Source organism: Clostridium tetanomorphum (genome assembly GCF_017873215.1).
Taxonomy (GTDB): Bacteria; Bacillota; Clostridia; order Clostridiales; family Clostridiaceae; genus Clostridium_AO; species Clostridium_AO tetanomorphum.
Map to the genome: position 1 here is coordinate 1 of NZ_JAGGKA010000002.1, position 57,671 is coordinate 57,671.

A 57,671-nucleotide genomic window follows, 5' to 3' on the forward strand; every position below is an offset into this window, starting at 1 on the left:
CACATAATTCTTAAAGAACCGCCGTGTACCAGACCGGTACGCACGGTGGTGTGAGAGGTCGGGAAAATTTAATTAATTTTCCCTCCTACTCGATTATTAAGTAAGTATGTATATGATTTTGTATAGAATATAGTTCTGCTATATAATGTAATAGTAAACTTATAAATGATGGAAGGGAAGAGAAATATGCTTAAAATTGCAGTTTGCGATGATGAAATACTTCAAGGAATAGATGTTGTAAAGAAAATTAAAAGTATTTTAGAAAACAATTATTGTAATTATGACTATGACATTGAAGAATTTAGTAGTGGTGAGCAAATGATTTCTTCTGGTAATTATTTTGATATTGTGTTCTTAGATATAAAAATGGGCAAGCTTTCTGGTATAGATATAGCTAAGAGTATAAGGGAAAATAATAATGACACAAAAATTGTTTTTATAACAGCCTTCAAAGAATATGTTTTTGAAGCTTTTGATGTATCTGCATTCCATTATCTTATAAAACCAGTATCTAAAGAAAAGATATCGGAAATTATAGATAGAATTTTTAAGGTAATTAGCCATAAAGAAAATAGTCAACAATGTATTGTAATTAACAAAGGGAAAAGCTCAATAAAAGTGCTATTAGATAGTATACATTTCTTTGAGGTGCAAAATAGAATTATAAATATACATACTGAAAGGCAAGTAATACAGTATTATGACAAGCTTACAAATATAGAGTCAAAAGTCCCTAAAGATATCTTTTTTAGATGTCATAGGAGCTATATAGTAAATCTAAAATATGTAATGAAATTTAATAAAACAGATATAATACTTGATGACGGTACAAGAATAATGTTATCAAAAAGTAAATACGATGAATTTTCTAGAGCATTTCTAAAATATATAAAACGAGGTGAAGTATAGAAAGTGATTACTTTTAATGTAATTGAGAAAATACTATTTTTTGTTTCAAATATGCTAGGATTTTTAATACTATATATAACATTAAAAGGCTTTTTAGGATTTAAAACAAAGCTCCAATATATGTTTGTAGTAATGCTTATAACAGCTAATATTCCTTCCTTAATTGTAAAGAAATTTAATATAGAAAGTATTTATCAGTGGATACCTACAGCTATATATGTTTTTATTATATGCTTAATATTTTGTAAGGGCACATGTTTTAAGAAGATTATAGTTGCCATAATTTATATTTGTTTTAATGAACTGTTACAGTATATAACAGTGCCTTTTATTTACATGCCAAATTATATTGATATATTAAACTTAACTTATCACACAGAACAGATAAGCAGCATAGTAAGCCAGCTGTTTTTTATTATTACTCAATTAATTTACATTTTAATATTTAATTTTGTATTAAAAAACTATTGCATTAATAATAATTTTAAAGATGTAAAATATATGATGTTTTTTGTAATTCCTAATGTGTTTATAGTAGCTTTATTATGTGAATATTTTAAGCTTTATTACAAAAATAATAATGTTGTGGATATTTCTTTGTTTAATAACTTAAAAATGATGGGATTTGCATTTATGGCTTTAATTTGTGCGGTGCTTATGGTAATAATTTTAGACAGGCTTATGAAGGAAAATACCCTGCGTCAGAAGGAAGCATTATTAGCACATCAATTTAACATACAAGCCAGACATTATAAAGATTTGCAGATACAATTTAAAAATACTAGGGTATTTAAGCATGATATAAATAATCATTTGATTTGCATTAAAAATTTAATTGCTAATGATGATATAAAAAGTACAGAACAATACATAAAAAAGGTAACTGAAACATTAGAAAGTCTTAATTTAAAAGTAAATACTGGAAATGTATTTGCAGATGCTGTTATAAGTGAAAAATATAATATAAGCATAGATAAAAATATAGATTTTAAGTGTAATATAAAAATACCTAATGGAATAAAAATGGATCCTTTTGATTTATGTGTAGTACTTGGTAATGCCTTAGATAATGCAATAGAGGCTTGTGAAAAAATTACAGACGAAAGTATAAAAAAATATATACATATAACAAGCACATTCAATAAGTCATTTATAGTATTTGAAATAAAGAACAGCATGATGGGATATATACATAAAAATCATATGAGTACAGATAAGGGTGATGATATAAATCATGGATTAGGGCTTTTAAATATTCAAAGTATTGCTGATAAGTATTTTGGAACTACCTATATTGAAAATAGTGAAAATATGTTTGTACTAAATGTAATGCTTCAAGTTTTATAGTATCTTATTCACTACACATAAAAGCTTATTCACAACAATAATATTAGCTTTATTCTATATTTTCCGAAGATGTTAATAAATACACATTTGTATTCATTAACAAAAAAGGAGGCACATATATGAGAATAGGTGCAACATCAAATACAATTTTTAATACTATGGGAATGGGACTAAAGGCAAATATTCATTCAAAAAAATCTATGAGTCCCTTAGAAAAACAAAAGCTTCAATTACGGGAACAAGTGAAAAAGCTTCAAGAAAGTAAGTATTCTGAAGAAAGTAAGAAAAGTTCAATCAAAGGACTGGAAAAAAAAATTGAGGAAGTTGAGGACCAATTAGCTAAGGAAAAGTTTACGAAAAAAACTAAGGAATTGGAAATAATAAAGCCTAAAGATGAAAAAGTTGAACATCAAAAAGTAACAGAGGAAAGTTCTCAGGTAATAAATAAAGATGTTATGATTGGAATTTCTTCAGCTACAGCTCATGCAAAGATTGGAAAAGTTGCATATTCAGTATATAGACAGGCTGAAGCAAGAGGGGATACGGCCACAGCGGAAAGGGCATTAAACTATACTGGATCTGAGCTTAAAAAATCAGCAGAAGGTAGAAGATTAATCGAAAGAGGCTTGAAGGAATATAAGAAGCAAGCGGAAAGCATTAAAAGAGCTGATAATAAAGAAGATACAACTAATAATAAAAAAGTTACAATTAATAAGGATAGTAAAGAAACTGATGTTGTTAGTAAAGGAGAGAGAACAATTACAAATGAGGTGCAGGATGCAAATACCTCAAGGATGTCGCCAATAGATACAGTGAAGCCGAATCTAGTGCAGAACCAGCAACATCATATAAATATCGTTCAAAGAACCAATATTACTCCGATTGATACAAAGGCATAGATTATATATTTACATCTGCCAATAGTAGTTTAAATAATTACTAAAAGGCGGGTGTATTTTTTATGCTAGCGTATCAAATTAAAAATAAAGATAATTAATTTAAATTCATAAATTTTTTTACTTTAGATATTTGTTAAAAATTATTGATTTTATTTAAAACCTGTTAATGATAAAAGTATTGTTAATATTCAACCAATAACAGGAAAAATTTCATAATTTTAAGTTAAGATTATAGTAATTAATATCGATATTTATAATAAATATTTAAGCTAGGTTTAATTTTAACTTAAAAGAGGTGCAAAAAATGGAAAATAATTGGAGATTTAGTTTAAAAAAGATACATATGGTTAACTATGTAACTATAGTTGCAATATGTTTGCTTATGAGTATAACTAGTATGCAAATGAATAACTTCCAAGTAAATATGGATGAGCTATTACCATTTATAATAGTAACTATAGTTTCAACAGTAATATATTTTTTACCATTAAAAGATATAATAAAGGCAATAACTTTTAGTTCAGTTATAATACTTTCAAACTTTGGATATTTTTTATTAGGAAGCTTTAATGAACAAACTATTGCTTCTGATGTATTGGTATTTATTGCTGGAATTATATGTGGAACATTATATTTTAGGAAAAAAATATTAGTTATAAATGCAGTACTTTTAGATACATGTGTTGTAAGCTTGTTTTTGATTAATCCTAGTAGTATATTAAGTGAAAAATTTTCATATGCAAATATGTTAAATCTTTTTGTAATATTAAATGGTGTTATGATTTTAATTTATTGCCTTACTAATTGGGGAAGTAGACTAATTGAATCAGAAAATAATAAATCTTTAGAAAGAGAAGCGTTGGTTGATAAGTTAGATTCACTTTTATTAAATATTAAGGAGAGTACTAATAATTTAGATAGAAATATAGAGATTTTTTCTGAAGATCTTACACTTGTTAATGCTACTAGTGATAATATAAATAATACTATGTGTCAAATAAGTATTGGGGTTCAGGAAATAGTAGAGAGTATTCTAGGTATAAATTTAAAAATAAATGAATCCAATTCTTCATTAGATAAAGTTAGTAATATATCTAATAAAATATCTATAATGTCAAATGAAATGAAAGAGAATGTTATTGATGGATCTGAAAAAATCAATTCTATGGATAGCACTATGAAGACAATAAAAGAAGCTGTAGAAGTATCTTTAGATACAGTAAATAAACTAAAAAATAGCATTGATAAAATAAATGGCGAGATTAATAGTATTTATGAAATTTCATCTCAAACTAATTTATTATCATTGAATGCAAGTATTGAAGCAGCTAGAGCAGGAGAACATGGTAAGGGGTTTTCAGTAGTTGCAGAAGAAGTTAAAAAATTAGCTGAACAAACCACTGAAATAGTAAAAAATATTTATGAAATTATTACTGAAATTAATACTATTACTAATGATGCAGTTATTAAGGTGTCTGATGGTAATATGGCTGCAGAAGAAGGAACTAAAGTTGTTAATAACGTTTGTACTTCTTTTAATAAGATTGAAGGATATTTTGAAACAATGAATGAATATTTAAGAGAAGAACATATAGTTATTGAAAATGTAGTAGAGAACTTTACTCCTGTAAAAATGGAACTTGAGGCGATAGGAAGTATTACTGAAGAACATTCAGCCTCTACAGAAGAAATTGAGGAGAAAATTAAGGAACAAAGTAGAAAAATTAATTCAATACATTTATCTATAGAGGAAATTAAAAAGTTAAGTAAAAATCTAAAGGAACTCTTTTTAAATAGATAAACAATAAGCTCTATGCATAAATATATTCATAGAGCTTTTACCTTTTTAGCTGATTATTATAAAGTTTAATGAACATAATTTATGTGATATCATTTTATATAATAGTATAATTAAATTGGGGAGAAATCAGCATGAAGTACAAAATATATATTGTAGAAGACGATTTATCAATAAGTAATATATTAAAAGAGTATATTACTAAGTATGGGTTTCAGGTAAGAACGTCAGAAAATTTTGAGGATATAATGGAAGAGTTTGATAAATATAGTCCAGACTTAGTATTATTGGATGTTAATTTACCTAAATTTGATGGATTTTATTGGTGCAGAAGAATAAGACAACAATCAAAAGTTCCTATAATATTTATATCAGCAAGAGACAGCGGAATGGATCAGGTAATGGCTTTAGAGAGTGGGGCAGATGATTATATAACAAAGCCTTTTTATTATGAAGTTGTTATTGCAAAGATAAAAAGTCAACTAAGGAGGGCTTTTGGAGATTATGCACCTAAGGCAGAGGAAAGAATAGTTCAAGTAGATAGTCTTAAATTTTATCCTGAAAGATCAGAAGTAGAATTTAAAGATAAGAAATTAATTATTACCAAAAGGGAAGGCATACTCTTAGAATGTCTTATGAAAAAATATCCTAGAATTGTTAACAGGGACTTCCTTCTAGAAAAAATATGGGATGATTTAGAGTTTGTTGAGGAAAATACCTTAAGTGTGAATATTAGCAGGATAAGAAAAAGGCTGCAGACACTAGGAATAGATAATGGTATAGAAACTATAAGAGGGGCAGGTTATAGATTAAATAAAATCTGGTAGGATGAAGTGATATGAGATTATTTTTAAAGGATAATAAAGGTTATATTTTTACATATTTACTGAGCTTAGCTCTTACAATTATATATTCTAATATTATGGGCTTTATAGGGTATAGTGAAATTATCTATATAGTTATTTTTAATACATTTATTCTAGGATGCTATTTAGCCTTTAGATATTATCAAGATAAACAATTATATAGATTATTGAGAAGTGAATTAACATCTTTAAATGATACTTTATTAGAACTTGGTAGTTCTGAACTAAGCCAAAATATTTCTGAGGTATTAAAAAAGCAACATAATTTATATAAAGCTGAAATACAAAAATGTAATAAGATTCATAATGAGCATATAACTTTTATAAATCAGTGGGTTCATCAAATGAAGACACCTTTATCCGTATTACAACTGCAACTTCAAGAGTATGAAGGAGAAGAAAAGTATGAGAATATGCAAGAAGAGGTGAACAGGTTAAAGGAAGGTTTAAATATGGCAATGCATTTTGCAAGACTAGATTCTTTTTCAAAAGACTTTATAGTAGAAAAGATTTTTTTGAAGAATCTAGTTAGAGATGTAGTAAATGAGGAAAAAAAGATTTTTATAAAAAACAGAATAGTTCCAAGAGTTGACATAGATGAAAGTATTGAAATTTATAGTGATGTTAAGTGGCTAAAATTTGTATTAGGTCAACTTATTATTAATGGTGTAAAGTATTCAAGAAATAAGAGGAAAGAATTAATTATAAAAGCTTTGAAAAGCGAAAAAGAAATTAAGCTAAGTGTTATTGATGAGGGAATAGGAGTGCCTATAAAAGATATTAAAAGAGTATTTGACCCATTCTTTACTGGAGAGAATGGGCGCAGGTATGGAGAGTCTACAGGAATGGGATTATATATAGCTAAACAGGTGTGTAACAATTTAGGACATAAAATAGAAATAGAATCTACTGTTAATGTAGGAACAAAGATGACAATAAAATTTAAAGCACAAATATAATTAATAGCAAATAAATAGTTGTAACTATTTATTTGCTATTTTAATTATAAAGTCTTACATACACGTCACATTCCTGTAAGCTTTGCAGATAGCATGTCAAACATTATTATTATAAACTATACACAGTAAAAGTTAGTTTTTTAAGGAGTGACAGGGGTATGGATATAATATTTTTATTAAAAGCAATCATAATAGCAATAGTTGAGGGGATAACTGAATTTATTCCAGTATCCTCCACAGGACACATGATATTATTTGGATGGGCAATTGACTTTCGAGGAAAGTTTGCAGAGATGTTTGAAGTTGTAATTCAACTTGGAGCAATAATGGCAGTTGTTATTTTATACTGGCAGAAAATTAGAGAAAGTATAATAGAATTTTTTAAATTTATATTTACTAAAGGACGAGAAGGACGAAAAGGATTTAAATTTGGAATAAATGTTATTATGGCGTCTATTCCAATGGGAGTTATAGGTATATTATTCTATAGTAAAATAAAATCAAAATTTATACCAGAAGCTGTAATAGTAGGATTTATAGTCGGGGGATTATTATTATTGATAGTGGAAAATAGATTTAGAAATAGGAATTATAAAGTAAGAAGCGTAGATAATATAACACCTATGCAAGCATTTAAGGTTGGATTATTGCAAATTCTTAGTGTTTGGCCGGGAATGTCAAGAAGTGCTTCTACAATAATGGGAGGATGGATTGCAGGATTATCAACACCAATAGCAGCGGAATTTTCATTTTTCGTAGCTATTCCAGCTATGGTGGGGGCAACAGGTAAGGATCTATTTGAATTTGATTATTCTATAATGACGCCAATGTTATGGATTTCATTAATAGTAGGATTTATTGTGGCTCTTATAGTAGCTTTAATAGTTATGAAAAAATTTATTAACTATTTAAAAAAGAAGCCGATGAGGGGGTTTGCAGTATATAGAATCATAGCAGGTATTTTTCTTGGAGTACTAGTATTAACTAAGGTTATTACGTTAACAACATAAAGGGGAGAGGAAAATGAAAATTTTACAGGTTAAAAATTTAAGTAAGGTATATGGTAAGAGAATAATGTTTAGTGCATTAGATAATATAAGTTTTACTATAGAAGAGGGAGAATTTGTTGGAATAATGGGGCCATCTGGAAGTGGTAAAACAACCTTGCTAAACATGATTTCAACAGTAGATAAACCAACATCAGGAGAAATAAAAATAAAAGATAAAAATCCTTTGAGTCTTCGAGGAGATGATTTGGCTTTATTTAGGAGAAGAGAATTAGGATTTGTATTTCAGGATTTCAACTTATTGGATACTTTAACCGTTGGTGAAAATATAGTACTTCCACTTACGCTAGATGGAGTACCAGTGAAGCATCAAGATAATGAGCTTAGTAGAATATCAAAGATACTTGGCATAGAGAAAATAATTAACAAAAGAACCTTTGAAATATCAGGAGGTCAATGTCAAAGAGTAGCTATTGCAAGGGCATTAATACATAATCCTACTTTATTATTGGCTGATGAGCCGACAGGTAACCTAGATTCAAAATCGGCTAAAACTGTAATGGAATTGTTTGAAAAAATAAATAAAGAAGAAAAAGCAACTACAATGATGGTAACTCATGATCCGTTATCAGCAAGTTATTGTAATAGAATTCTATTTATAAAGGATGGAAGTATATATAATGAAATTTACAAGGGGGATAGCAGGCAGCAATTTTATCAGGAAATTATTGATGTGCTTGCACTACTGGGAGGAGGAAACTAATGAATTTTAAAGAATTTGCCATTAAAAATGTGCATAGAAATATAAAAGCATATTTTGCTTATTTTTTAAGTAGCAGCATATCAGCAGCATTATTATTTTCTTTTACTATGATCATATTTCATCCCAATTTTATCACAGTCAACTTGCCTCAGTATTTAATAAAAGCACTTAATATGACAACAGTAATTGCATATTTATTTTTATTTTTCTTTGTGTTCTATTCAGTAAGTGTATTTTTAAAAAGTAGATATAAAGAATTTGGTATACTTTATATTATAGGTTCATCAAAAAGACAAATACAAAGAATGATAAGCATTGAAAATATAATAATTAGTTCATTATCTGCAGTGGTAGGAATAATACTAGGAATAGTTTTTTCAAAAATACTTTTAGCTGCCAACGGTAAGCTATTAGGGCTTAATGCATTAGTATTTTATATTCCAATTAAAGCTATGATTATTACCTTTAATGCATTTTTAATACTAGGAATAGTAAATTCAATATTTTGTTCATTTATTATAAAAGAAGATATGGTTTTAAGATTACTTAAAGGAACCAAAAAGCCTAAAACTGAACCTAAAGCATCTACTATCCTTGCTATTATATGTATAGTATTGTTGACAATAGGATATTATTTATCAATTACATCAAGTATAAAAACGATAGCCTATAGAATAATACCTGTAACCATAATGGTAGTTGTAGCAACGTATTTATTATTTTCACAATTAAGTGTATTTATAATTAAGTTACTTAAAAAAAATAGAAATTTATATATGAAAAAAACCTCAGTATTATGGATATCAAACTTACTATATAGGATAAAAGATAATACAAGAATGTTTTTTTTAATTACTATAACCTCAACAGTAGCTCTTTCAGCAATAGGGTCAGTATATGCCTATTGGAGAGATAAGGAAGGTCAGATAAATAGAAATTTTCCTCAGGCATTTTTCTTTTCGGATGTGTATGATAATAAAAGCAAGGTTAGTTTTAAGGCTGAGTTTATAGAAAGATTATTAAAGAATGAAGAAATAAAGTATTCTAAGATCAATAACGAAATGAAATTTGTTATTCCTAATGGTGAAAAGGATAAAGTAGTTATAATTGGAGAAAACACTTATAAAAAATTGGCATTAGTATTATCTTTAGATACAACTTCTTTTAATGAAAATGAGACTATAATAACCTCATCTTTAATTCAACATGAAAGAAAAAGTATTGTTTTAGATAATATGAAATTAAAGATCGTTAGAAAGATTGATAAGGGAGCACTTCCAACATTTTATGAAGAAGTATATGTAGTCAAAGAAGATGTATATGAGAAAATAAAGGGTATTAGATGTTACTTTGAAGCATTTAATGTAAAGAATTATAAAGATACACTAAGTATATGTAATAAGTATTATAATACATTTGAAGATGATGCAGAGAATGGTTATAGCAATAATTTTTTAAAAGCTAATATATTAGAATCTACAAAAATAGCTTATGGCGTAATTTTATTTAGTGCCATATTTATAGGACTTATTTTCTTTGTAACAACGGGAAGTTTTTTATATAATAAGTGTTATATGGATGTTATAGAGGATAAAAAGAAATATAAGCAGTTAAATAAAATAGGATTAACCTATAAGGAAATAAAGAAGATATTAAATATTGAAATAGGAGTATTATTTTTATTTCCTTATATAATCGCTGTAATACACTTTTTCTTTGCCATTAGTGCATTAAAATACGCCTTTGGACTTGAAATAACTGTGGCAGCATTTCAAGTTATAGGAGGTATGTTAATTGCACAAATCATGTATTTTCTTATCATAAGAAAAAACTACTTATTAGAGATTAAAAGAAGTTTATTATAAATATGAACATAATAAAAAAATATACATATAATAAACCGATGCAATATTTAATGAGAGGATAATATGAATAGAGATTATGAATTCACAGACTTTATACCTTTTCAGTGCCCTATGATTTGTCCAATGATGATGTATAGGATGGAGGAAGAAGATGAGGAAAGAAAAACTAAACCACCAATGCAACCGATGAAACAACCAATGCCAATGCCAAAACCTCAGCCAATGCCACCACCACAACCTAAACCTCAGCCAATGCCACAACCTACTCCACAAGTAACACCACAACCAAAGCCAGAGACAACTATACAACAATTAAAAATACAACCTAGTATAGAACCGCAGAATGTGAATTTAAAAATACATCCAAGCATGGAACCAGAAAATATGAATTTAAATATACACCCTAATATGGAACCACAAAATATAGAATTAAGTATACAACCTAAGATGGAAGCAACAAAAATGGAATTAGATATAGAACCAAAGATACAAACAAAGATGGAGCCAAGCAATATGGAATTGAATATAGAGCCTAAAATGGCACCAGTAGTAACTGAGCCAATAAAACTTCAATTAAAAATAGAACCAAAGATGGAGACGGCAAAAATGCAATTAAATATACAACCAGTAATACAGCCAGTACATCAACCGATAATGATGCAGCAACCAATGATGAAGCCTACAATGCCATATCCAATGATGGCATATCCAATGGCTAAGTATCCATGCCATATGATGATGAATCCAGCTGCAATGCAACAGTGGTCAATGTATCCAGGTGTATTTTGCCCGATGATGAATCCAATGGAAACGGAAGATATGTGTAACTATTAGATAATTTTATTTTAGGAATGTAAACATATTATAATTCATATATTATTAGTAAGCTCATTTATAAAATTAAAAAGTAAAATAAATATTAATAATAATATTTAAAATCACCATGAAATCTACATGGTGATTTTTTGTCCCTACTATAAAATAGCTTAATAATGAAAGTATATTATTTATACTAAAATAGAATAGTGGTATATAATGATATTATTAAAAAAAGAGAATATATATTTAAATTATAATAGTTTATATAATTATTTTAGGGGTGTGAAAAAATGAATAAGATAATTGGAATATTGGCGCATGTAGATGCTGGTAAAACTACATTTGCTGAGCAAATATTGTATCATACAAAGACTATTAAAAATAGAGGAAGAGTTGATTATAAAAACTCTTTTTTAGATAGCCATAATATAGAAAAACAAAGAGGAATTACAGTGTTTTCAGATCAGGCTATTTTTCAGTATAAATCTTCAACCTATTATTTAATAGATACTCCTGGACAATATTCTTATTAGTTTATAGAAAAATAAAAATAATATAAATTATATATTGTCTAATGATTATTAATAGAAGGATAAAGTATTTCTACAATGCTAGGCAAATGTTATAGAAAATATATGTTTTGAATGATATAGTATATTTTTTATATATGAATTTAGATGAATTTGGATTAAATATTCGGATAAGGGGACTGAGATGATAAAATATATAGCAATAGAGATACCTATAAGAAGTTTTAAAGGAATATATTCAGTACGAACTAATGAAATATTAATAGTTCAATATGATGATTTAAATAAAGAAGTTTGGATACCTAGTTCTTTAACAAATTTTATTTATCATAAATACAAAGATGAAAGTAGTTTGTAACATATGTGTCTTTATAAATTATGTAAATAATCAGATAGTTTTAGGTGGAGACAAAATTTTGAATAATTAAAAGATAGTGGATTATATGGGATGAATTATTATCATTTCGCTAAATATATAAATTATATTTCAAACAAGAGAGGTCTTGGTAATAGTTACAACATTGTAAAACAAAAAGAAAAATATTTATTTAAATTTTATAGATTTTTGTATAGTAGAGGCATAACATCGGAAGCTGCTAAAATAAATATGAAATTTGTACCTAGTAGCGAACCTAATAGTAGAGGACATTATATCGAGATGTCACCATTTGAAGATAACAGCGAAATCACTATTGCGTACCCATCAAAAAGAAAAATTCCAAGAAGAATATTAAAAGATATGGAAGTGGATGTTTGGAATAGATTTTTGGAGTTTACAGAAGAACATTATCCTAATATAGTTTTAGGAGTTGCTCTCCAATTTATGAGGGGATTAAGACTAGGAGAAGTAGTTAATCTTGTAATCAGTGCAGTAACCTTATGTAGGGAGCAGCGATATATGAAAGTAGATATAATGGACAGACAAGATTAACTATTTGGAGATAGAGATATCAAAATGATAAAATCACAAAACAAAAAGATAAGATTTGACCAACCAGGTTTCGATCTTAATGGTGAACTATTTGAAATGTATGAAAGATATTTGAAGAGACTTGCCAATAATCCTAAGATAACTAACCGTAATGCACCTTTAGTAAATTTTTTTGGGAAACCAATGACTGGAGAATCCTATTCGAGATACTTTACTAATTTAAAAAATTATTTTATTAAATATATAAATAGTGAAGGCTATATTACTGTGGCTAATGATTTAATTGAACATGACTGGAATACACATATAGGAAGACATGTATTTACAAACTATCTTATAAAAATAGGAGCAGTAAATGATGCTACTATGTATTCTTTTTCTGTTATACCAAGCCTCTATATATTCAAATATTGCTAACCTGGCAGTATTAAAATTAAAATACTTAATAAGATGGACTTCCTCCTTTTTTAAAGAGGCATGAAAAGATTCAATGCAAGCATTATCGTAGGGGCAACCTTTTGAACTGAAGGAATGGGTAATTAATTTAGTGCTGTCTATGTACTTCTTAAAAGCGGAGCTTGTGTATTGACATCTTAAATCACTATGTAAAATTAAAGCTTTAATTGGTTTCTGAAGTCTTACGGCGTTTTGAGGTATCAATAAAACTTAGATATAGAATATCCAATCATCTTTAATTGTATCGATATAAGTGATGTCTGTTACCTACTTTTCGTTGATAGTAGTTGCTTCAAAGTTTCTTCATTAAACGTTGAGTTCTCTTTAAACTAATAGTTATACCTAATGCTTTTAGCGATTTTTATTCACTTTGTGAATATTTATGATTTCTTTTTCTATCTTTTTATTTTCTAATTTTCGATTGCTTGGCTTCTTATTTAAATACTTATAATAAGAACTCTTAGATACCTTTAAAACTTTACACATGAGCTTAATATTATGATATTTTTTGTTGTTAGTAATGAAATCAAATACAGTAGTTATTTCCTTGCGAATATGCCCATAGCTTTTTTTAATATTTCGATTTCCTCTTCAAGCTTTGCATTTTTCTTTATCCAGCCAATTATTGTTGATTTTGATACGGCATATTCACTACTTAACTCTGCTAGGCTCTTTCCAGAGTTATAAAGCTCTACTATTGTATTTTTGAATTCTTCTGTATATTGTTTTTGACCTCTTGCCATTATAAACACTTCCTTCTCTTTCTTATATTTTAAAGTGTTTGGCTTTCTGTTTCTACAATATTATACTAACACCATCTAGTGTTAACGGTATAGGGGGAATAAAGTTGGGTTCTCCCGATGAATACCTTGTGGAAGCTAATTTGGGTGAGGTAAGATATACCAGCATTAAATTTTAAAGAGTGCCCTTTGCCTAAGAAGATCAAAATTAGCCCTGCCATACATCATATGTTTTACATTCTTAAGTCTATTAGCATGTCCTTCTAAAACTGCATTAGTATATTCATGGTTTAATCTATTGCTTACAGCTACAACATCCTTTTTAAGGCTCTGTGCAAATTTTTTAATGTGAGTTATCTCTGATTTTATATTGTTGTCTATCCAATAAACTAATGACCTAGAGTCTTTATTTAAAATTATATCTCTAAAACTCTGAATAGATTGATATGTCTTGCTTAATTGTAATGATGACTGAACTATTTCATTTAGAATCAACTGATTTTTTTCCGTAAGTTCATTATAATTTCTCCAAAATATATTATACAATCTTTCTCTTTTAATAAGTTTTGAAGCAGAGTTTGTCTTATTCTTGTTATTTGACAATACTTTTGCTTTCTTTAATTTTGATAGATATGTCCTAAATAAGCTTTCACAGCCAATATATCCACTTTCTCGAATATTAACAAGAATATCTTTAGAACTTATTCCTGCTAGGAAAAGTTCATCAATTTTTTTTATATATTTATCTAGGATACCTCCCCTAGATTTTGCGGAACTATAAGTAGGCTCTGACCTTCTTAAATATCTATGTATGGTCTTTTTACTAATACGCGACATTACTGAAATTTTTTTCTGTTTAACGCCTGAGGTATAGAATCTCTTTGTTTCTTCAATAAGCTCCCCATGTTCTTATTCATGCAAGTTTGCCTTTACAGGTCCTGCTGTTTAGGCTTTATGTTGCTTATGATTTCCTCTTTATCTTTTTGTGTATTTTCAATAGTAATACAATTAGTGTATTGAGATTGCAGTATTGAATTTAAGGTGTCACCTATATTCTTAAGTAAGTGCCATTTGTCAGCTATTTGTATTGCCGAAGGCAGTATATCATAAACTACTTTTGAATATGTATTTGCCCTATCTCTAGTAATCAACTCAATACCTTTACAGTCATTTAGCTAATCAGCCAATGTTTTAGTAGTTCTATCCTTTAGCAATTCTATAGTCCAATGTGTTTTTAGATTACAAATTAAAGTTCCATAAGTTAAACCATTACGGAAAGCTCAATTATCAATGCCTATGTGCTTAAAATCTGATTTAATTTCTATCTGTTCTTTCCTAATTATTCTAATAAATGTATCAGAACTTAACTGATGAAAAATATATTTCAAAATTCGAGATGCCGCTTCGCTGCTTAAAGAAAAGGCAAATTTAACGAGAGCTTCATTTAGTCTCTCGGTTCTTCTTGAATAAGATTTTATAAGAGTTTCAAATCTTTCTGTAAAAATACTTCTAGTACATGATGAGTTATCGCAGAAAAACTTTCTAGATAATAATTTAATTGTAACTGTTTTCCCAAATACCATTAAATCCTGTAGTGTTCTAATATATCTACTGTGGATTCTTTCTGACTTAGCACCACACTCTGGACAGAGAGATGATTTGCTTCTACATCTCATATTAATATCCTCTACTTCCATGCCATCAATCATAAACTCTTTTGGAAAAAACGAGCTAAAATTCATAGTTCAATCCTTTCTATAATAGTTTGTTCTTATTATATCAGGTGGGTACACTATTTATCTCTGATATATATATGAAGTACTGGTATTCTAAATATTAAGATTTAAGAGTTTTTACCAAAATTCACTTCACAATCTACACCAGAAGTATAAATTCGACATATAAAAGTTTATAAAGATATTTTAGAATTTCTATTTCACAAAATATAATAATAATATTTAAAAATATAAGTAAGTATTAATAAAAATGTGAGATAAATGTTATGAATGTGAAGTGTCATATGAAAATCTTCAAGTTAATACATGTAAATAATATGAAAATATGTGAATAACATGTAGTATAAAAAAGTAAAATTACAATAAATCATGGTGAAAAAATATAGTTAATTGGAATATTATAGTAAAGTGTGAATAATTATGATGATATTTGTATGATAAAAATAATTGACTTATCATAAATTGTCTGATAGTATTGTTTCTGCAAACTTGTGGTAAGTAATGTAATACTATGTTTTTTTTATAAAAAACATATTGATTTTTAAAAATATAATTAATAAATGAAATTTAAAAAAAATGCTGCAATAGCAGTATTATGTGTGTTAGGAATAGCCATGATTTCTAAAATTGCTTATGCAAAAGGATCTGTAGGATACAATTTTTCATTACCTACATATGGATCACGTTTCACAGATTCGGTGACTAAAGATGGTCGAAGCTCCGAAGCTTGTAATGAAGCAACTTATATAGGCTGGTCAGGTTCAACTATTAATTGTTGGGTAAAAAGCCAAGAAACCGGTGGCCGACTAACTAGTGAAGCTAGTTACACTGGTACAGGCAATGTTCGCATGTATTATGGTGGAAATCTTGGTTCAGAGTACTATGGACATTCAGTATCCATGGGAATGAAAACTTCACCGGGTACATTACATCCATGCGATGCTATAGGGAAGTTCCATTCAAATTATTAAACTAAAACTCTAAAGACTATAATTATCACATTTCTTAAAAAACTATTATAGGTTTTTAAACTTAAACTTTATTTATTCATAAACTTAATATTTTCAATAATGTTGAATTCCCAATGGTTTACAAAATGTTTTTTACAATAATTTTCTTTAATGAGTTAAGGTTTGAGATTAAAATCTTACAAATAATGATTTAAACAAATACTTGGTTTTTATAGTTCAAGATAGGTGTACAAGCTCAGATTTATTTTGGCTTGTATACCTAAAATTGTAAGTAGTATAACTTATAAGGAGGGTCTTTTTATGAGAGCATATATAAAAAGTGAATTTAAAAGAGCTATAGGATCTAAGAATACATTAATTGCTTTTATACTAACAATATTCTCATTGTTAGTAGCTTATTTAGACTTTATTCAATTTTTACAGTTTGGTTTTTACGGTTTAAAAAAAATATATGATGGAGTAGATATATTTATAAGAATAAGGTGCACTACTAGAGCTAGTACTCTTATTTTATTTGCGCCTTTATTAGCAACATTACCTTTTTCTAACTCTTATTTATTAGATAAGGAATCTGGATTTTTAAGGTTAATGTACTTAAAAATTGATCAAAAAAAATATATTTGGATTAAAATTATTATTAATGCAGTAGTAAGTGGACTTGTTATTAGTTTAGCATCTTTTTTAATACTAGTTTTTTTAGTTGCATTATATGGTATAAGAAACACTAATTTAAATGAGGTGCAGGGAGCATTTAGTTCCTTATTTTATCAGAATAAGTTTTTTTACTCTATGCTAATAATAATAATTTCATTTATTTTTAGTGCAATATTTTCTACTCTAGCACTTGGGATATCTCCATGGATAAGAAATAGATATTTAACATTTATTTTTCCATTTTTCTTTTACATAATCTCCGGAACAATTTTTGAATACATATTTCAAATTACTAAATTAAATAGATATTTTAGTCTTAATGCCATTAACTTATTTGATTTAAATCCAATTGCATCAAAAGCAAATATTATTATTTATCAAGTTATTTTATTTTTGATAGGGATAAGTTTATTTTATTTTGGAGTGATGTATAAAGATGAAAAAAATATTTAGATATTTTCAATTAAAAATAAGCTCTTTCAATGTGATCTTAATACTTGGCATTTTATTAATATATCAATTTTGCCTGTTTCTAAATTTAATAATTCAGCACAAACCATTTAACTTTTATGATTTGTTAATAGAAGACTTTTCGTATTTATCATTATTTTTTATAATAAGCATTCTTTATTTAATTCTTATTTATAAAGTAAGTGAAAAAACAAATTTTTACAAATATTTGTTTTTAAAGTTTGAAAGTAAATATAAAGTATATAACGCAAATGTGTTTAGTGTTTTTATGTTTTCAATTATTTTTGTTTTATGTGCAATATTAATAGCTATAATTCAATGTTTTACGAATATAAGTTTTAACAATGTTTGGAGCTCTCATTTTTTTAGCGTAATGACAGGAAAGATCAACTTATTTTATTCTAATGAAGCTATCAAAATTGTGACAAGCAAATTAACACCATTAACATATGTTTTATATACTACTATATTTGTTATATTATATTTATTTACTTTGGCTATGATTTTTCTAGTTAGTAATATATGTTTTAAAAAGAGGGAACTTTCATTTATAGTAGTGATTGGAATAATTATAGCTAATATGTTCTTAGATTCATCAAGTGGAATTATAGGAAGATTAACCTTTACTAGGAATATTTTTTTTATAACGGCTAGTATATTGGAATTACAAGATTATACTTTTATTATATATAGAATCTGTTATTGGTTAAGTCTAATAAGTATTTTGTATCTTATAGGAAAACTTTCTATAAAAAATTTTGACTATAATTTTGGTGAATAGAATGAAGAGACATTTTAGAATATTAATAACTAATTTTAAATCAATGTTTACGTATAGTAAAATATTATTTATTTTTATTATATTCATTTTTTCTGGATTCTTAAAATTAAGTTCATTTGGAAGTAGAGATTATATTAATATCTTCTTTTATGGACCTAATAATTTATTTGACAATATTTTAGAACTAATGATTTGGAGCTTATATCAATTTTATTTAATATATATAATAGGGGACTATTTTTACAAAGAACTAAAGGTTCGTAACAGTTATATTATATCTCGTATAGGTAGTAAGATGGAGTGGCATTTATATATTCAAATAACGATTATAGTAGCTTGTATCTTTTATTTCACTACTGGTAGCATTGTTGTTGGATGTATATGCTTTGTGACTAGACATACTCCTATCTTCTCAATTTATGAAGTTCTAAAAATAATATTGATATTATCACTAAGTAGTTATTTTATATCAAATATATATATATCCATTGTATTGATTAGTAAAAATCATAATTTTTCTTTTTTAATTATAATTATATTATTATACTTATCAATAGAACTTGGAAATATATATAGAATTGATGCTTTTATTCCTTTTAATCAAGGAATATTGTCAAAGCATTCTTTTTCAAATTTTAATTTATCATGGTCATTTGTCTATTTATTAGTAATAGATATTATTAATATATTACTAAACGGAAGACTTATAAGTAAATTTGATTTGATGAATATTCTAGATTGATCAAATATTGGAGGCGGAATAATGGATGATAATGTTGTAATTGAATTGAAAAATTTATCTAAGGAAATTAATGGAATAAAAATACTTAATAATATAAGTATTAATTTTAATTGTGGTCGTATATATGGAATAATAGGTAAAAATGGATCTGGAAAAAGCATGCTATTTAAAGCAATATGTGGATTAATTAATCCTACTAGTGGTGAAGTTAAGGTTTTTAACGAATCTATAATTAATGGAAGGTTTCCCCAAAATACTGGTATTATAATAGAACATCCTGGTTTTTTACCACAGTATTCAGCTTTGAAAAACTTAAAGATTTTAGCAAGTATAAATAATAAAGTTAGTGATGAGAATATTAAAAATGCTATATCTTTAGTTGGGTTAGACCCCAACGATACTAGGCCAATAAAGAAATTTTCTCTTGGAATGAAACAGAGATTAGGTATTGCACAGGCATTAATGGAAGAACCTAAATTATTAATACTGGACGAACCTATGAATGGATTAGACTCAGATGGAGTTAAACGTATTAGAGAAATATTATTAGAACTGAAAAATAAATCAGTAACAATTTTATTAGCTAGTCATATAAGTGATGATATAGATGAATTATGTGACTTTGTTTATAAGATGGATTCAGGAGTCTTACTAGGCTAAAATAAGTGATAAGAAAAATATTCTTTATATATTGAGCAGAGATTTAGCACTTATCAATTTTATGTATAAACTTTCTTATAAAGGAGACAAGACTAAATTCTAAAATTATTAAAGAAACTTAATAATAATGATATTATAAATTATTAAATATTTTGTATAAGAGCGTAATTCGTGTTCTTCAAATTATGTTCAACAATTATCAATAAAATAAGAATGAACCATATCATGAAACTTATATCCATGATGTGGTTTATTTTTTGAAATGAGTAATGGGACAGCTTTATAATGTTATTTTTTCTTTTAATTAAGTAAAATTATTATATATAGATATTATAAAAAATGTTATTAAAATAAAAGCAAAACAATAATTTTCTACATTCATAATTTTCTTCATTAATAAAAATGTGAAAAGCATTTGATTTACTATATAAAACCAATTTTCTACAAAAAAATATATTATTATAACAATAAGGAACAGATAATTGAAAAAACGGATTATGATAAAAATACTGACATTGATTATACATCTACTTCAATATTTTGTTCAAAAGGGTAAGCGTTCTTAGTAAGTGGTAATGAAGCTAAAGATTATATGCATTGTTTGAAATGATTATTTTATAAACCATGGTTGCATAAATGAAGTTTTATAGCCACGACTTATTTTAAATTCCTTAATTAAAAATTTTGTCTTTAAATATATTAGCAACTATTGCATCAATCAATGCTATACCAAAAAGTATAAAGCCCTGTTTTAATACTATAACTGGAAATAGTGCGAAGATAAAGCTACATAGTATTATACAATATATAATACTTCCACTGGATTTATAAAGAGTAGTTAGTAGTATACTTATTCCCACTAAATATGCTGCGAATTGTGTATAAAACTGAGGGAGTATAATAAATTGTGGGATATAGATAAGTGGTAAAAACCATAATGACCAAAAAAGTCCTGTTATAATGGAAGATTTCCAAAAACCACTTTTTTCCTCATTTACTGGTTGGACTATTCCTCTCCAACCGATTTCTTGAGAGCCTAATATCACTGACATAATTGGAAGATAGCGAAAAAATTCTATAATATTACCGTACTTATACACACCTTTTAAAAGTATGATAAAGCCGTAATGTGCAATTAGAAAAAGTGGTATTAAAACAATAGACTTTGGAGATTTAACTATTTTAAATTTATTTATAAATCCTTTTATTCCACCTAGACTTTCTTTATTTAAAACATGTACAATAAATGCTGAAATAAGTGCACCTAAGCAGCCAAGAATAAAAAGAGATAGATAAAGAGAATTAGTAAATATATCTTTAAATACAATTTTAGAATACACTATTACACCAAAACATGTATAACTTATGATAAAGGATATTAATAAAAATTGATTAGAACTTTTTTTCAAGGTTTTTCCTCCAATAATTTATATTTTTGATTGATGTTTATATATAATAGTTATACTTATATTACCATATTTGTATATAAAAATCATTACTTTATAGTGTTTAATTTTATAATATTATTTATCTCATGTTAAATAAATATGCTTTAAATGGTGAAATTATTATGAAAATAAAGAATTTACATAATAAAATGAATAATCGGAAAAAAATTACATTTGAACATTGACATTATATATTCGTCATTATACAATTAAGATGATTGATGCTGTATAGTTCATCATGCATAATATGTGTTTGATTTATGGGGAGGGGGATTGTGGATTATATGAATTTAAGTAATTAGCCTGTAGAATCTTTTAATATAAGATTTTGAATTTAGAAGAAGAAATTGTTATAGATGGAGGTATATATGATTCATTTAAAGCAAAATTAAAAGATGTTTAATTTAGGGTTACTTACTAACTTATGAACTAATGTCATGAGAGTGCTGGTAAATGACTAAGGTTATACTAGTGTTAAGAACTAGACATATCTAGTATGTACTATTAATGATTATTTAGATTAGCGAGAAAGTAGCATAGGTTCTGCAGGGGAAGGTATTAAGACAGATGAAGACCGTAAACCAAAATTGAAAACGATTAGACTTACTATGGGAAGAAGAGTTTACACTTAAATACATATGGATGTTGTAGTTAAATCGGTTATAAATCTATATAAATATGATATAGAATATGTAGGATAAAGAAGTGTGACTGATGAAAAATACTACTTTAATAATAATTTTTAGTATAAGGTTGAAAATAGGGGGGCAAATATGGAAAATAAAAGTACTAATACTAATAAATTTGCATCCAAGTGGGGATTTATATTAGCATGTGTAGGTTCAGCTGTAGGTATGGCTAATGTTTGGGGGTTTCCTTATAAATTAGGTAGTAACGGTGGTGGAGCATTCTTAATAGCTTATCTTATATTTATAGTTCTTTTTAGTTATATAGGACTTTCTGCAGAATATGCAATTGGTCGTAGAGCAAAAACTGGTACAGTTGGTGCTTATGAAAATGCTTGGAAATCTGGTGGTAAAGAAGTAATTAGTAAGTATGTAGGATGGCTTCCTCTAGCAGGATCTATGTGTATAGCAATAGGTTATTCAGTAATTATTTCATATGTGCTTAAAGGATGGACTCAATCTGTTACAGGTAGCCTTATGACTATAGATACAGGTAAATGGTTTGAATCATTTGCTATGGCAGATTACTCAGTTATTCCATATCACTTAATAGTTGTTATTGGAACATTGATTACATTAATACTTGGTGCGGATAGTATAGAGAAGTCTAATAAGGTTATGATGCCATTGTTTTTTATACTATTTGTAATTCTTGCAGTTCGTGTAGCTTTTTTACCAGGAGCAGTAGAAGGATATAAGTTTATGTTTCTTCCTAGATGGGAAGCATTGGCCGATCCAATGGTTTGGGTTTGGGCTATGGGGCAAGCCTTCTTCTCTCTATCTGTAACTGGTAGCGGTATGATTGTATATGGTTCATATCTTTCTGATGATGCAGATATTGTAAATGGAGCAGTAAATACTGCTATATTTGATACAATTGCAGCAATGGTAGCAGCATTAGTTATCATACCTGCTTGCTTTGCATATAAGGTAGATGTTGGTTCAGGTCCGGGACTTCTTTTTGTAACTTTGCCTAAAATACTACAAAATATACCATTAGGTAGAGTGTTTGCAATAATATTATTTACAGCAGTAGTATTTGGTGGAGTAAGTTCTCTACAAAACATGTTTGAAGTAGTTGGAGAATCATTAATGTATAAATTTCCTAAATTAAAACGTGTTCCTATGCTAATATTACTCGGTGTAATTTGTTTTAGTATAAGTGTTAATATGGAGCCTATATTTAAATGGGGTCCATGGATGGATTTTGTATCTATATACATTATTCCAATTGGAGCAACGTTAGGCGCAGTATCTTGGTTTTGGATTATGAAAAAAGAAGATTTACTTAATGAAATTAACTTAGGAGCTAAAAAGAAACAAGGGGACTTATGGTATAATATTGGAAAGTACCTTTATGTTCCATTTGCAATACTTTTATGTATAATTGCTTTATTTATGAAAGTATCATTCTAAAACCTTAATGAATTAGTAATAAACAGAGTTCTTGGCTTCAGAAGGAATTTTTACTTCCACTGAAGCTTAGAAATCGTTATTCAGGGACGTATCCGATCTCTATTGCCACTTTAAAGAAGATAGGAGTATTAGAGTGGGTAGTCATTGGATAAATATTTTATGCAAGTTGAAGTGGGTGATACTTCGCACTCCGCCAGAGATTTAGCACATAAAAATATTTTTAGGCGATAGCCCATTGATTTATAATGGTTTTGCAAAGAACTAAATAAAAAGAATGCTGATATAGATTATACATCTATTTCAATATTTTGTTCAAAATGGCAAGCGTTCTTAGTAAGTGGTAATGAAGTTAAAGATTATATGTATTGTTTGAAATGATAAAATATATTTAAAAGATACTATGAAATTCATATAAAAGTGAATTTTATAGTATTTTTTTATTATAGATAATTAAAAAAGTGTAATAGAATGGAAAGTTTTGCGTATTAACATATGAAATTACTTAGCTAAGTAAAAAAAGTTAATGAAAGGAAGAAGTTAAAAATATGCGGTAGCGTTTTGCTATACCTTTTAGTATTGTTTTAGCATTAATATATTTTATAAAAAATGAAGAAGATATTTCTTTGTATGTTATGATATAATAAGTATTCCGTGAAGTAGAGAATTATTTATAGAAAAGTGGTGAAAAAAATGAATTTAAAAGAATTGCAAGAAATAATTTTAAAGTCATCTTCTAATTTTATGAGAAAAAAAGGACAAGAAATATTTAAAAATGGATTAGTGTTTAATATTAAAGGAAAGAAGATAGATAATATATATCATGTTTACGGAGATGTATTAAACTATAATAACCAGGAAAAAGTTAAGACACATATAAAAGTAAATTTGTTGTATAAAAGGTTAGATGGTGTAAGTTGTACTTGTGATGATTTTAAAGAGATTTCTATAAATAAAAAACTATTTATGTGTGAGCATTTAAATGCTACAGCATATAAATTTTTAAGTTTGATATATAATAAAAAATCATCAAAAAATGGAGAAATTAAAAAATCGTCTAAAATGTATAAGAAGAACATTCCAGTAAGTTTTGATGTGAAAATTACTTGTAAGTCATGGAAAAGTAAAACTAATTATGAACTTGAATTTTGGTTAGGAGTTGAATACAAGCATTTAATCACTGATTTGAGAAGTTTTATTAGAAATTTAGATGATGAAAGGGATATTTTTTTCAATGATAGATTTACATATAATCATAAAGTCAATAGTATTTCTGTAAATGACCTAAGGATTATAGATTTTATTAGAGAATATGTTAATAAGATTAAAACAACATCAGTAATAGGAAGGAAGATAATAATTGCTCCTGAAAATCTAAGAGAATTCTTGCAGTGTATTGATAAAAATAAGGTTACATTTAAATATCATGGGATAGAATATAAAACCATTGTTTTTAAAGAAAATTTACCTCTTAGTTTTACGTTAAAAGATAAAAATAAATGTTTTGTATTAACTACTCACAAAAAACTTCCCACTCCTTTAAATATAAATAAAGATGTATATTTTTTTAATGGTAATCTATATTTGCCTTCAAAACATCAGATTCAGAAATATGGGCCTTTATATGATAAATTTAAAAGTAACTATGAAATCTTATACAATAAAACTGTAGAAAATTATAATCATATTGTTTCTTTATTAAGCAGCATTTCAAATGACATTACAATCTCAGATGGAGTAAAAACATTTACATCAAATTGGATTAAATTGGAGTTTTTTATTTATAAAGAAAAACATAATATATATTGTGATGTGAAAAGGGTTTATTGTAATAAAAGGATTAATATATTAGATGATGAAAATAAACAACAATTTATAAGAAATTTTAAAGAAGAAGAAAAAATTCTTATAAAGCTTGAGAAGTATAAGTTTATAAAAAGAAACCATAGATTTATGTTTATTGGTGAAGATGAGGATTTTTTCAATATTTTAAGTAACAAAGAAAATAGTATAAATTCTTTAGGTACTGTTATTTTAGGAGAAGGATTAGATAATATAAAAATATACAATTCAAATTCTATTCAGATAGATTTAAATGAGAAAAATGGATATTTGAAATTTGATTATAATATTGGAGATATTGAAAGAAATGAATTAGACAATATGCTTAGAAGTTATAGATTTAATAGTAAATTTTATAAAACTAAAGATAATGGGTTTATTGATTTTGAGGATGAAGGGGTAAAAGATTTTCTAAATCTAATCCAAATATTAAATATTGATAAAAATACTGAAGAAGGTTCAGTAAAGATAGAAAAAAATAAGGCTGTATATATATTACAAAGCCTAAAAGATAAAAGTTTCAGAATTGGTAATGGCGTTGATATTCTAAAGGACATAGAATGGAAACTAACTTGTATAAATAATAAAGAAGTAACTTTACCAGAGAATTTAAAAGCTACACTTAGAAAATATCAAGTTAATGGATTTAAGTGGTTTAAGAGTTTAAGTGAATTAGGCTTTGGAGGTATTCTAGCAGATGAAATGGGACTTGGTAAAACAATTCAAACTATAGCTTTTATTCTTTCAGAAAAAAATAAAAAATCTTTAATAATTACTCCTACATCATTAATTTATAATTGGCAGCATGAAATAGAAAGATTTGCTCCTATTTTAAAAGTGGGAATTATACATGGTGAAAAAATAGAGCAAAAAAAGGTAATAAGTAAGTTAGAAGAATATAATGTAGTTTTAACTACCTATGGTACTTTAAAAAATAATGTTGAAAGTTATAATAATGTTGAGTTTGATTACTGTATTATAGATGAAGCTCAGAATATAAAAAATCCTATAACTCAAAATACAAAGGCAGTTAAAGAGATTAAAGCAAAGGTGAAATTTGCACTGACAGGTACTCCTATTGAAAATAATTTAATAGAACTTTGGTCTATATTTGACTTTATAATGCCAGGATATTTATATTCTGAGGAAACATTTTATGAAAAATTTCTTTGTGGAAATGAAAAAGATTTAGAGAATCTTAAAAAGCTAATTAAACCATTTATCTTAAGGAGAACTAAAAAGGAAGTTATAAAGGATCTACCAGATAAAATAGAAAAAAAGATATTGGTGCAAATGACTCAAAAGCAAAAATTAATATACAATGCTTATATAAAAGACATAAGAGAAAAATTGAAAAATAATTCTCAAGGTAAAATAGAGGTGTTTTCTTATTTAACTAAGCTGAGACAAATTTGCTTAGATCCATCATTAGTATTTACTGAATACGAAGGTGGAAGTGGAAAACTTAGAGTTGCTATGACATTAGTGGAAGAAGGAATAGATTCAGACAGTAAAATTTTGATATTTTCTCAATTTACTTCTGCTTTAAATAAAATAGGGAAAGCACTAAAAGAAAAAGGTATTGAATATTTTTATTTGGATGGTTCTACGCCTTCTAAAGAGAGAATTAAGCTAGTAAATGAGTTTAATAATAGTGATAATATAAAAGTATTTTTAATTTCCTTGAAGGCAGGGGGAACTGGACTTAACTTAACTTCAGCAAATTTAGTTATCCATTTTGACCCATGGTGGAACCCAGCAGTAGAAGATCAAGCTACAGATAGGGCACATAGAATTGGACAGAAAAATGTAGTAGAAGTTATAAAATTGATTGCTAGAGGAACTATAGAGGGAAAAATTGTAGAATTACAAGAAAATAAGAAAGAATTAATAGACAATGTTATTACAGGTGAACTTCAAAATAGTAATACTTTAAATAAATTATCTAAAGAAGAGTTACTTAAACTCTTTGAGAGAGATTAAAAACTACAACAAATGATATGCCCCCTTTATGGTAGACAGTTAAAATAATAAAACTGTTTCTATAAAGAGGGCATTTTATTTTGGTTTAAAAGGGTAAAAGTATGAATAAATATCAATAATTAAACGGAAATGTGAGAATATATTCTTGGTTTATACGTTATATAGAGTGTAAAGGCTTTTACAATAATATCTTAGCAAGGAGATAGTTTTATGAAATCCAACGGGGAAAATTATATACAGAGGTTGAAGGATGGGAAGGAAGATGCTTTAGATTATATTGTAGATAATTATCTACCACTAGTAAAGGGAACTGTAAGTAAGGTTCTTTCTCCATTTAGAGATGATGGTCTTATAGAAGAATGTGTAAATGATGTATTTCTTTCTATTTGGAATAATGCTATGAAATTTAGAGGAGATGTAACAGATTTTAAAAAATGGGTTTATGTTGTATCTAAATTTAAAGCCATTGATTGTTATAGAGTTAATACAAAAAACATAGAAACTGTTTTAGAGGACATTGAAATTACAAATGAAAATTCTGCAGAAGATAATTTTATTACTATGGAAAATAAAAGTGAAATATTAAAGTTAATTGATGGTTTAAAGGATATTGACAGAAATATTTTCGTTCTAAAATTCTTTCTTGGATATAAGTCAGAGGATATAGCTAAAAAACTTAATATTACAAAGGCTTCAGTGGATAACAGAATCTATAGAGGCAAAAGAAAACTTAGGGAAAAAGTATCAAACTTGGAGGTGATTTAATTATGAAGGATATTTATGAAGTATTGAATGATATTGATATAGATGAAAATGAGTTTGAAGAAATTTTTGTTGATGATATAGAAAAAGAGAGAGTTAAAAAGAATTTAAGAAAATCTATAGGTAAAAAAAGATTAATGAATAAAAAGAAGATTTGTGCAGCAGCTATTACTTTTGTGGTTATGTCATCTGCTATAATAGCAAAACCAGCTTTGGCAATTAATATTCCTATAATCGGAGAATTATTTAAAAAGAATTTAGTTAGTGTCAATAAGAATTATGTTAATTATATTGAAACAATTGGTAAAACTAAGTCCTATAAAGGAATTGATGTTACTTTTGAAAGTGCAGCAGCAGATAAAAATACACTTTTTTTAAGTTTTATTGTGAAAAATAACAACAAGGAAATTAAGAATGATTATATGAATGTATTATTAATACCAACGTCAATGAAGATAAATGGGGAAAATATAAACGCAGCAGCATCAGCTTCATGGGAGATTATAGATAAAAATACTATTAAAGTATTAAAAAAGATTGATTTATCATCAGATAATATAAAAGATAAGATGAATGTAGATATTGATATATCAGAGTTATTAGGTATATCAGGGGATTGGGGAGTTCAATTTTTTATGGACAAAAGCAAACAAACAGAAAGAACTTATGAAAAAGAATTAAATGTTGATATAAATATAAATGGAGTAAAGGGGAAAGTTTCAAATGTAATAGTTACTCCACTTACCGTAAAAATAGAAGGAGAGGGCCATTTTAATGATATGTGTGATGATAATGTTCCAGAACTTGATTTTATAGTTCTGGATGATAAAGGGAAAGGATTACGTTGGGATGGAGGAATGAGTGGTGATACTTCCACTAAAGGGAAAATTAAATGGAGCACAAGCTTTATTTCTAATGGCAATATGAATAGCATAACTATTATACCTAAATATAGAATGCCGAATAATGATATTCGTAAAATATTATCACCAGTTAAATTAGATGTAAATAATGTAAAGCCAATAGAGCTAATTAATGATAAAGATAGAAGTATAAATATTAAGAATTATTTTATTGATGGTGATTATCTAGTTGTAAAATATAATCAAAAATATTTTGGAAAAGACAGTTTAACGTGTCCATTTGACATACCTATATATGTAATGGGCAAAGGTAATAAAATAGAGGAGATATCTGATTATAAAAAAATAGATACGATTTATAACAAATATCATAATTCTAATGATAATATGAGTGTATTTAAAGTTGGTAAAGAGAGAGACTTAATGGTTGGAACTTATGATGGGGCAAATGTGAAAATTCTAAAAGATAAAGCAATTACCATTAAACTTAAATAATATAAATTTTAGAGTATACTGATGTAGCTTTATGTCTTTTCTGATATAATATAGTAAAATTTTAGTTTAGTATACAAATGGTGATATATATGAAAATTAATAGACTAATAGAAATAATAATTATTCTTCTTAATAAAGAAACTGTAACAGCAAAGGAGCTTGCAGAAAGGTTTAATGTATCTCAGCGTACAATATATAGAGATATAGAGGAGTTATCTTCTTCAGGTATACCAGTGTATATGAGTAAAGGAAGATATGGAGGAATTTCTCTTTTAGATAACTATACTTTAGATAAAACAATTCTATCAGAGGATGAAAAAGGAAACATAATTTTTGCACTTAAAACTTTAGAAGCTACAAAACAGCTAAAAATTGATAATACTTTAGACAAAATAGGAAGCATTTTTGGAAAAATTAATTCCGTAGATTGGGTTCAAGTTGATTTTACCCCTTGGGGAAGTGATGGGGATGTTGATAGGAGATTTGATGAAATTAAATCATCCATATTAAAGCACAAAATTTTAAAATTTAGATATGTAAACTCTCAAAATATTAAAAGTCAACGTATTGTAAAACCATATAAAATTATATTTAAGGGGCAAGCGTGGTATTTACTTGCATATTGCTGTGATAAGGAAGCTGGTAGAGTATTTAAGATAACTCGTATGAGAGATGTAGAATCTATTGATAGTCATTTTGAAAGAAAGGAAATTAGTAAATTTTTCAATAAGGATAAAGAGGATTATCAATTTACTATGATTAAATTAAAACTTAAGTTTAATTCTAATATGTTATATCATATTATTGATTATTATAGTGAAGATGAAATATCTAAAAATTCAGATGGCACATATTTAGTCACAGTAGAATTTCCCTATGATGAATGGGTGTATTCTCATATATTATCTTATGGAGATAGTGTGGAGATTATTGAACCAGAATTTATAAGAGAAGAAGTAAAAAATAGAATTAAAAGTATGATGCGAAAATATATAATATGACATACAGGTGGCATATATACTTTGATATTATATAAGCAAATAGGAAAAAGGAGTGTGTTTATATATGGAAAGAATGTATTGTCAAAGCTGTGGTATGCCAATTATTGATGAGAAGGAATTTGGAACAAATAAGGATGGAAGTAAAAATAATGAATACTGTATTTATTGTTTTGAACAAGGTGCATTTAAAGATGATATGACAATGGAACAAATGATTGATTTTTGTGTACCACATATGGTAAAAGCAAATCCAAATATGAATGAAAAAGAGGCTAAAGAAAATCTTCAAAAATTTTTCCCAACTTTAAAAAGATGGAGAAATAAATAGCTAAGGAGAAAAAGATGGACTATATTCCTGCAAAAACAATAGTTTCAAAATATGCAAAAGATAATTGGTGGTTTGGGATAAATTATAATATGAATATTTATAAGGGTTGTTGTCATGGATGTATCTATTGTGATTCTCGAAGTGAGTGTTATCATATAGATAATTTTGATAAGGTAAGGGCAAAGGAAAGTTCAACACAAATTATTAGAAATGATTTAAAAGGTAAGAGAAGAACTGGAATTATAGGCACAGGTGCAATGAGTGATCCTTATAATCCATTTGAAAGGGAATTGATGCTTACAAGAAATGCACTAGAGGAAATAGACAAATTTAAGTTTGGTATAGCTATAGCTACTAAAAGCGATCTTGTAACACGAGATATTGATATTTTAAATAGAATAAAACAGCATTCCCCAGTTCTTATAAAGATCACTATTACTACTTTTAATGATGAATTGTGTAAGAAGATTGAACCCAATGTTTGTACAACGTCTAAAAGATTTGACGCAATAAAAAGTCTTTCAGATAATGGTATATTCACTGGAATATTACTTATGCCTATTTTACCATTTATTAATGATAATGAAGAAAATATTATAAGCATAGTAAGAAAAGCTCATAAGTGTGGTGCCAAGTTTGTTTTTGCATATGGAATGGGTCTAACCCTTAGACAAAATCAAAGAGATTATTATTATGAACAATTGATAGAGTTGTTTCCAGATAAAAATTTAGTACAAAAATATAAAAATGAGTTTGGAAGTAGTTATGAATATCCTTCTGTTAATTCAAAAATTCTATACCATATATTTAAAACTGAATGTAAAAGACTAGGGTTACTTTATAAAATGGAGGATATAATCTTAGCATATAAATCTGGCTATGGAGATAGACAAATAAGTTGGTTTTAGTTATATAAGATTAAAATAACGATTTTTTACACATCATCTAAAAAACTTTGTATAATTATTTTGTAGGTACATTAAGTAAAAAGACGCAGTAAGCGTCTTTTTTAATATTTAAAGAATAATTACTTAAATCCAATTAATATTATTAAGGAGTAAACTACATTTAAGGACAAGAATCACTTTACAATAATATAGGAATCTGTATTTCAGTTATAAATTCTTCTTGCAGGCTAGTTTCATGTACATCAATTTTGTATATTTCTATAGGTTCAGATATAATCTTATAATTATTGTTATTAATAAATGAAAATAATTTATCAATATATTGTTTGTTAGAAGAATAGGAACCCCTATATGAAATGCATACATAATGTGCTCCTTGCAATAGCAAATTATAATTACTTTCACTATTGTCTAATAAGCAAAATACTGATTTATATTTATTATAAACTCCATTATTTAAGCTATCTAAATTATATATAGCTCCTACTTTTGTATTGCCAAGAAGATAAAATTTATCCTCATAATTTTTTTGAAGCTTTTTTATTAAATAATCTACTTCTTCATCACGGGATATATCACCATTTAATTTTAATGCTTTTCTTTCGTCTATATAAATTACTTTAACAGTATTAAGTACAGTGGTAGTTTCTACAGAGTTAATATTTTGAATTCGCTTTAAAACATTATTTTTTAACATATTTAATTCTTCTATTTTGTTGTTTATTAGGCATATTTCTTCATTTAGCATTTCTTTGGTAGCTTTTACAGTTCTGTTATCTATATAATCATTAATCTTTTCCATAGAAAAATCAAAGGTACGCAGCTCCTTAATTAAATTTAGTTTCCATATATCATTCATAGTATAAAGTCTATAACCATTGGTATCTCTAATAGGTTTTAATATACCTAATTTTTCATAATACATTAAAGAATCTCTACATATATTATATATTTTAGATATTTCTCCGATTTTATAATAATCCTTCATAAAATCCTCCTGCATTATATTAATTATTTATTAAAAATTTCCAAAATATAAAGATATAGTTGACCTTAGTATTATACCAAGGTTTATAATTTTAATAAAGGGGTGACAGTTATGAATTGTACAACAGTTGATAATAATAGCATGAGAAAAAAATTCATAAGATATTTATTACCATCTGTTTCAGCCATGTGGGTATATTCTTTATATACTATGGTTGATGGAATATTTGTTAGTTGGGGAGTTGGAACTACTGCTATAGCTTCTGTTAATATTGCAATGCCTTTTATTAATTTTATTTTTGCTATATCAGTGTTTTTTGCCACAGGAGCTTCAACTCTTGTTTCTATAGCTTTAGGAAAAAATAATTTAAAAAGAGCTAATGAAATATTTACTATGAATTTTATCGCTATGGTTGTTGTTTCAATAATAATAGCAACATTAACATTAACGAATTTGGATAAAATAGCTATATTTTTAGGTGCAAATGATTTAACCATAGGTTACGTCAAGGAGTATTTACAAATAATAACTATATTCAATGGATTTTTTATAACATCATATTGTTTAGAAGTATTTACAAAGGCTGATGGATTTCCTTATTTGGCAATAGTAGGCGTTGTTTCTTCTGCATTAGTAAATATAGGGCTAGATTATCTATTTGTTATGAAATTCCACTGGGGGATAAAAGGAGCAGCATATGCCACAGGTATTTCTCAAGTTATAGCAACATTAATTTATATAATTCATTTTAATAAGAAAAAATCTAAATTGAAATTTATAAAGTGTAAATTTGAATTTGGAGTTGTTAAAAAAATATTATCAATAGGATTACCAGATAGCTTGACAGAGTGTTCCACAGGTGTAGTTATATATATATTTAATCAGATTATATTAAGCAATGTTGGAGATAAAGGTGTTGTAACTTATAGTATTATTTCTTATATAAATTTATTAGTTTTAATGACTATGATAGGTATTACTCAAGGAATGCAGCCTTTATGCAGTTTTTATCATGGTAGGGAAGATGAAGAAGCTGTTAATACTTTATTTAATATGAGTGCAAAAACTATAGGATTAATATCTATATTAATATTTGCTATAGTAAATATATTTACACCTCAATTAGTTCAAGTATTCATGGATAAAGGAGCTAACGAAGAGCTATATGCGTATTCTATAAAGGCTATAAGAATGTTTTCATTGTCATTTATAATAGTAGGATACAATATTTTAATATCAGGGTTCTTTGCAGCTATAGCAAAGCCTAAATATGCAACTATTATATCTATATCTAGAGGATTGGTTATTATAACATTAGTTTTATTTATAATGACAGCTGCATTTGGAGAAAATGGTATATGGTTAGCCACTGTTGTTTCAGAAGGAATAAGTGTAATAGCATCTATATTCATATTTAAAAATAATAGATATAATGAGCAAGAACTTAGTGAATTGACACAATAAAATATATAATTTATAAAGTGTGAAAGTGGGGCTGATTTTTAATTAGCTCCATAATTTTTTACCTAATGCTTTTTATTAAAAAGGAAATAATACCTATAAGCATAATATTTAATATATAGTAATAGAGATAGAGGATTACTATCTTTTTATTTATTAATATATTAGAAAAGGGGAATGGATATGAAGTATGTTATTGGAGTAGATGGAGGAGGTACAAAAACTGAGGCTGTTGCCTATGATTTAAATGGAGGAAAAGTGGCATCCTCATTAAAGGGCTTTGGTAACTTAGTAAATGGTAAAGAAGAAGCTTTAGAAAATATCATAGAATCCATAGAAGAATTAATAAATGATTTAGGAAAGGAAAACTTTGAAGGATTATATTTAGGAGTAGCAGGTTCAGAGGTAGGGGATAATGCTAAATTAATAGAAAGTGAAATAAAAGATAAGCTTTTACTTGATTCTGTGGTTATGAATGATGGAGAATTAGCATTAAGATCTACATTAAAAGGTGATGATGGAATTTTAACTATTGCAGGAACTGGTTCTATAGCTTTTGGTATAAATAAGGATAAATATGCTAGATGTGGAGGATGGGGACATCTTCTTGGGGATGAAGGTAGTGGATATAAAATAGCCATAGAGGCTATAAAAAGAATGATATATGAAGAAGACAATTCATTAGAAAAATCAGTTTTGTCTAAAGCTATAATGGAAAAACTTAAAATATCATCTGTTTCGCAAATTACAGATTTTGTATATTCATCAACTAAGGATGATATTGCAAGTTTAACTCCTATAGTATCTAAACTGGGAGAGGAAGGAGACAAGATAGCTAAAGAAATACTATTAGAAGAAGGAATTGCATTGGCTAAAAGTACAGAAAATGTATATAAGAAATTAAAGTTTGATGGTTGTTCTATAGGATTAGTTGGAGGAGTTATAAAAAAGTCTATTATAGTTAGACAAGCTTTTGAGGAATATTTAAAAGAACATATAGGGGTAAATGCTTTTGTAGATGAGGAAGTTTCTCCAGCTAAAGGAGCTTATTATATATATAAAAGAAAATAGAAATCGTTATCCAGGGACGTGGCCGCTCTGTATTCCAACTTTGAAGAAAAGCAGAGAACCCAAATCTTTGATTTGGTGTGAATCGCTTTCACAGAGTGCGATGGAAATATTAGAGCGGCTAGTCATTGGATAAAAATAAAAAACTGTTTCTACAAACAGTTTTTTATTTGTTATATGTGTAAATTTGTGTGCAAAATAAGGCTATTTTTTGAAAGTGTGTAATTAATTTACACAGTGTATGATTAAAGTGTGCAACTTCATATATTATGGGGACAAGCAGATTATGAAGATAAAAGATATTGGCATGATGTTTGCTATATATAATAGTGTACATATCAAGTGATTCTTAGCTTCAGATGGAGTTTGCTTAAAAGGAATACTTACTCCAACTAAAGCTTAGAAGAACTTATCCAGGGACGTAGTATCCGTTATCTCCCACTTGCAGAAAAGCAGAGAACCAAAATCTTTGATTTTCTGTGAATCGCTTTCACAGAGTGCGATGGGAGTATTACGGATGGTAGTCATCGGACAAAGAAGGAACTTGGGAGGGATGTTTAATGGATAAAGGCATAAAAATAGTGACTATAGGGGGAGGATCAAGTTATACTCCCGAATTAATTGAAGGATTTATAGAAAGATATAATGAGTTGCCGGTCAGAGAATTGTGGTTAGTAGATATAGAAGAAGGAAAAGAAAAATTACAGATTGTAGGTAATCTAGCTAAAAGGATGGTTAAAAAAGCGGGAATACCTATGGAAATATATTTGACATTAGATAGAAAAGAAGCATTAAAGGATGCTGATTTTGTTACAACTCAGATAAGAGTTGGACTTTTAGATGCAAGAATAAAAGATGAAAGAATCCCTTTGAGTCATGGGGTTATAGGGCAAGAGACCAATGGTGCAGGAGGAATGTTTAAAGCATTAAGAACAATTCCTGTAATTTTGGATATAGATGAAGATATGAGTAAATTATGTCCTAATGCTTGGATGATAAATTTTACTAACCCAGCAGGTATGGTTACAGAGGCTTTATTAAGATATGGTAAAAATAAAAAAGTTGTAGGACTTTGTAATGTACCTATAGGTATGGAGAAAGCCGCTGCAGAGGTATTAGGCGTGGAGCATGAAAGATTGAGAATGGATTTTGTAGGCTTGAATCATATGGTATTTGGAAAAGATGCCTACATAGATGGAAAAAAAGTTACTGAAGAATTAATCAATTTATTAGCTAGTGGAAAAATAGGGCAGATAGTTAAAAATATATCTGATTTTACATGGGATAAAGATTTTATAAAAGCATTAGGCATGATGCCATGTCCTTATCATAAGTACTATTTTCAAACAAGGGACATGTTGAAAGATGAACTAGAGGAATTTAACAAAGGCGAAACAAGGGCAGAGGTTGTTAAAAAAGTAGAAGAAGAATTATTTGAACTTTATAAAGATGAGAATTTAGATGTTAAACCTTTGGAGTTAGAAAAAAGAGGAGGAGCTTATTATAGTGATGCAGCATGTAGGCTAATATGTTCAATATATAATGATAAAAGAGATATTCAACCTGTAAATACAAAAAATAATGGTGCTATAGTAGGAATTCCTAATGAATCTGCTGTAGAAATTTCATGTATGATAACAAAAGACGGACCTAAGCCTATTGCAGCAGGTGAGTTACCAGTAGGGATAAATGGACTTATACAACAGATGAAAACCTTTGAAAGATTAGTAGTGGATGCAGCAGTTTTTGGAGATTATCATAAGGCAATACTAGCTTTAACAGTGAACCCTTTGATCCAGTCAGATAAACTTGCTAAGAAGTTAGTAGATGAACTTATGGTAGCACATAAAGATTATTTGCCTCAATTTAAAGAAATTATAGAAAAGGGTTTTAAATAAGTGCATGATTAATTAATTACTTATAAATATGAATAGGGGAGGATTAAAGCATGAAAGGGTTCTTTAATTGGATGGAAAGGCATTTTGTTCCAGTAGCGGGTAAAATAGCATCACAAAGACATTTGGTTGCTATTCGTGATGGCTTTGCTACAATTACTCCAATTATTATGGCAGGAGCTTTTGCGGTGTTATTTAACAACTTAGGATGGAAAAAGTATCAAGATTTTATGAATTGGTTATTACCTGCTGATTGGAAAAATTTTGGTGGTGGAATTTGGAATGGGACTTTTGCTGCAATGTCATTGCTCCTAGTATTTACCATATCATATCATTTAGCTAGATCTTATGAAAAAGATGGATTATCAGCAGGAATTGTATCTTTAGCGGCATTATTGATTTTATATAAGCCAACAGAAGACGGAGGAGCACTACCATTTGCTTTCTTAGGTGGTGAAGGTTTATTCCTTGCATTAATAGTAGCCTTAATTGCTACGGAAATATTTGTAAAGTTAGCAGGAAATCCAAAGTTAATTATTAAAATGCCAGAAGGAGTTCCACCGGCAGTATCAAAGTCCTTTGCGGCATTATTGCCATCAATTATAGTTTTAGCTGCTACAGCAGCAGTAAAACAAATTTTTGCAACAATAGGAATACCGGATATACATGAAGCATTATTTGTAGTACTACAAGCCCCATTACAGGGTGTTATGGGAAGTCTAGGTGGTTTATTAATTCTAGTGCTAGTAGAACAATTGCTATGGTTCTTTGGATTACATGGTTCAAATATACTTGCGCCGATTATAAACGCAGTATTATTACCATTAACAGAAGCTAATATAAAGGCATTTAAAAATGGAGTTAATCCTGAACATATAGTAAACAGCCAGTTTTTAGATTCCTATATAAATATGGGGGGATCAGGAACTACAATAGCTTTACTGATTGCAATATTCTTAGTTGGGAAAAAAAGCAAATCGCAAAAGACTATCGCAAATTTAAGTATTGGACCAGGAATGTTTAATATCAATGAACCCGTTATATTTGGTATACCGATAATTTTAAATCCAGTTTATTTCATACCGTTTCTATTAGCACCTTTAGCTTCCGGAATGATTGCATATATATTGACAGCTATTGGATTCGCACCTAAGGTTGTAGTAATGGCTCACTGGACAACACCTCCAATATTAGGGGCAATTATATCTACAAACTCAATAAGGGGTGGAATTACAGCTCTTATTTGTTTAGCAGTTAGTATAATAATATATATACCATTTGTTCATATTGCAGTAAAAGAAGAACAAGAAACTTTAGTAGAAGTAGAAAAAACACATTCCATTTAAATAAAATTTGGCATTAATAAAAACCGTATGCATAATGCATGCGGTTTTTACTGTATAAGACATGGGGACTGTCGCATTAAGAAATTTATATACAATATATTGCTTTGTAAGTCAATAACAAATACAATATGTCGTGACCTTTATTCTTAGTGCGACAGCCCCGGATATAAAATTTGGTATAATGCCCAAATTTCATACTCCTTATTTATTAAAGATAACTAATAATGTTATTTACTTTAAACAGAAATTGTGTAATAATAGAAAGTTGTAAAACTAAGTTTATTGTTGGTATTTGTCAAAATACGCTAATGATAAAATAGTTAAATAATGATTTTGAATAGTGAGGAGTATAAAATGAAGATAGGATTTGATCATAAAAAGTATCTAGAAGAACAATCAAAATATATTTTAGAAAGGGTTAATAACTATGACAAACTGTATCTAGAGTTTGGTGGGAAATTGTTATTTGACCTTCATGCTAAAAGGGTTTTACCAGGATTTGATGAAAACGCAAAAATTAAGTTATTACACGAATTAAGGGAAAAGGTTGAAGTTATTATTTGTGTATATGCAGGAGATATTGAAAGAAATAAAATAAGAGGAGACTTTGGCATCACATATGATATTGACGTTTTAAGATTAATTGATGATTTAAGAGCTTATGATTTAGACGTAAATAGTGTTGTAATAACAAGATATGATGGACAACCAGCAACAACTGTTTTCATAAATAAGCTTGAACGTAGAGGAATAAAGGTATATAAACATAGAGCGACTAAAGGATATCCTACTGATGTAGATACAATTGTAAGTGATGAAGGATATGGTAAAAATCCATATATTGAAACAACAAAACCTATCGTTGTTGTAACAGCACCAGGCCCAGGAAGCGGTAAGTTAGCAACTTGTCTTAGCCAGTTATATCATGAATATAGACAAGGTAAAGTGGCAGGCTATTCAAAATTTGAAACATTCCCAGTATGGAATGTGCCTCTAAAACATCCTTTAAACATAGCATATGAAGCAGCAACGGCAGATCTTAAGGATGTAAATATGATTGATTCATTCCATGTTGATGCATACAATAAAATAGCTGTAAATTATAATCGTGATATTGAAACATTCCCTGTACTTAAAAGAATTATAGAGAAAATAACAGGAGAAGAATCTGTATATAAATCACCAACAGATATGGGTGTTAACAGAGTTGGATTTGGTATTGTTGATGATGAGGTTATTAAAGAAGCATCTAAACAAGAAATAATAAGAAGATATTTTAAAACAGGATGTGAATATAAGAAAGGTTATGTAGATAAGGAAACTTTTCAAAGAGTTAAGCTTATTATGGAAGAACTTAATCTTAAGCAAGAAGATAGAAAAGTTGTTGTTCCAGCCAGAGAACGTGCAGCAAAACTAAAGGAAATATCCAATAAAAATGAGGTTTGCTCTGTTGTAGCAATAGAACTTCATGATGGAAAAGTACTTACAGGTAAGAGTTCAGACGTAATGGATGCAACAGCAGCTGTAATATTAAATGCTGTTAAACATTTTGCCAATATATCAGATGATATACATCTTATTTCTCCAGTTATACTTGAGCCAATTATAAATTTAAAATCAAAAACTTTAGGAAGTAAGAATACAGCTTTAAGTTGTGAAGAAGTATTAATTGCTCTTAGTATTTGTGCAGCTACAAATCCGACAGCACAAGTAGCTATGGAGAAGCTAACAATGCTAAAAGGATGTCAAGCACATTCAACTACAATTTTAAGTACACATGATGAACAGACTTTTAGAAAACTTGGTATTGATGTAACTAGTGATCCAGAATATCCTTCAGATAGTCTTTACTATAATAATTAATAATATGTAATATTATAAAAGTATTGAATATTAAGGAGCAATCTCAAAATTTCATTTTTTGAGATCGTTCCTTTCTTTATTTTTATAGTCTATTTTGTATTTTTTATATTCTATATTTACAGGAGGTACAGTATAATGAAATTCATATGTTTTAAGGAAGCAGATAAAGAAAAGTTAGGAGTTGTTTCTAAAGATAGTACTTTTGTAATAGAATTATCAAGTATGAAGCTAAGCAAAGATTTTTATGATATGAATGATTTGATAAGAAATATTTCTAATTATGATATTGAAAAAATAGAAAATAGCTTATTTGATAAGTGTGCAGATAATTATATAATATATCCAATAAATACTATTAAACTTTGTTCACCAATTAAGAGACCAGTTCATGATATTATTTGTGTAGGTGTAAACTATCAAGAACATTTAGATGAAACGAAGAAAAATTTTGATAAGGGAAGTTTTAAGGAAGCTAAAAACACTGTTTATTTTTCAAAAAGAGCAACAGAGACTATTGGACCAGGTGATACTATAATAAGTCATGTAAATATTGATGAGCAACTGGATTATGAAGTGGAGTTGGCAGTTATTATTGGTACTAAAGGTATAAATATTCCTAAGGAACAGGTGGAAGATTATATTTTTGGTTATACAATTATGAATGATATTTCTGCAAGAGATCTACAACAACAGCATTTTCAATGGTATAGAGGGAAAAGTTTAGATACATTTACGTCATTGGGACCTGTTATAGTTCACAAAAGTGAAATACCATTTCCAATTGAACTAGATATTTGCAGTAGAGTAAATGGAGAATTAAGACAGAATTCTAATACTAAACATTTTTTGGCGGATATTTCATCTATAATTTCCGAGATTTCTAACGGAATCACTTTAGAACCTGGAGATATAATTGCTACAGGTACTCCTTCCGGTGTTGGATTAGGATTTAACCCTCCTCGCTTTATGAAGTCTGGAGATATAGTAGAATGTGAAATTGAAAATATAGGTATATTAAAAAATATAGTAGAATAGGAAGCATTTTAACGGATAATAAAATGAGCGTATAATAATGTTCTCTTTGGAGGAGTAGGAGCTATAGGTGATCTTTCTAATCTTATACTTAAGGTATGTTCTGAATGGACAAAGGCTATTAAAGAAAATTTGAGCCATTACAGCAGTATGTATGTAATGGCTCCGGTATTTTCCCACAAGTTTAAATTGCATTATCAAAAAGCATTGACAAGAATAGAGCATATAAAAAACTAAGCTACTTTATAAAGAATGTTATGTTGTTTACATTCAATGATAAAGTTCTATTATACATTTAAATAGGTCTCCATCAAAATTAACATACATAATTCCACCATGTAGTTCAACTATGCTTTTGGCTATAGCAAGACCTAAACCATTTCCTGAGATGTTCGAATTTCTAGAAGAATCACCTCTAGTAAATCTTTCAAATATTTCTTCTTTATCAAAGTCAAGAGGAGCAGAAGAGGTGTTTTTGAAGGACAGTTTAATACCTCTATTAATTTCTTCTATTTCTACAAAAACTCTTGTATCGTTTAATGAATATTTTAAGGCATTATTTATTAAGTTTTCAAAAACTCTAGACATTCTATTACCATCTAAAATCATAGGAAGCTTGTCTTTAAAAGTTTTAACAACGAATTTTAAATTTTTATCTGTATAAATCTCTGTATCTGAATATTCAGCTATGGATTGATTTACAAGTTCTATTACATCTACTTCTTCTTTATTTAATTGAATTTTTCCACTATTTATTTTTGAGATTTCAAATAAGTCTTCTATAAGTTTCTTTAATTTTAAACTTTTTTTATTGAGGATTTTTAGAAAATCTTCTTTTTCTTCTTCAGAGATATTTTCCCTTAATAATATATCAGTATAATTTATTATTGATGTAAGAGGAGTTTTCAAATCATGAGATACATTAGCTACTAATTCACTCTTCAACTTTTCATTTTTTATTTGATCCTCAATAGATACTTTAAAGCCTTTATTTAATTTATTTATGTTTTGAGCTAAGCTGCACAAAGATTTATCACCTTTTTCTTCTATAACATGTTCTAGGTCACCGTTAGTTATTTTATCTATTCCTTTTATTATTTCATCAATATATAAAGAGAATTTGATAATTTTTGGAAATATGAATATCAAATACAATAATATTGTTGATGTATATAAAATACCAAAAGATCTTTTGAGTAGCATCATATAAATTAGAACAAGAATTAATGAACTAGACAAAACAAAAATTATTATTTTAAAAAAGGTACTTTTGTTATCAAACCAATTATTTATAAATTTAATTAATTTTATTATAAAGGCATTTTTTAATGATCTTAATATCCTACCTTTGCCTAGATAATATAAGATTAATAATATAATAATTAATAAAGAAAAATGTATTAATATATAGATTTTATTCATATACATGTAATTTTTAATATCAGAAATGTAATTATTGTTATAATTTATTTCATCTTTTATATTTTTTTTGTTTGATTGAAGAATATCTTTTAATAGAACCTCATCTTCTTTAGAGTATGAGTAGTTTTTGGGAAACCAGTAGGCTTCTACAAAATTGCTTGGATTTTTAAGTTTACGTTCATTATAATATTTATAGGCTGGAGCGCTTTCTGAATTATAAGTTATATTAAACCATTTTCCTCTATTTGACACATAATTATATAATTCACCATTTTCTTTAGAGAATATTTTAATATTTTTTTTAATTAAGTCTATGTTTTGGATATCATTAGTTAAAAATGTGCCTTCACTTTTATTAATTATAATAAATTTTACAAATTTATCGTAGTTTTTGTTATTTTGAGCAATTGTAAAATTTCTACTTATTATATCTAATTCTCTTTGAGGAGTTAAAGACAGTATTTCTAAATTATTAGTATGATTATATATAAACATATTACTGAAGCCAGCACATTCTTTTATCCATAAACTATAATTTATCCAATCAGTATTACTAATATCTGTATTACTATTTTCCATATTTTGTAAGTTTTTCTTTTCATCTAATATTTTATTTTCTACAAATTTTATTTCGTTATAATTATACTTTAAATTTCTTAAATTTTCGTAAAGGCTAATGGAAATAAAGATCATAAATATAAGTAACAAGGGAACAGTTTTCTCTAATAACTCTAGAAATTTTGAATTTTTTATAGTGCTATTTTTCAATTTTGTATCCAACTCCCCACACAACTTTTATATATCTAGGTTCTTTAGTGTTTATTTCTATTTTTTTTCTTAATCTTCTTATATGGACAGATACTGTATTTTCGCTTCTAAAGGCAGGTTCATTCCAAACTCTTTCATAAATTTCTTTTGAAGGAAATACTCTACCTCTATTTTCAGCTAAAAGTAATAATATTTCGTATTCTATTGGAGTTAACTTTATTTCATTGCCATATAGTGTAACAATATGAGTAGCTTTATTAATAGCTAATTCATCAATAATAATTTCATCATCATGTACATTATTAGGACAATTCCCTAAATCTATATATCTTCTAAGTTGAGATTTTACTCTAGCGATTAATTCTAAAGGGTTAAATGGCTTAGTTATATAATCATCAGCACCTATGTTTAGTCCTAATATTTTATCTGTATCTTCACTTTTTGCAGATAACATTATTATTGGAATGTTTTTGCTTTCCCTTATTTTTACACAAGTTCTTATACCATCAAGTTTTGGCATCATTACATCCAATATTATTACATGTATTTCGTTATTATTTAAAGCATCTAAAGCTTCTAGACCATCAGATGCTTTTATTATGTTTATATTTTCTGTAGTTCTTAAGTAGACCTCAATAGCATCTCTAATTTCTTTTTCATCATCTACTACCAGTACATTATAATTACTCATGGTTAAATGCCTCCTGTTTGGAAATTGATCTTTATATGAATCTATTTTTATTATACTTACAATTTTAGATATATTACAAACAATATTATTAATATTGTTGAATTAACATAAAATGAAGCTTATAATTTTATATTAATGACAATATGTTACAAAATATATGTTATAAAAGTGAAGATTTCCGTACAATTACAAATCTAATATATTTATATGTCTATTAATTTTGGGAACATATAATTTTATGTTATAATTGGTATATAAAATTTTACTAGACTTGCAAATAATATATTATTTAGAATGTAATATTTGATGATGAAAACTTCTATGTAAGGAGGTAATGGTTTTGCCAATAATTAAAGCTAGTAATATATATGAAGATATATTTAAGCCTTTAAGTTTAAGGGAAGGTAATTATTTTTGTAGAGTCATAGGAATAAAAGATGAACAAAACTATAACGATACTATTGCCTTTTTAGATAGTAAATTTAAAGAATTAAATAATAAGAGCATTATATTTACTTCTACAATACAAAATCCATATAATGAAGACTTAGTAAAATCAATAATGGATAAATTAAATAAGATTAATGTAATCAATATAGAAAATGAATATATAGATATTGTATCATCTAAGGAAACCAATATAAAAATAGGAAAGGCTCTAAGTATATTAATACCCATAGCAATAGAGAATGAAGCATTTAAAAATACAACTATAAGAAATAATTTTATTGTTAAGCTTATGCTTTGGATAAATGAGTATGTTGAAAATATTCAATGGACAGAAGATATAGTTCCTAAATGTTTATATTATGGGGAAATTAAGAAATATGAAGTGTATTTTTTAATGTTACTTGCACTTATAGGATTTGATGTTTTATATTTAAATCCTCAAAAAGATTCAGTATTTGAAATGATAGATAGAAAACAATTTTCTCAAATTATAGAAGAACAACAAACATCTGAAGTTATTGATTATAATACAAGAGTAGCTAATGGAGCTGTAATAGAAAAGGTAACTACATATGCAAAGAAAGCTTCAGATGAATTAGATGAAACTTTATATAATGGTACAGGCATATATAGACCATGGCAATATGTGAATGGATTTACTAAGCCTGTAATTATGAATTCTATTATAGAAGATATGATAACCTATTGGGATGAACCATCAAGACTTCGTCCAGGATTTAGAACAGAAAAAGATTTAGTTTATACTCCTATATTTTTAAATAAAATTTCTGGAGTTTATAGAGATTTATCGGAATACATAGATATGGTCGATAAATTAAGACAATCAAGATTTCATGTCTTCATTGAAGGCACAAATTTAACAAATAAAGATTATAATAATCAGGAATTATATTCCTTGGCTTTTTGTTTGAATAGAGATAAAACTATAAACAAAGAGGCTTTAAAGAGTCATGAAATGTTTAATAAGTTAAAAATTTTGAGAAATGAATTACAAGATTTTATAATTGATAAGATTGACGAAACCTTATGTCAAAAAAGACTATTTAATTTTGATATAGATGATAAAAAAATATTAAAATTAATAATTTCTGTTCTTCTATTAAGTGATAATATATTAACATTAATAGACTGCTATGATTATACTGGATATATTCCTAAAATTATAATATATCTAAAAAATAGAGAGATCTTTGAAGATGAGGATGCCCTATTATTGGGTTTGTTACATAGAATTGGGTTAGATATAGTTATATTAACTCCGAATGCAACAGATAATATTGAACTAAAAATATCTACTGATTATTTAAATGTTATAAGACTTGAGGACATAGTTTTTGATTTAGATTTAGAAAGGAAAACTAAAAAGAAATCTTTTTTTCAAAAATTCTTTAGATAATAGGAGGATACTAAAATGAATGGAGAATTAAATTTTAATGAAAATGTTCAAAAAGATAATAGAGATATAGAATCCTTGGAAAATCAAGACATTGTACAATTTACTCAAAATTATAAAGGTAAATTAAGAGCTATGCCAGAAGTAGAAGCTTTAACTAGTAGAATACATGTTGAAGATCCAAATACAATATTAATGTTTGGAAAAGAAGCTGCGGAAGGAATTTCAAAGGTTTCAGATAGTTTACTTTCTACAATGAAAACTGTTAATGCAGAGGAAGCTGGAGAGATGATTAAACAGCTAACAAAGATAATGGACAAGTTTGATATAAAAGAATTACAGGATGTTAAGGAGCCATCTATGCTCCAAAGATTATTTAAAAAAGCAAAAAATTCAGTTGAATTGATGTTTCAAAAGTACCAAACCATGGGATCAGAAGTTGATAAAATATACATTACTTTAAAAAAGTATGAGCAGGATATAGAACAGTCAAATAAAAATTTAAAGTTGATGTATGAGACTAATATAAACTATTATAAAGAATTAGAAAAATTTATAGTAGCTGGAGAGTTAGCGCTTGAAGAATTAAATAATGAGTTGATTCCAGAGTATCAAAGAATAGCAAATGAAAGTGGAGATCAACTAGATATTGCTAATGTGCAAACCTTAGGAAAAGTTTTAGAAATGATGGAGCAAAGAGTTTATGACTTAAAAATAGCTGAGAATGTTGCTTTACAGACAATTCCTATGATACAAGGTATACAATTCAGTAATTTTAATTTAACTAGGAAAATAAATTCAGCATTTATAATTACATTGCCTATATTTAAACAATGTTTGACTCAAGCTATAATGCTTAAAAGACAAGAATTGCAGGCTAAAAGCTTGAAAGCTCTTGATGATAAAACTAATGAGTTGCTTTTAAGAAATGCTGAAAACTTAGCAAATCAGACAGTTAATATTACAAGAATGACAGGATCTAGTTCAATAAATATGGAAACACTTGAAAAGACTTGGTCAACTATAATGAAAGGTATTGAGGAAACAAAAGTTATACAAGAACAAAATAGGGCTGAAAGAGCTAATAATTCTCAAAGATTAGAAGAAATAAAATATGAAATGATGAATAATAAGAAAAATTATTAAATTATAGGTGATTTATTACTATAATAAATAGTGAAAAACTTATAAACAAGAATACATAAGGAATAAGCCTTTTTTACTAAGTATTCCTTTCTAAATTATAGTAAGCGAAGGGTAGCTCATTTAACAGCATAATACAACATTTGCCTAAAATTATATATATTAGTATAATTTACAGGGAATTAACTAAAAACCTATTGTCAGACAATGAAATGTGTCTGTAATAGGCTTTTTTATTATGTTAGGGAGGATTGCACTGATGTATAACAATAATGTGAAACTGCGTCAAGAAGTTTTTAAATCTGATGCATGGAAAATTGTTGATTGGCTAAAGGACAATGAAGTAATTAAGTATTTAAATGAAAGGCAAAATGTTAGTAAAAGTGTGAAAGACATAATATATAGAATCAATATGCCTATTCTTACTCATTTATTCAATCAAGATGGAAGTTTTTTTATGATAACAACAAGTGAAAAAGAATCAGTTGGATTTCTAAGGCTTGTACCTAAAATTGCTGGAGCGGAAATGGTAGTAGTAATTGGGGACAGGGAAAAATGGGGAAAAGGATTAGGAACTAATGCAATTTTACAAGGATTAAAGTATGCTTTTTTTGAATGGAGAGTAGATGAAGTAGTTGCAAAAATTAATTTCAAAAATGAAAGATCTAGAAGGGTGTTCAAAAAAGTTGGATTTACAGAAGAAAAGAAGTTACCTAGAGAAATACAATATTGTATGTCTATGAAAGAATTTTTAAAATTAGCGTCATAAAAGTAATAAAAGTCGTATGTATGTTACATGCGACTTTAAAAAATTTATATTTACATATAAATTTTTTATTTTGTGAACGATAAACAATATAGTTGTATTTTTACATATTTATATAATGTTTTATAAAATTTGGGGGGGATGTATATGGAATTTAACAATAGCATACGTACTTTAAAAGATTATAAAGAGATTAATAAAACTAAAAAAGGTATAGAAACTTCTCATTTTGAAGGCTCAGATGCAAATTCTTTTGAAAAAATTTTAAATGGAACAATAAAGGAAAAGAAACATCTTTCAAAAGGTAACTATAGTTATAAAGCTAGTGATTTATCTAATATTATGGCAGAAAGAGAAAATTATATAATAAGTAGAGGATTGACACAAGATAAAATTGACGGTGCTGTTGGTAAAGTTGCAAATTTTTTTGGTATAAGTGGTAAATTTATGCGAATGATTTTAGAGTCTTTGGGAATAAAACCTGAGGATTTATTAGATCCAAGTAAGAGAGAAGCAATAATAAAAGCTTTAGGAAAGCATTTCAATTTAAGTGATAGTAAAGAAGCAGAACTTTCTAAACTAATGAATAAATTTTTGTAGATCAATAAGTTATAAAAAATCACATTGTTTTATTTAAGCATAGAAATATTATTAAATTTTAATAGTATTTCTATGCTTTCTATAATTTATAATATATTTTTAAGTTATAAATGTTATAGACAGGAAATTTTGGATGATTTAAAATAAATTAATAGTATTATTAATTATAGATGGACAAATATGATTGAAGAAGTAAAGGGGGAAAAGTGACTATATATGCATAATTATAAAAAAATAAGTAATCTATTAAATTTGTAAATGAGAGTATAAAAAGTTAATAAAGTTGAAACATGGAATATGAAAAATATAAGTAGTTATGCACGAAAAAGTTGACTTAATTTGTAAAAAAATAAAAAGGTATTTATTTTATACAAATAAAATGATATAATTACTTAATAAAGTAAAATAAATTAATATTTTACATAGATAGATTTTATATTATAATACATAAGAATAAATGGAAGAAAGGGATAATAACATGTTAAAGATATCCTTAATAGAATTTCTTTTTAGGATTGTTCCAGAAGGGTTTTTGATTATTTTAATGGCATATGTATTTGATGAGAAAAAAGTTAACAAAAAGATTTATATTATTTCTAGTTTATTATTAGCAATAGGCGTTTATATAATAAGGTTATTTCCTATACATTATGGGGTTCATACAATTCTTAATATTATAATAGCTATATTAATAAGCTCTTTAGCAAATGATATATCAATTAATAAATCTATTATGGCTGTGCTAATTTCTACTTTTACTTTATCAGCATGTGAAGCCGTAAATGTTATAGTTATTAATAAATTTTTAAAACTGGATATGAATACAGTATTAAATAATTCTGTAATGAAAGTTGGATATGGAATAATATCTTTAATATTATTTTCTATTGTTATACTTTGTATTCATATGATTATATGCAAGAAAAAAAGAGGGATAAAAGATGTATTGGATTGAGAGATTTTCAGATAAGATAGGACATGTGCTTGCTCTGAAACTAAAATTAGATAAGGATCAAGAAGAAGTAATAGCATATGGCGCTTTTAATTTTTTACAAGTTTTTTTCTCAATTTTATCTGTTATAATATTTGGTGCTGTTTTTGGAGTGCTATTAGAAGCCGTAGTTATCTCTTTTGCTATTGGAATTTTAAGAAAGTATTCAGGAGGGGTACATGCTTCTACACCAAATCGTTGTATAATTATAGGAACAATAGTATCTGTATTGTTTGCTATTATTATACATAATGGATTCTATCTTTTAGGAATTAGATGGACTTACATATTAGGAATAATATGTTTTGTTATAAGCTATTATATTATTATTAAATTTGCACCTGTAGATAGTGCCGCAAAGCCCATTAAAAAAGTTGAAACAAGGAAACGCCTAAAAAGATATTCAATTTTAGCACTTAATATATTTGCTACTATAGCAATTATGTTATCAATTATTTATATAAAAAAAGATTACAATATTATTTTAAATGTTATTCAATCAATATATATAGGATGTATTTGGCAAGCATTTACTTTAACACCTATGGCACATGATTTACTAACTAAGTTAGATAAAGTATTTAATATAATATAAATATTTATTTTGAATTTGTTGATTGATTTTACTTATTTAAAAATTAAGTAAATCAATTTTCAAATAATATATAATTAATCAAGGGGGATACCAAAATGAAAAACAAATTGATGAAAGGCATAGTAACTTTAGGAGCAAGTATATTTACTGTTATTGCATTTGCAACATCAGCATCTGCTTGCGGATGGGGATTCTATCAACCTAAGGAACCAAAATGCCTTAGAGAAAAGTAGTCGTAGTTTAATCAGTAAAAATATAAGGATCATTTTGATCCTTATATTTTTAATAATTTGTTAGTGGATGTGATAAAATGATTCATTTTAATGATAGTAATGAAAATAATATACATAGCATTATATCTATTGTTAAGCTAGCATCATTACTTTTTTCATCTATTATAATTTATAATAGATTATTTGCGGTAAAAGAAGTTATAACCATTGGAAAGAATGGTTATTTTAATGCCGTTGCATTTACATTGCTAGCATGTGTTGTAGCTATAATTTATTGTATATGGGCATTTTTTTCTATAAAAATATTTAATTCTAAAAGTACAAAGAAAGTTCATATGATAGAAAATTTTTTTTTCATTATAATTTTTTCAGTATTAATTGTAGTATCAAATACATGTGAAAGTCAGTATAAGTTCTTATTTTTATTTATAATAATTACATCTACTATACAGCTTGGGATGAAATCAGGAATAATTATGGCAGTTGTTTCTTCTGCAATAATACTTATTATAGATTTGGTCTATGGACCTAGTAATGGAGTTAATGTATATTTTGAAAATGACTTAATTTTAGCAGGAGTATTTATTTTAACAGCTTGGCCACTTGGATATTATGTAAAAATAGAAAGTGAAAATTTAGCAAGAAAAGATTTGCAGCTAAAGGAGTTAAATGAAGAGTTAAATAAAAAAGATCAACAAAGAAGATATATAGAAAAAATGCTTTTTAAAAATGAGACCTGTTATAATCTATTAATTAATAATTCAAGAGATGCTATTATGGTTCACAGAGATGGAAATTTAATTTTTGGAAATGAAAGTGCTGTGGAAGTATTGGGATTTAATAGTGTGGAAGATATAATTGGAAAGTCTATTCTTGAATTTATACCTACTGATGAGAGAGATAAGATGAAAAATATCTTTGGGGAAATATATGATAGAAAAACATCTATGTTAAGTTTTGAAGAAAAAGTACTTAAAAGCGATGGGAGTATTATTATAATGCAAAATACTTCTACTTATTTTGTATATGAAGGGAAGCTAACTATACTAAGTATTCTTCATGATATTACTTCAGAAAAGCAAGTAGAAAAACTTCAAAAAGATGTAGAAAAAAATATTGAATTGTTAAATGAAACTCGTGAAGTTAATAAGTTAATTACTGAATTTTTATCAAATATATCTCATGAGTTAAAAACTCCGTTAAATGTTATATTCAGTGCAGTTCAGCTGTTAAATATATATAATAATGAAGAAAAAGATAATATTCAAAATCGAGATAAGTATCTTAAAGTAATGAAACAAAATTGTTATAGGCTAATGAGGCTTATCAATAATTTATTAGATGTCACAAGGCTTGAATCAGGTTTTCTTAGGCTTAATGTTGAAAATGATAATATTGTTAATATAGTAGAAGAAATCACTATGTCTGTAGTGACATATGTAGAAAGTAAGGGACTAAAACTTACTTTTGATACTGATATAGAGGAAAAGATTATGGCCTTTGATCCAGATAAAATTGAGAGAATAGTTCTTAACATACTTTCTAATGCTATAAAGTTTACAAATCCTGGTGGTAATATATATGTACAAGTTAAAGATATGGGAAGTGATATTCTTATATCTATAAAAGATACAGGAATAGGTATACCTAAAGATAAGCTTCAACTTATATTTGAGAGGTTTGGACAAGTAAATAAGACTTTTAGAAGAAATCGTGAAGGAAGTGGAATAGGACTATACCTAGTAAAATCTTTTGTAGAAATGCATGGAGGAAGTATACAGGTTAAGAGCAAATTAGGAGAAGGAAGTGAGTTTCTTATTAGGCTTCCAGCTAAAAGCACAAAAGAGGAAGTGTGTAAGAAAGATTCTTTATATGAAGCAAATATAGAAAGTATTAGTATAGAGTTTTCGGATATTTATTCCGATGTTACACCTACTTAATATGTTTTGATAATTTTAAAATATATATTTTTCAATATTGTTAAGTATGAGCTTTATGTACATTAATGTATATAAGGCTTTTAATTTTTTAGTATAAATATAAATTTATATCAAATAATAAATTTATGTTAAAAAATAAATTTATAATAGATGATGCGGAGGATATGTAAGTGAGTGAGGGATTAGTAGCTGCAGTAAGATCCATTATAGGATTTTTCTCGCTTTTTATTTTTGCAAGAGCTTTAGGAAAGCAGCAAATAAGTCAGTTAAATTTTTTCGATTATGTATTAGGAATAACTATAGGTTCTATTGCTGCTACATTAACTACAGATTTATCTAGTAGAGCATGGCCACATTGGGTTGGTTTATTCACATGGTCAATATTAGGTTTTGTAATGGAATGGGTAGCTATGAAATGGAGATATGCAGGAAAGTATATAGATGGTCAACCTACAATTATAATTGTGAATGGCAAAATATTAGAGAATGAATTGAAAAAGGTTAGATACAGGGTATCAGATATTTTAGAATTACTTAGGAATAAGGATATTTTTGATTTGGATCAAGTTGAATATGCAATTATAGAGCCTAATGGTCAAATTTCTGTACTTAAAAAATCAGAACATCAGCCATTAACTCCTAAAGATATGAATATATATACTTCACCAGCCGATATAAGTACAGAAGTAATATATGACGGCATGGTTTTTGATTTAAACTTAAGACAACTTAATAGAGATAGAAAATGGCTTAATAATGAGCTAAAAAAACATGGAATAAAAGATCCATCTGAGGTTTTTTTAGCTACTGTAGATAATTCAGGGAAATTTTATGTAGATAAATATGATGATCATATTAATAATCTAAGAGATATTGGTGATTATAAAGGGCCATTTTAAGGAGGAACTCACATGAGAAAATTTTTAGTTATATCTATTCCAATAGTAACACTAGTTTTTTTCATAGTAGTAATGCTTAGTGGGAATTATTTAAAGCGTCCATTAGGAAAGGATGACAATGTACCAGAATCAATAGGTATAGTTATGGAAAATGTAAATAAAGAGGAATGGAAAGAGGCTTATAAAAATACTGAGCAACTATATGATGCATGGAATAAAGTTATTAAAAGAGTACAGTTTAGTTCAGAGAGAGATGAAATAAATGCATTAAGCGCAAGTATAGCACGTATTAAAGGAGCTGTTTCTGCCCAAGATAAAGCTTCAGCATTAATAGAATTAAATGCTGCTTATGAGCATTATAATGGACTAGGAAGATAGTTTTAAGTCAAATCATTCTTAGCTTCTAATAGAACTTATTAAAGAACTAGGTTTATGGTGAGCAAGTCAATTTTTATAATTGAATAAATGTCTGTAAACATAAGATGCTAGGTTGTATTTTTTATTACAATATAGTAAGATATTTTCAAAAGGATTTTTATCATAATTAAACAGAGAATTTAAGGAAAGAGGGTAAAAAAATGGCTATAAGTTTACAAAAAGGTCAAAAAGTAGATCTAACAAAGACCAATCCAGGATTAAAAAAAGTTATAGTAGGACTTGGTTGGGATGTAAACAAATATGATGGAGGATTTGATTTTGATTTAGATGCAGCAGTATTTCTTTTAAATGACTCCGGTAAGGTAAATAATGAACAAGATTTTATTTTTTATAATAATGCTACACATACATCAGGAGCTGTAATGCATATGGGAGATAATTTAACTGGTGCAGGTGACGGAGATGATGAACAAGTAAAAGTTCAACTTGCTAGTGTACCAGCTGAAGTTAATAAAATAGATTTTACAGTAACAATACATGATGCAGAAGCTAGAAGACAAAACTTTGGACAAGTATCTAATGCATATATAAGAATTTTTAATGAAGAAACTGGAGAAGAATTAGTAAGATATGATTTAGGAGAAGATTTTAGTATTGAAACAGCAGTAGTTGTAGCGGAAATATATAGACATGGGTCTGAATGGAAGTTCAATGCTATAGGCAGTGGTTTCCAAGGAGGATTATCCGCTTTATGTAGAAACTTTGGAATAAATGTTTAGTTAATTCTACAGTTATGTTGTAGAATTGACATAGTTTAATATAATTTCATAGAAAGAAGGTTAATTTCTTATGGCAATTAGTTTACAAAAAGGTCAGAAGGTTGACTTAACAAAAGGCAGTGATAATTTAGTAAAAGTTACAGTAGGATTAGGATGGGACACTAACAAATATGATGGAGCAGCAGATTTTGATTTAGACGCAGCAGCATTTCTATTAGGCCCTTCTGGCAAAGTAAATAGTGATGAAGATTTTGTTTTTTATAATAATTTAAAGCATTATACAGATTCAGTTATTCATATGGGAGATAATTTGACAGGAGAAGGAGACGGGGATGATGAACAAATCATTGTTGATTTGTCTAAAGTACCCCAAAATATTCACAAGATAGCATTTACAGTTACAATACATGAAGCTGAGGCCAGAAAACAGAATTTTGGACAAGTTTCAAATTCTTATATAAGATTATTTAAAGAAGAGACAGGTGAAGAACTTATAAGATATGATCTTGGAGAAGATTTTAGTGTGGAAACAGCAGTGGTTGTAGGAGAACTTTACAGACATAACTCTGAGTGGAAATTTAATGCTATAGGAAGTGGATTTAAAGGTGGACTTAGAGCATTATGCTTAAATTTTGGCATCAATGTTTAATATAGATAATGACGAAATTTAAATGAGGGGGATACTTAAATGACAGTAAATTTACAAAAAGGACAAAAAGTTGATTTGTCAAAAGGCGAAGCTAGTCTTTCAAAAATAATGATAGGATTAGGATGGGATCCAGTTGCACAAGCTGAAGGTAAAGGTTTATTAGGAGGAATTTTTAGAAAAGCTCCTGAAAACATAGATTGTGATGCTTCTGTAATTATGTTAGATGCTAATGATAAATTAACTTCTAACAGAGATATAGTATACTTTGGAAATCTAAAAAGCGCATGTGGAAGTGTACGACATACGGGAGACAATTTAACCGGAGATGGAGATGGAGATGATGAACAAATCCTTGTAGATTTATCTAAGGTTCCTAAAAAGATTAATAAGCTTGTTTTTGTAGTTAACATTTATGATTGTACAAGAAGAAATCAACACTTTGGATTAATTAGAAATGCATATATCCGTGTGGTAAATTCTACAACAAGACAAGAGTTTATAAAATATAATCTATCAGATGATTATTCAGCAAAAACTTGTTTGATTACAGGAGAAATTTATAGACATGGAGATGGTTGGAAATTTGCTGCTATTGGAGAAGGAACAAATGACGATTCATTAAAGTCAATTGTAGCAAAGTATTGTTAAGCTAATAGAAGTAATATAAGAAAGATATAATTATAATAATGTAATTATATCTTCTTCTTACATAATCATAGTTAATGAATATTATACATATGAAAATTTGTGAAAGGCGGTAAATGGATGAAATATTTCAAAGAGAAATCATCTAATGTGCTGAAAAGCTTAAGCGTAAATGAGCATAAAGGATTGTCGGAAGAGGAAGTAAAAGAAAGACTTGAAAAATATGGGTTAAATGAGTTTTCCAAGAAAGAAGAGAGTTCAATATGGGATGATATAAAAGAAGCATTGTCTGAAACTATGATGGTTATTCTTTTAATTGCAGCTGCGGTTAGTGCTATTATTGGAGAGGTACATGATGCAATTGGTATTGTATGTGCCGTAGCAATTGGAATTACCATAGGAATTGTGACAGAAGGAAAATCTAAAAAAGCAGCAGAAGCTTTATCTAAGCTTACGGAAAATATATCTGTAAAAGTACTTAGAAATGGTGAAATAGTTGAAATAACAAAAAGTCAGCTAGTTCCAGGGGACATAGTTTTTATTGAAACAGGAGACATGATACCAGCAGATGGTAGATTAATTGAAAGCTTAGAGTTGAAAGTTAGAGAAGATATGCTTACTGGTGAATCAGATGATGTAAGTAAGAATGCAGAAGCAATTGTTCAGATGGAGACAATCAAAGGAAAAGATAATGAAACTATAGTTCAAGATCCTATACCAGCTAAACAAGTTAATATGGTGTTTGGTGGAACATTAGTTGCTTATGGAAGAGGTAAATTTGTAGTTACTGTAACTGGTGATAACTCGGAAATGGGAAAGATTGCTCAGAATTTAGAAGAAAGTGATGTAGAAACACCATTACAAATTAAATTAGGAAAATTAGGTGGAACTATTTCAAAGGTATCAAGTGTTATAGCCTTAGGACTTTTTATAATAATGTTTAGTAAAATGTTCATGGCAAAAACTTTAAATATTGATACTAGTGGCATACTACCTTTTTTAAATTCAATAGAACCTATAAAAAGAGCATTTATTGTCTGTATTGCTTTAATAGTTGCAGCAGTACCAGAAGGATTGCCTACTATGATAAATATAACATTGGCAATAACAATGCAGAAAATGGCCAAGATAAATGCATTGGTAACAAAGAAAGAAGCATGTGAAACTATAGGGTCCGTTAGTGTAATATGTTCTGATAAAACTGGAACTTTAACACAAAATAGAATGTCTGTTGAAAAAGTTTATATGAATGGACATTATGTTGATGATCCTGAGATGGAGCATACTAGCTATTTTGTTGAAAATTGCTTAATTAATTCAACAGCAGATTTGGAGTTTGATGGAAATGAAGTGAAATACTTAGGAAGTGCTACTGAGTGTGCTTTACTTCTTCATCATAAAGATCATGATTACATAAAAAATAGAGAAGAGGCAGAAATTATCCATCAAGTACCTTTTAGTTCTAAAACAAAAAAAATGATTACAATAATGAATTGTGATGGTGAAAATTGTGCCGTACTGACTAAGGGAGCTCCAGAAGTAGTATTAGAAAACTGCCGTTATGAAAGCATTAATAAAGAACAAGTAAAAATAACTCCTGAAAGAAGACAAGAAATATTAAATGAGATAGAAAAACTTCAAAGACAATCTATGCGTGTACTTGGTTTTGCATATAAGATGATTAATGAAGAAGTAGCTATAAGTAGTGAAGCTGGAGTAATTGAAGATGAACTTATTTTTACAGGATTTGTTGGGATTAAAGATCCACTAAGATCAGAAGTTAAAGAAGCTGTTTTAACTGCCTATAAAGCAGGTGTAGAAACTAAGATGCTTACAGGTGATAATATAAATACAGCAATTGCCATAGGAGAAGAATTAGGCATGCTTAAAGATGGCAAAAAAGCTGTTGAGGCAACTTATATTGATACCTTATCTGATGATGAATTAAAAGAGGAAATAAAAAATATTGCTATCGTAGCACGTTCAAAGCCAGATACTAAAATGAGAATAGTTCAAGCTTTA

52 protein-coding genes and 2 pseudogenes (1 of these 54 running past the window's edge) are annotated in these 57,671 nt (G+C 27.5%); 45 read left to right on the top strand and 9 right to left on the bottom strand.

The genetic code is table 11. The features are described from left to right. Nucleotides 1-186 precede the first annotated feature (186 nt). The 13 genes and pseudogenes from J2Z24_RS02180 (at nt 187) to J2Z24_RS21230 (ending at nt 12,693) form a co-directional block, all read left to right on the top strand. Nucleotides 187-909 carry a LytR/AlgR family response regulator transcription factor gene (locus J2Z24_RS02180; protein ID WP_111947591.1) on the top strand — a complete coding sequence of 241 codons (723 nt, stop codon included), beginning with the start codon at nt 187-189 and terminating at the stop codon, nt 907-909. Nucleotides 910-912: 3 nt separating this feature from the next. Further along, nucleotides 913-2,256 carry a sensor histidine kinase gene (locus tag J2Z24_RS21740; RefSeq protein ID WP_035151508.1) on the top strand — a complete coding sequence of 448 codons (1,344 nt, stop codon included), beginning with the start codon at nt 913-915 and terminating at the stop codon, nt 2,254-2,256. Nucleotides 2,257-2,375: 119 nt separating this feature from the next. Beyond that, the gene (locus tag J2Z24_RS02190) at nt 2,376-3,155 is read left to right on the top strand and encodes a hypothetical protein (RefSeq protein WP_051593422.1); all 780 of its coding nucleotides are present in this window, start codon (nt 2,376-2,378) and stop codon (nt 3,153-3,155) included. Nucleotides 3,156-3,459: 304 nt separating this feature from the next. Next, complete coding sequence (locus tag J2Z24_RS02195; RefSeq protein WP_035151511.1) at nt 3,460-4,956, top strand: methyl-accepting chemotaxis protein; 1,497 nt, start codon at nt 3,460-3,462, stop codon at nt 4,954-4,956. Between the two features lie 131 nt (nt 4,957-5,087). Next, nucleotides 5,088-5,780, top strand: coding sequence for a response regulator transcription factor (locus J2Z24_RS02200; RefSeq protein WP_035151514.1), 693 nt, complete (start codon nt 5,088-5,090; stop codon nt 5,778-5,780). A gap of 11 nt (nt 5,781-5,791) precedes the next feature. Next, entirely contained in the window at nt 5,792-6,778 is a 987-nt protein-coding gene (locus J2Z24_RS02205; RefSeq protein WP_035151518.1) for a sensor histidine kinase, read from the top strand. Between the two features lie 158 nt (nt 6,779-6,936). After that, the gene (locus J2Z24_RS02210; protein ID WP_035151520.1) at nt 6,937-7,788 is read left to right on the top strand and encodes an undecaprenyl-diphosphate phosphatase; all 852 of its coding nucleotides are present in this window, start codon (nt 6,937-6,939) and stop codon (nt 7,786-7,788) included. Between the two features lie 13 nt (nt 7,789-7,801). Then, the gene (locus J2Z24_RS02215; protein ID WP_035151523.1) at nt 7,802-8,548 is read left to right on the top strand and encodes an ABC transporter ATP-binding protein; all 747 of its coding nucleotides are present in this window, start codon (nt 7,802-7,804) and stop codon (nt 8,546-8,548) included. Next, entirely contained in the window at nt 8,548-10,413 is a 1,866-nt protein-coding gene (locus J2Z24_RS02220) for an FtsX-like permease family protein (protein WP_035151526.1), read from the top strand. Before J2Z24_RS02215 ends, J2Z24_RS02220 begins: the two co-directional genes overlap by 1 nt. A 63-nt stretch (nt 10,414-10,476) precedes the next feature. Beyond that, nucleotides 10,477-11,247 carry a hypothetical protein gene (locus tag J2Z24_RS02225; protein WP_035151529.1) on the top strand — a complete coding sequence of 257 codons (771 nt, stop codon included), beginning with the start codon at nt 10,477-10,479 and terminating at the stop codon, nt 11,245-11,247. A gap of 275 nt (nt 11,248-11,522) precedes the next feature. Further along, nucleotides 11,523-11,762 (top strand): annotated as a pseudogene (locus J2Z24_RS02230) (GTP-binding protein); the annotation flags it as partial. A 184-nt stretch (nt 11,763-11,946) separates the two neighbouring features. Then, on the top strand, nt 11,947-12,120 hold the full coding sequence (locus tag J2Z24_RS21225) for a hypothetical protein (RefSeq protein ID WP_241393006.1): 174 nt from the start codon (nt 11,947-11,949) through the stop codon (nt 12,118-12,120). 90 nt (nt 12,121-12,210) lie between these two features. Further along, nucleotides 12,211-12,693, top strand: a complete 483-nt coding sequence (locus tag J2Z24_RS21230) for a site-specific integrase (RefSeq protein ID WP_241393007.1) — start codon at nt 12,211-12,213, stop codon at nt 12,691-12,693. 279 nt (nt 12,694-12,972) lie between these two features. On the opposite strand, the pseudogene J2Z24_RS21855 reads toward J2Z24_RS21230, so the two are convergent. The 5 genes and pseudogenes from J2Z24_RS21855 to J2Z24_RS02255 form a co-directional block, all read right to left on the bottom strand. After that, a pseudogene (locus J2Z24_RS21855) lies at nt 12,973-13,452 on the bottom strand (integrase core domain-containing protein); the annotation flags it as partial. Between the two features lie 236 nt (nt 13,453-13,688). Beyond that, nucleotides 13,689-13,892 carry a transposase gene (locus tag J2Z24_RS21860; protein WP_035151535.1) on the bottom strand — a complete coding sequence of 68 codons (204 nt, stop codon included), beginning with the start codon at nt 13,890-13,892 and terminating at the stop codon, nt 13,689-13,691. Between the two features lie 165 nt (nt 13,893-14,057). After that, nucleotides 14,058-14,726, bottom strand: a complete 669-nt coding sequence (locus J2Z24_RS02245) for a transposase (RefSeq protein WP_035151537.1) — start codon at nt 14,724-14,726, stop codon at nt 14,058-14,060. Between the two features lie 92 nt (nt 14,727-14,818). Further along, nucleotides 14,819-15,046: a transposase gene (locus tag J2Z24_RS02250; protein WP_111947588.1), complete on the bottom strand. Its 228-nt coding sequence runs from the start codon at nt 15,044-15,046 to the stop codon at nt 14,819-14,821. A gap of 123 nt (nt 15,047-15,169) precedes the next feature. Beyond that, nucleotides 15,170-15,631: a transposase family protein gene (locus tag J2Z24_RS02255; RefSeq protein ID WP_051593423.1), complete on the bottom strand. Its 462-nt coding sequence runs from the start codon at nt 15,629-15,631 to the stop codon at nt 15,170-15,172. A gap of 554 nt (nt 15,632-16,185) precedes the next feature. On the opposite strand from J2Z24_RS02255, the gene J2Z24_RS02260 reads away from it, so the two are divergent. From J2Z24_RS02260 to J2Z24_RS02280, 5 genes are all read left to right on the top strand, one after another. After that, on the top strand, nt 16,186-16,596 hold the full coding sequence (locus J2Z24_RS02260) for a hypothetical protein (protein WP_035151541.1): 411 nt from the start codon (nt 16,186-16,188) through the stop codon (nt 16,594-16,596). 300 nt (nt 16,597-16,896) lie between these two features. After that, nucleotides 16,897-17,703 carry a hypothetical protein gene (locus J2Z24_RS02265; RefSeq protein ID WP_035151543.1) on the top strand — a complete coding sequence of 269 codons (807 nt, stop codon included), beginning with the start codon at nt 16,897-16,899 and terminating at the stop codon, nt 17,701-17,703. A 439-nt stretch (nt 17,704-18,142) separates the two neighbouring features. Further along, entirely contained in the window at nt 18,143-18,502 is a 360-nt protein-coding gene (locus J2Z24_RS02270; RefSeq protein WP_156950270.1) for a hypothetical protein, read from the top strand. A gap of 1 nt (nt 18,503) precedes the next feature. Next, on the top strand, nt 18,504-19,244 hold the full coding sequence (locus J2Z24_RS02275; RefSeq protein WP_035151549.1) for a hypothetical protein: 741 nt from the start codon (nt 18,504-18,506) through the stop codon (nt 19,242-19,244). Between the two features lie 21 nt (nt 19,245-19,265). Further along, nucleotides 19,266-19,904, top strand: coding sequence for an ABC transporter ATP-binding protein (locus J2Z24_RS02280; RefSeq protein ID WP_035151552.1), 639 nt, complete (start codon nt 19,266-19,268; stop codon nt 19,902-19,904). Between the two features lie 671 nt (nt 19,905-20,575). Here J2Z24_RS02280 and J2Z24_RS02285 read toward each other — a convergent pair. Then, the gene (locus tag J2Z24_RS02285) at nt 20,576-21,313 is read right to left on the bottom strand and encodes a CPBP family intramembrane glutamic endopeptidase (protein WP_035151554.1); all 738 of its coding nucleotides are present in this window, start codon (nt 21,311-21,313) and stop codon (nt 20,576-20,578) included. 812 nt (nt 21,314-22,125) lie between these two features. On the opposite strand from J2Z24_RS02285, the gene J2Z24_RS02290 reads away from it, so the two are divergent. The 7 genes from J2Z24_RS02290 to J2Z24_RS02320 all read left to right on the top strand — a co-directional run bounded on the left by J2Z24_RS02290 (nt 22,126) and on the right by J2Z24_RS02320 (nt 31,633). Continuing rightward, the gene (locus tag J2Z24_RS02290; protein WP_035151557.1) at nt 22,126-23,454 is read left to right on the top strand and encodes a sodium-dependent transporter; all 1,329 of its coding nucleotides are present in this window, start codon (nt 22,126-22,128) and stop codon (nt 23,452-23,454) included. Between the two features lie 690 nt (nt 23,455-24,144). Then, nucleotides 24,145-27,276: a DEAD/DEAH box helicase gene (locus J2Z24_RS02295; RefSeq protein WP_035151560.1), complete on the top strand. Its 3,132-nt coding sequence runs from the start codon at nt 24,145-24,147 to the stop codon at nt 27,274-27,276. 210 nt (nt 27,277-27,486) lie between these two features. Beyond that, nucleotides 27,487-28,041 carry a sigma-70 family RNA polymerase sigma factor gene (locus J2Z24_RS02300; protein WP_035151563.1) on the top strand — a complete coding sequence of 185 codons (555 nt, stop codon included), beginning with the start codon at nt 27,487-27,489 and terminating at the stop codon, nt 28,039-28,041. A gap of 2 nt (nt 28,042-28,043) precedes the next feature. Then, the gene (locus tag J2Z24_RS02305; RefSeq protein ID WP_035151566.1) at nt 28,044-29,396 is read left to right on the top strand and encodes a DUF4179 domain-containing protein; all 1,353 of its coding nucleotides are present in this window, start codon (nt 28,044-28,046) and stop codon (nt 29,394-29,396) included. 89 nt (nt 29,397-29,485) lie between these two features. Beyond that, nucleotides 29,486-30,397, top strand: a complete 912-nt coding sequence (locus tag J2Z24_RS02310) for a helix-turn-helix transcriptional regulator (protein WP_035151569.1) — start codon at nt 29,486-29,488, stop codon at nt 30,395-30,397. Nucleotides 30,398-30,461: 64 nt separating this feature from the next. Beyond that, nucleotides 30,462-30,725, top strand: a complete 264-nt coding sequence (locus J2Z24_RS02315; protein WP_035151572.1) for a zinc ribbon domain-containing protein — start codon at nt 30,462-30,464, stop codon at nt 30,723-30,725. A gap of 14 nt (nt 30,726-30,739) precedes the next feature. Then, a complete protein-coding gene (locus tag J2Z24_RS02320) occupies nt 30,740-31,633 on the top strand; it encodes an SPL family radical SAM protein (protein WP_035151574.1) in 894 nt (297 codons plus the stop codon). A 178-nt stretch (nt 31,634-31,811) separates the two neighbouring features. Here the strand turns inward: J2Z24_RS02320 and J2Z24_RS02325 are convergent, their stop codons facing one another. After that, nucleotides 31,812-32,621 carry a MerR family transcriptional regulator gene (locus J2Z24_RS02325; protein ID WP_035151577.1) on the bottom strand — a complete coding sequence of 270 codons (810 nt, stop codon included), beginning with the start codon at nt 32,619-32,621 and terminating at the stop codon, nt 31,812-31,814. 111 nt (nt 32,622-32,732) lie between these two features. Between J2Z24_RS02325 and J2Z24_RS02330 the strand changes: the two genes are divergently transcribed. The 6 genes from J2Z24_RS02330 (at nt 32,733) to J2Z24_RS02355 (ending at nt 41,289) form a co-directional block, all read left to right on the top strand. Beyond that, on the top strand, nt 32,733-34,085 hold the full coding sequence (locus J2Z24_RS02330) for an MATE family efflux transporter (RefSeq protein ID WP_035151580.1): 1,353 nt from the start codon (nt 32,733-32,735) through the stop codon (nt 34,083-34,085). A 180-nt stretch (nt 34,086-34,265) separates the two neighbouring features. Beyond that, on the top strand, nt 34,266-35,153 hold the full coding sequence (locus J2Z24_RS02335) for an N-acetylglucosamine kinase (RefSeq protein ID WP_035151582.1): 888 nt from the start codon (nt 34,266-34,268) through the stop codon (nt 35,151-35,153). Between the two features lie 557 nt (nt 35,154-35,710). After that, nucleotides 35,711-37,048 (top strand): 6-phospho-beta-glucosidase, encoded by a 1,338-nt coding sequence (locus J2Z24_RS02340; RefSeq protein WP_035151584.1) that lies wholly within the window; start codon nt 35,711-35,713, stop codon nt 37,046-37,048. A gap of 50 nt (nt 37,049-37,098) precedes the next feature. Continuing rightward, nucleotides 37,099-38,391 carry a PTS sugar transporter subunit IIC gene (locus tag J2Z24_RS02345; RefSeq protein ID WP_035151587.1) on the top strand — a complete coding sequence of 431 codons (1,293 nt, stop codon included), beginning with the start codon at nt 37,099-37,101 and terminating at the stop codon, nt 38,389-38,391. A gap of 354 nt (nt 38,392-38,745) precedes the next feature. Continuing rightward, nucleotides 38,746-40,254, top strand: a complete 1,509-nt coding sequence (locus J2Z24_RS02350) for a DUF1846 domain-containing protein (RefSeq protein WP_035151588.1) — start codon at nt 38,746-38,748, stop codon at nt 40,252-40,254. Between the two features lie 135 nt (nt 40,255-40,389). Beyond that, entirely contained in the window at nt 40,390-41,289 is a 900-nt protein-coding gene (locus tag J2Z24_RS02355) for a fumarylacetoacetate hydrolase family protein (protein WP_035151590.1), read from the top strand. Nucleotides 41,290-41,556: 267 nt separating this feature from the next. Here the strand turns inward: J2Z24_RS02355 and J2Z24_RS02360 are convergent, their stop codons facing one another. Both J2Z24_RS02360 and J2Z24_RS02365 read right to left on the bottom strand, forming a co-directional pair. Further along, nucleotides 41,557-43,476: a sensor histidine kinase gene (locus J2Z24_RS02360; protein WP_051593424.1), complete on the bottom strand. Its 1,920-nt coding sequence runs from the start codon at nt 43,474-43,476 to the stop codon at nt 41,557-41,559. Then, nucleotides 43,466-44,167, bottom strand: a complete 702-nt coding sequence (locus tag J2Z24_RS02365; protein WP_035151592.1) for a response regulator transcription factor — start codon at nt 44,165-44,167, stop codon at nt 43,466-43,468. Before J2Z24_RS02365 ends, J2Z24_RS02360 begins: the two co-directional genes overlap by 11 nt. A 340-nt stretch (nt 44,168-44,507) precedes the next feature. Here J2Z24_RS02365 and J2Z24_RS02370 point away from each other — a divergent pair, with 340 nt between their 5' ends. From J2Z24_RS02370 to J2Z24_RS02435, 14 genes are all read left to right on the top strand, one after another. Continuing rightward, on the top strand, nt 44,508-46,034 hold the full coding sequence (locus J2Z24_RS02370) for a YceG family protein (protein ID WP_035151594.1): 1,527 nt from the start codon (nt 44,508-44,510) through the stop codon (nt 46,032-46,034). A gap of 15 nt (nt 46,035-46,049) precedes the next feature. Continuing rightward, nucleotides 46,050-47,177 (top strand): toxic anion resistance protein, encoded by a 1,128-nt coding sequence (locus J2Z24_RS02375; RefSeq protein WP_035151596.1) that lies wholly within the window; start codon nt 46,050-46,052, stop codon nt 47,175-47,177. Nucleotides 47,178-47,433: 256 nt separating this feature from the next. Then, nucleotides 47,434-47,943 carry a GNAT family N-acetyltransferase gene (locus J2Z24_RS02380; protein ID WP_035151599.1) on the top strand — a complete coding sequence of 170 codons (510 nt, stop codon included), beginning with the start codon at nt 47,434-47,436 and terminating at the stop codon, nt 47,941-47,943. A gap of 144 nt (nt 47,944-48,087) precedes the next feature. Continuing rightward, nucleotides 48,088-48,540 carry a hypothetical protein gene (locus J2Z24_RS02385; protein ID WP_035151602.1) on the top strand — a complete coding sequence of 151 codons (453 nt, stop codon included), beginning with the start codon at nt 48,088-48,090 and terminating at the stop codon, nt 48,538-48,540. A gap of 478 nt (nt 48,541-49,018) precedes the next feature. Continuing rightward, nucleotides 49,019-49,495 (top strand): hypothetical protein, encoded by a 477-nt coding sequence (locus J2Z24_RS02390; protein ID WP_035151604.1) that lies wholly within the window; start codon nt 49,019-49,021, stop codon nt 49,493-49,495. Further along, a complete protein-coding gene (locus J2Z24_RS02395) occupies nt 49,482-50,126 on the top strand; it encodes an accessory gene regulator ArgB-like protein (RefSeq protein WP_035151607.1) in 645 nt (214 codons plus the stop codon). Before J2Z24_RS02390 ends, J2Z24_RS02395 begins: the two co-directional genes overlap by 14 nt. Nucleotides 50,127-50,221: 95 nt before the next feature. Beyond that, nucleotides 50,222-50,359 carry a cyclic lactone autoinducer peptide gene (locus tag J2Z24_RS02400; RefSeq protein WP_085059165.1) on the top strand — a complete coding sequence of 46 codons (138 nt, stop codon included), beginning with the start codon at nt 50,222-50,224 and terminating at the stop codon, nt 50,357-50,359. Between the two features lie 77 nt (nt 50,360-50,436). Continuing rightward, entirely contained in the window at nt 50,437-52,299 is a 1,863-nt protein-coding gene (locus J2Z24_RS02405; RefSeq protein ID WP_035151610.1) for a PAS domain-containing sensor histidine kinase, read from the top strand. Between the two features lie 170 nt (nt 52,300-52,469). Beyond that, entirely contained in the window at nt 52,470-53,198 is a 729-nt protein-coding gene (locus J2Z24_RS02410; RefSeq protein WP_035151613.1) for a DUF421 domain-containing protein, read from the top strand. A 12-nt stretch (nt 53,199-53,210) separates the two neighbouring features. Next, a complete protein-coding gene (locus J2Z24_RS02415; RefSeq protein WP_035151615.1) occupies nt 53,211-53,576 on the top strand; it encodes a DUF4363 family protein in 366 nt (121 codons plus the stop codon). Between the two features lie 200 nt (nt 53,577-53,776). After that, nucleotides 53,777-54,355: a TerD family protein gene (locus tag J2Z24_RS02420; protein ID WP_035151619.1), complete on the top strand. Its 579-nt coding sequence runs from the start codon at nt 53,777-53,779 to the stop codon at nt 54,353-54,355. A 70-nt stretch (nt 54,356-54,425) separates the two neighbouring features. Beyond that, the gene (locus tag J2Z24_RS02425; protein WP_035151621.1) at nt 54,426-55,004 is read left to right on the top strand and encodes a TerD family protein; all 579 of its coding nucleotides are present in this window, start codon (nt 54,426-54,428) and stop codon (nt 55,002-55,004) included. A 39-nt stretch (nt 55,005-55,043) separates the two neighbouring features. Beyond that, nucleotides 55,044-55,652 (top strand): TerD family protein, encoded by a 609-nt coding sequence (locus tag J2Z24_RS02430; protein ID WP_035151622.1) that lies wholly within the window; start codon nt 55,044-55,046, stop codon nt 55,650-55,652. A gap of 117 nt (nt 55,653-55,769) precedes the next feature. After that, nucleotides 55,770-57,671, top strand: partial view of a calcium-translocating P-type ATPase, PMCA-type gene (locus tag J2Z24_RS02435; protein ID WP_035151624.1) — the 5' portion only. It continues 870 nt past the right edge of the window; only the first 1,902 of its 2,772 coding nucleotides appear in the window; its start codon is at nt 55,770-55,772; its stop codon lies beyond the right edge, outside the window.

Coding starts and splice junctions, on each gene's coding strand:
- J2Z24_RS02180 (WP_111947591.1), top strand. CDS start 187: ATGCTTAAAATTGCAGTTTGCGATGATGAAATACTTCAAGGAATAGAT.
- J2Z24_RS02190 (WP_051593422.1), top strand. CDS start 2,376: ATGAGAATAGGTGCAACATCAAATACAATTTTTAATACTATGGGAATG.
- J2Z24_RS02195 (WP_035151511.1), top strand. CDS start 3,460: ATGGAAAATAATTGGAGATTTAGTTTAAAAAAGATACATATGGTTAAC.
- J2Z24_RS02200 (WP_035151514.1), top strand. CDS start 5,088: ATGAAGTACAAAATATATATTGTAGAAGACGATTTATCAATAAGTAAT.
- J2Z24_RS02205 (WP_035151518.1), top strand. CDS start 5,792: ATGAGATTATTTTTAAAGGATAATAAAGGTTATATTTTTACATATTTA.
- J2Z24_RS02210 (WP_035151520.1), top strand. CDS start 6,937: ATGGATATAATATTTTTATTAAAAGCAATCATAATAGCAATAGTTGAG.
- J2Z24_RS02215 (WP_035151523.1), top strand. CDS start 7,802: ATGAAAATTTTACAGGTTAAAAATTTAAGTAAGGTATATGGTAAGAGA.
- J2Z24_RS02220 (WP_035151526.1), top strand. CDS start 8,548: ATGAATTTTAAAGAATTTGCCATTAAAAATGTGCATAGAAATATAAAA.
- J2Z24_RS02225 (WP_035151529.1), top strand. CDS start 10,477: ATGAATAGAGATTATGAATTCACAGACTTTATACCTTTTCAGTGCCCT.
- J2Z24_RS21225 (WP_241393006.1), top strand. CDS start 11,947: ATGATAAAATATATAGCAATAGAGATACCTATAAGAAGTTTTAAAGGA.
- J2Z24_RS21230 (WP_241393007.1), top strand. CDS start 12,211: ATGAATTATTATCATTTCGCTAAATATATAAATTATATTTCAAACAAG.
- J2Z24_RS21860 (WP_035151535.1), bottom strand. CDS start 13,892: ATGGCAAGAGGTCAAAAACAATATACAGAAGAATTCAAAAATACAATA.
- J2Z24_RS02245 (WP_035151537.1), bottom strand. CDS start 14,726: ATGTCGCGTATTAGTAAAAAGACCATACATAGATATTTAAGAAGGTCA.
- J2Z24_RS02255 (WP_051593423.1), bottom strand. CDS start 15,631: ATGAATTTTAGCTCGTTTTTTCCAAAAGAGTTTATGATTGATGGCATG.
- J2Z24_RS02260 (WP_035151541.1), top strand. CDS start 16,186: ATGAAATTTAAAAAAAATGCTGCAATAGCAGTATTATGTGTGTTAGGA.
- J2Z24_RS02265 (WP_035151543.1), top strand. CDS start 16,897: ATGAGAGCATATATAAAAAGTGAATTTAAAAGAGCTATAGGATCTAAG.
- J2Z24_RS02275 (WP_035151549.1), top strand. CDS start 18,504: ATGAAGAGACATTTTAGAATATTAATAACTAATTTTAAATCAATGTTT.
- J2Z24_RS02280 (WP_035151552.1), top strand. CDS start 19,266: ATGGATGATAATGTTGTAATTGAATTGAAAAATTTATCTAAGGAAATT.
- J2Z24_RS02290 (WP_035151557.1), top strand. CDS start 22,126: ATGGAAAATAAAAGTACTAATACTAATAAATTTGCATCCAAGTGGGGA.
- J2Z24_RS02295 (WP_035151560.1), top strand. CDS start 24,145: ATGAATTTAAAAGAATTGCAAGAAATAATTTTAAAGTCATCTTCTAAT.
- J2Z24_RS02300 (WP_035151563.1), top strand. CDS start 27,487: ATGAAATCCAACGGGGAAAATTATATACAGAGGTTGAAGGATGGGAAG.
- J2Z24_RS02305 (WP_035151566.1), top strand. CDS start 28,044: ATGAAGGATATTTATGAAGTATTGAATGATATTGATATAGATGAAAAT.
- J2Z24_RS02310 (WP_035151569.1), top strand. CDS start 29,486: ATGAAAATTAATAGACTAATAGAAATAATAATTATTCTTCTTAATAAA.
- J2Z24_RS02315 (WP_035151572.1), top strand. CDS start 30,462: ATGGAAAGAATGTATTGTCAAAGCTGTGGTATGCCAATTATTGATGAG.
- J2Z24_RS02320 (WP_035151574.1), top strand. CDS start 30,740: ATGGACTATATTCCTGCAAAAACAATAGTTTCAAAATATGCAAAAGAT.
- J2Z24_RS02325 (WP_035151577.1), bottom strand. CDS start 32,621: ATGAAGGATTATTATAAAATCGGAGAAATATCTAAAATATATAATATA.
- J2Z24_RS02330 (WP_035151580.1), top strand. CDS start 32,733: ATGAATTGTACAACAGTTGATAATAATAGCATGAGAAAAAAATTCATA.
- J2Z24_RS02335 (WP_035151582.1), top strand. CDS start 34,266: ATGAAGTATGTTATTGGAGTAGATGGAGGAGGTACAAAAACTGAGGCT.
- J2Z24_RS02340 (WP_035151584.1), top strand. CDS start 35,711: ATGGATAAAGGCATAAAAATAGTGACTATAGGGGGAGGATCAAGTTAT.
- J2Z24_RS02345 (WP_035151587.1), top strand. CDS start 37,099: ATGAAAGGGTTCTTTAATTGGATGGAAAGGCATTTTGTTCCAGTAGCG.
- J2Z24_RS02350 (WP_035151588.1), top strand. CDS start 38,746: ATGAAGATAGGATTTGATCATAAAAAGTATCTAGAAGAACAATCAAAA.
- J2Z24_RS02355 (WP_035151590.1), top strand. CDS start 40,390: ATGAAATTCATATGTTTTAAGGAAGCAGATAAAGAAAAGTTAGGAGTT.
- J2Z24_RS02365 (WP_035151592.1), bottom strand. CDS start 44,167: ATGAGTAATTATAATGTACTGGTAGTAGATGATGAAAAAGAAATTAGA.
- J2Z24_RS02375 (WP_035151596.1), top strand. CDS start 46,050: ATGAATGGAGAATTAAATTTTAATGAAAATGTTCAAAAAGATAATAGA.
- J2Z24_RS02380 (WP_035151599.1), top strand. CDS start 47,434: ATGTATAACAATAATGTGAAACTGCGTCAAGAAGTTTTTAAATCTGAT.
- J2Z24_RS02385 (WP_035151602.1), top strand. CDS start 48,088: ATGGAATTTAACAATAGCATACGTACTTTAAAAGATTATAAAGAGATT.
- J2Z24_RS02390 (WP_035151604.1), top strand. CDS start 49,019: ATGTTAAAGATATCCTTAATAGAATTTCTTTTTAGGATTGTTCCAGAA.
- J2Z24_RS02395 (WP_035151607.1), top strand. CDS start 49,482: ATGTATTGGATTGAGAGATTTTCAGATAAGATAGGACATGTGCTTGCT.
- J2Z24_RS02400 (WP_085059165.1), top strand. CDS start 50,222: ATGAAAAACAAATTGATGAAAGGCATAGTAACTTTAGGAGCAAGTATA.
- J2Z24_RS02405 (WP_035151610.1), top strand. CDS start 50,437: ATGATTCATTTTAATGATAGTAATGAAAATAATATACATAGCATTATA.
- J2Z24_RS02415 (WP_035151615.1), top strand. CDS start 53,211: ATGAGAAAATTTTTAGTTATATCTATTCCAATAGTAACACTAGTTTTT.
- J2Z24_RS02420 (WP_035151619.1), top strand. CDS start 53,777: ATGGCTATAAGTTTACAAAAAGGTCAAAAAGTAGATCTAACAAAGACC.
- J2Z24_RS02425 (WP_035151621.1), top strand. CDS start 54,426: ATGGCAATTAGTTTACAAAAAGGTCAGAAGGTTGACTTAACAAAAGGC.
- J2Z24_RS02430 (WP_035151622.1), top strand. CDS start 55,044: ATGACAGTAAATTTACAAAAAGGACAAAAAGTTGATTTGTCAAAAGGC.